This is a genomic window from Campylobacter sp. RM12642, assembly GCF_020137635.1.
In the GTDB taxonomy this organism is placed as follows: domain Bacteria; phylum Campylobacterota; class Campylobacteria; order Campylobacterales; family Campylobacteraceae; genus Campylobacter_E.
Genome location: NZ_JACGAT010000013.1, coordinates 1 through 41347, shown reverse-complemented (window position 1 = coordinate 41347; position 41347 = coordinate 1). Strand labels below are relative to the sequence as shown.

The 41347-nt window shown below is 28.1% G+C and carries 40 protein-coding genes; 16 read left to right on the top strand and 24 right to left on the bottom strand.

The annotated features are described in order from the left end of the window. Positions 1-298: 298 nt before the first annotated feature. From aldA to AVBRAN12642_RS06135, 3 genes are all read right to left on the bottom strand, one after another. Entirely contained in the window at positions 299-1741 is a 1443-nt protein-coding gene (gene aldA / locus AVBRAN12642_RS06145) for an aldehyde dehydrogenase (RefSeq protein WP_214118058.1), read from the bottom strand. 164 nt (positions 1742-1905) lie between these two features. Further along, positions 1906-3855: a BCCT family transporter gene (locus AVBRAN12642_RS06140; RefSeq protein WP_214118060.1), complete on the bottom strand. Its 1950-nt coding sequence runs from the start codon at positions 3853-3855 to the stop codon at positions 1906-1908. A 759-nt stretch (positions 3856-4614) separates the two neighbouring features. Beyond that, positions 4615-5538 (bottom strand): hypothetical protein, encoded by a 924-nt coding sequence (locus AVBRAN12642_RS06135; RefSeq protein ID WP_336608118.1) that lies wholly within the window; start codon positions 5536-5538, stop codon positions 4615-4617. A gap of 105 nt (positions 5539-5643) precedes the next feature. Here AVBRAN12642_RS06135 and AVBRAN12642_RS06130 point away from each other — a divergent pair, with 105 nt between their 5' ends. After that, on the top strand, positions 5644-6066 hold the full coding sequence (locus AVBRAN12642_RS06130) for a MarR family transcriptional regulator (protein ID WP_214118064.1): 423 nt from the start codon (positions 5644-5646) through the stop codon (positions 6064-6066). Positions 6067-6123: 57 nt separating this feature from the next. After that, positions 6124-6483, top strand: coding sequence for a cupin domain-containing protein (locus tag AVBRAN12642_RS06125; RefSeq protein WP_214119886.1), 360 nt, complete (start codon positions 6124-6126; stop codon positions 6481-6483). A gap of 23 nt (positions 6484-6506) precedes the next feature. On the opposite strand, the gene gltS is transcribed toward AVBRAN12642_RS06125, so the two are convergent. The 10 genes from gltS to prfB form a co-directional block, all read right to left on the bottom strand. Then, positions 6507-7697: a sodium/glutamate symporter gene (gene gltS / locus AVBRAN12642_RS06120; RefSeq protein ID WP_336608117.1), complete on the bottom strand. Its 1191-nt coding sequence runs from the start codon at positions 7695-7697 to the stop codon at positions 6507-6509. Then, entirely contained in the window at positions 7694-8566 is an 873-nt protein-coding gene (locus AVBRAN12642_RS06115; RefSeq protein ID WP_214119888.1) for a formimidoylglutamase, read from the bottom strand. The genes gltS and AVBRAN12642_RS06115 overlap by 4 nt, the downstream gene beginning before the upstream one ends. Before the next feature lie 113 nt (positions 8567-8679). Then, on the bottom strand, positions 8680-10224 hold the full coding sequence (citF, locus tag AVBRAN12642_RS06110; protein WP_214118076.1) for a citrate lyase subunit alpha: 1545 nt from the start codon (positions 10222-10224) through the stop codon (positions 8680-8682). Positions 10225-10226: 2 nt separating this feature from the next. Beyond that, entirely contained in the window at positions 10227-11117 is an 891-nt protein-coding gene (locus AVBRAN12642_RS06105) for an aldolase/citrate lyase family protein (RefSeq protein WP_214119889.1), read from the bottom strand. Then, entirely contained in the window at positions 11111-11401 is a 291-nt protein-coding gene (gene citD, locus AVBRAN12642_RS06100) for a citrate lyase acyl carrier protein (protein WP_239802947.1), read from the bottom strand. The genes AVBRAN12642_RS06105 and citD overlap by 7 nt, the downstream gene beginning before the upstream one ends. A 56-nt stretch (positions 11402-11457) precedes the next feature. Further along, complete coding sequence (citC, locus tag AVBRAN12642_RS06095; protein WP_336608116.1) at positions 11458-12456, bottom strand: [citrate (pro-3S)-lyase] ligase; 999 nt, start codon at positions 12454-12456, stop codon at positions 11458-11460. Next, the gene (locus tag AVBRAN12642_RS06090; RefSeq protein WP_214119891.1) at positions 12456-13367 is read right to left on the bottom strand and encodes an SDR family NAD(P)-dependent oxidoreductase; all 912 of its coding nucleotides are present in this window, start codon (positions 13365-13367) and stop codon (positions 12456-12458) included. Before AVBRAN12642_RS06090 ends, citC begins: the two co-directional genes overlap by 1 nt. Positions 13368-13376: 9 nt before the next feature. Beyond that, entirely contained in the window at positions 13377-14177 is an 801-nt protein-coding gene (locus AVBRAN12642_RS06085) for a DnaJ domain-containing protein (RefSeq protein WP_336608115.1), read from the bottom strand. A gap of 67 nt (positions 14178-14244) precedes the next feature. After that, on the bottom strand, positions 14245-14682 hold the full coding sequence (locus AVBRAN12642_RS06080) for a TM2 domain-containing protein (protein WP_336608114.1): 438 nt from the start codon (positions 14680-14682) through the stop codon (positions 14245-14247). A 23-nt stretch (positions 14683-14705) separates the two neighbouring features. Further along, a complete protein-coding gene (gene prfB, locus AVBRAN12642_RS06075) occupies positions 14706-15806 on the bottom strand; it encodes a peptide chain release factor 2 (protein WP_214118087.1) in 1101 nt (366 codons plus the stop codon). Between the two features lie 80 nt (positions 15807-15886). On the opposite strand from prfB, the gene rimO reads away from it, so the two are divergent. The 3 genes from rimO to AVBRAN12642_RS06060 all read left to right on the top strand — a co-directional run bounded on the left by rimO (position 15887) and on the right by AVBRAN12642_RS06060 (position 20524). Beyond that, the gene (rimO, locus tag AVBRAN12642_RS06070; protein ID WP_214118089.1) at positions 15887-17200 is read left to right on the top strand and encodes a 30S ribosomal protein S12 methylthiotransferase RimO; all 1314 of its coding nucleotides are present in this window, start codon (positions 15887-15889) and stop codon (positions 17198-17200) included. Beyond that, entirely contained in the window at positions 17190-18188 is a 999-nt protein-coding gene (gene tilS / locus AVBRAN12642_RS06065; RefSeq protein ID WP_336608113.1) for a tRNA lysidine(34) synthetase TilS, read from the top strand. The genes rimO and tilS overlap by 11 nt, the downstream gene beginning before the upstream one ends. Before the next feature lie 278 nt (positions 18189-18466). Next, positions 18467-20524 carry a TonB-dependent receptor gene (locus AVBRAN12642_RS06060; RefSeq protein WP_336607436.1) on the top strand — a complete coding sequence of 686 codons (2058 nt, stop codon included), beginning with the start codon at positions 18467-18469 and terminating at the stop codon, positions 20522-20524. A 308-nt stretch (positions 20525-20832) separates the two neighbouring features. Here the strand turns inward: AVBRAN12642_RS06060 and AVBRAN12642_RS06055 are convergent, their stop codons facing one another. From AVBRAN12642_RS06055 to AVBRAN12642_RS06045, 3 genes are read right to left on the bottom strand one after another with little or no spacing between them, the layout of a single operon-like run. Beyond that, positions 20833-21984 (bottom strand): M20 metallopeptidase family protein, encoded by a 1152-nt coding sequence (locus AVBRAN12642_RS06055; RefSeq protein WP_336608112.1) that lies wholly within the window; start codon positions 21982-21984, stop codon positions 20833-20835. Beyond that, the gene (uvrA, locus tag AVBRAN12642_RS06050; protein ID WP_336608111.1) at positions 21981-24779 is read right to left on the bottom strand and encodes an excinuclease ABC subunit UvrA; all 2799 of its coding nucleotides are present in this window, start codon (positions 24777-24779) and stop codon (positions 21981-21983) included. Before uvrA ends, AVBRAN12642_RS06055 begins: the two co-directional genes overlap by 4 nt. After that, positions 24772-25554, bottom strand: a complete 783-nt coding sequence (locus AVBRAN12642_RS06045) for a sulfite exporter TauE/SafE family protein (RefSeq protein WP_214118121.1) — start codon at positions 25552-25554, stop codon at positions 24772-24774. Before AVBRAN12642_RS06045 ends, uvrA begins: the two co-directional genes overlap by 8 nt. A gap of 85 nt (positions 25555-25639) precedes the next feature. Here AVBRAN12642_RS06045 and AVBRAN12642_RS06040 point away from each other — a divergent pair, with 85 nt between their 5' ends. The 7 genes from AVBRAN12642_RS06040 to thrB are packed head-to-tail and all read left to right on the top strand — an operon-like array spanning position 25640 to position 30780. Continuing rightward, positions 25640-26068: a chemotaxis protein CheX gene (locus AVBRAN12642_RS06040; protein WP_214118123.1), complete on the top strand. Its 429-nt coding sequence runs from the start codon at positions 25640-25642 to the stop codon at positions 26066-26068. Beyond that, positions 26068-26370, top strand: a complete 303-nt coding sequence (gene fliN / locus AVBRAN12642_RS06035) for a flagellar motor switch protein FliN (RefSeq protein ID WP_214118125.1) — start codon at positions 26068-26070, stop codon at positions 26368-26370. Before AVBRAN12642_RS06040 ends, fliN begins: the two co-directional genes overlap by 1 nt. Further along, a complete protein-coding gene (locus AVBRAN12642_RS06030; RefSeq protein WP_336608110.1) occupies positions 26370-27167 on the top strand; it encodes a hypothetical protein in 798 nt (265 codons plus the stop codon). Before fliN ends, AVBRAN12642_RS06030 begins: the two co-directional genes overlap by 1 nt. Positions 27168-27176: 9 nt before the next feature. After that, positions 27177-28553, top strand: coding sequence for a M23 family metallopeptidase (locus AVBRAN12642_RS06025; RefSeq protein WP_214118130.1), 1377 nt, complete (start codon positions 27177-27179; stop codon positions 28551-28553). A gap of 9 nt (positions 28554-28562) precedes the next feature. Further along, on the top strand, positions 28563-29456 hold the full coding sequence (lpxC, locus tag AVBRAN12642_RS06020; RefSeq protein ID WP_336608109.1) for a UDP-3-O-acyl-N-acetylglucosamine deacetylase: 894 nt from the start codon (positions 28563-28565) through the stop codon (positions 29454-29456). 8 nt (positions 29457-29464) lie between these two features. Beyond that, positions 29465-29881 (top strand): tRNA threonylcarbamoyladenosine biosynthesis protein TsaB, encoded by a 417-nt coding sequence (locus tag AVBRAN12642_RS06015; protein ID WP_214119905.1) that lies wholly within the window; start codon positions 29465-29467, stop codon positions 29879-29881. A gap of 8 nt (positions 29882-29889) precedes the next feature. Next, positions 29890-30780: a homoserine kinase gene (gene thrB / locus AVBRAN12642_RS06010; protein WP_442862364.1), complete on the top strand. Its 891-nt coding sequence runs from the start codon at positions 29890-29892 to the stop codon at positions 30778-30780. Here thrB and recG read toward each other — a convergent pair. From recG to rarD, 7 genes are read right to left on the bottom strand one after another with little or no spacing between them, the layout of a single operon-like run. Continuing rightward, the gene (recG, locus tag AVBRAN12642_RS06005; RefSeq protein ID WP_336607433.1) at positions 30777-32576 is read right to left on the bottom strand and encodes an ATP-dependent DNA helicase RecG; all 1800 of its coding nucleotides are present in this window, start codon (positions 32574-32576) and stop codon (positions 30777-30779) included. The genes thrB and recG overlap by 4 nt on opposite strands. Continuing rightward, on the bottom strand, positions 32569-33699 hold the full coding sequence (locus tag AVBRAN12642_RS06000; RefSeq protein WP_336607432.1) for a M16 family metallopeptidase: 1131 nt from the start codon (positions 33697-33699) through the stop codon (positions 32569-32571). Before AVBRAN12642_RS06000 ends, recG begins: the two co-directional genes overlap by 8 nt. Beyond that, positions 33692-34846: a dehypoxanthine futalosine cyclase gene (locus AVBRAN12642_RS05995; protein WP_336608108.1), complete on the bottom strand. Its 1155-nt coding sequence runs from the start codon at positions 34844-34846 to the stop codon at positions 33692-33694. Before AVBRAN12642_RS05995 ends, AVBRAN12642_RS06000 begins: the two co-directional genes overlap by 8 nt. 7 nt (positions 34847-34853) lie before the next feature. Next, the gene (locus tag AVBRAN12642_RS05990; protein ID WP_336608107.1) at positions 34854-35669 is read right to left on the bottom strand and encodes a fumarylacetoacetate hydrolase family protein; all 816 of its coding nucleotides are present in this window, start codon (positions 35667-35669) and stop codon (positions 34854-34856) included. A gap of 1 nt (position 35670) precedes the next feature. After that, a complete protein-coding gene (locus AVBRAN12642_RS05985) occupies positions 35671-36153 on the bottom strand; it encodes a hypothetical protein (protein WP_214118144.1) in 483 nt (160 codons plus the stop codon). 1 nt (position 36154) lies between these two features. Continuing rightward, on the bottom strand, positions 36155-36598 hold the full coding sequence (locus tag AVBRAN12642_RS05980) for a hypothetical protein (protein WP_214118147.1): 444 nt from the start codon (positions 36596-36598) through the stop codon (positions 36155-36157). After that, on the bottom strand, positions 36595-37458 hold the full coding sequence (gene rarD / locus AVBRAN12642_RS05975) for an EamA family transporter RarD (RefSeq protein ID WP_336608106.1): 864 nt from the start codon (positions 37456-37458) through the stop codon (positions 36595-36597). The genes AVBRAN12642_RS05980 and rarD overlap by 4 nt, the downstream gene beginning before the upstream one ends. A gap of 72 nt (positions 37459-37530) precedes the next feature. Between rarD and AVBRAN12642_RS05970 the strand changes: the two genes are divergently transcribed. Together AVBRAN12642_RS05970 and AVBRAN12642_RS05965 are read left to right on the top strand one after the other, a co-directional pair. Next, positions 37531-38865, top strand: a complete 1335-nt coding sequence (locus AVBRAN12642_RS05970) for a class II 3-deoxy-7-phosphoheptulonate synthase (protein ID WP_214119911.1) — start codon at positions 37531-37533, stop codon at positions 38863-38865. Then, entirely contained in the window at positions 38862-39458 is a 597-nt protein-coding gene (locus AVBRAN12642_RS05965) for a shikimate kinase (RefSeq protein ID WP_214118152.1), read from the top strand. Before AVBRAN12642_RS05970 ends, AVBRAN12642_RS05965 begins: the two co-directional genes overlap by 4 nt. A 1-nt stretch (position 39459) precedes the next feature. On the opposite strand, the gene AVBRAN12642_RS05960 is transcribed toward AVBRAN12642_RS05965, so the two are convergent. After that, entirely contained in the window at positions 39460-39780 is a 321-nt protein-coding gene (locus tag AVBRAN12642_RS05960; protein WP_336607427.1) for a winged helix-turn-helix transcriptional regulator, read from the bottom strand. 97 nt (positions 39781-39877) lie between these two features. On the opposite strand from AVBRAN12642_RS05960, the gene AVBRAN12642_RS05955 reads away from it, so the two are divergent. Both AVBRAN12642_RS05955 and AVBRAN12642_RS05950 read left to right on the top strand, forming a co-directional pair. After that, entirely contained in the window at positions 39878-40465 is a 588-nt protein-coding gene (locus AVBRAN12642_RS05955) for an NAD(P)H-dependent oxidoreductase (RefSeq protein WP_214150300.1), read from the top strand. Between the two features lie 167 nt (positions 40466-40632). Further along, on the top strand, positions 40633-41347 hold a 715-nt coding region (locus AVBRAN12642_RS05950; RefSeq protein ID WP_336608105.1), incomplete at its 3' end, for a cache domain-containing protein.

The window sequence follows — 41347 nt, the reverse complement described above, 5'->3', positions numbered from 1 at the left end:
AAGAATGAGTATGAGAATGGTTGTGGTCTTCGTGAGAGTGATTAGAATTATTATGTGAATGATTATGGTGTGAGTGATTATGGTGTGAGTGATTACAAGAATGATTGTTTGAATGTTGTTTTATTGGTTTATGAATTAAGTCTTGATAGGTGCAAGTCATTGTTTTTCCTTTAAATTTAGTTTAAACAAATAAATAACAAATGTAACATTTATTTCTTAATTTAAAATAAACTTAAAAAATATATTTGAATTAAAATTAAAATATTTTATAATTTTAGGAGCTAAAAAGCTCCTATTTTTAGCCGTTGAATTTAGTATTGTAATCAAGATAAACAACATGAGTTGCAAGGTATTCATAAAGTCCGTGCTTACCATCAGCACCACCTATGCCACTTTTTCTAAATCCTGCGTGAAAGCCTTGCATAGCTTCAAAATTCTCACGATTTATATAAGTTTCGCCAAACTTAATCTCACGGCAAGCTCTCATCGCTGTGTTTAGATTTTCTGTATAAATACTACTTGTAAGTCCATATTCACAATCATTTGCCATATCAATTGCTTCATCTAGTGTATCAAAACTTGTAACTGGTAAAATCGGCGCAAAGATTTCTTTTTGCATAATATCACTCTTATGGTCTGCATTGCTAAGTAGTGTAGCTGGGTAGAAATATCCACTAGTATCAGTTATCTTGCCACCAACTTCTAATTTTGCACCTTGCTCAAGTGCGCGTTTTAGCATTGCATCAGCATTTTTAACACCTGCTTCATTTACAAGTGGCCCCATATCAAAATTACCTTTTGCAGTATTTCCGAATGTAATTTTGCTAAATTCATCAGCCATTTTATTAATAAACTCATCATATCTTGATTTATGCACATAAACACGCTCAGCACAATTGCAAACTTGTCCGTTATTACAAATTCTACTTGCTTTAATTGCAGGAATTACTAAATCCATATTTGCATCTTTGCATACTATTGCAGGTGCTTTTCCACCAAGTTCAAGATTTACTTTTATAACATTTTTTGCAGCTGCTTGCATAACTCTAACTCCAGCTTCAACGCTACCTGTTACACTTACCATTCCAATTAGTGGGTTTGAGCTTAGCTCATCTCCAACCTCACTTCCTTTTCCGCTAACAAGTGAGAAAACTCCTTTAGGAACTCCAGCTTCGTGAGCTAATTTTGCAAATTCAAATGCGTTGTTTGGAGTTTCGCTACTTGGCTTAATTACTATTGTATTTCCTGTTACAAATGCAGGTGCAAGTTTTCTAACTATTAAGAAAAACGGGAAATTCCAAGGTAAAATTCCTGTAGTAACACCAATTGCAGTTCTAAATAAAAAGATATTTTCATTTGCTCTATCACTTTGAATGATTTCGCCTTCATAAGTTCTTGCAAATCCTGCCATATAATCTAAATAATCAGCCGCAAAATCAATCTCAACTTCAGCTAAACCTCTAACCTTGCCTTGCTCTTCTTGTAAAATATCAGCTAGTTTTACTCTATCTCTACGAATTAATTGTGCGATTTTTTTAAGGTAATTTGCGCGTTCAATAGCTGGAAGTGCTTCCCAGTTTTTACCCGCTCTTTTTGCAGCTTCAAGCGCTCTTTTAGCATCATCTCTTGTGCCTAGTGGATACTCACTAACTTGCTCTTTTGTAGCAGGATTATAAACAGGTGCCATTTCTCTTTTTTCAGTAACAAACTCACCATCAATATACATTTGATAACTCTTCATAACTTCTCCTTTTTTAAATGATTTTGAAATATCTTATCAAGGAATATTAATTATTTTTGTATATTCAAAAAAAATTCTAATTTTTTTACGAGAATGTGAAAAAAAGTAACACTTTAGTATTTTTAAAAAAGAATTTGAAATAAGCATTTCAAATTCTATAAAAGTTATTTTCTATAACCCATTGTAAATATTTCATTTGAGCTATCATCTAAAAGATTTAAATATCTTTCGTAATGCTTTAAAATATCTACTATTATTTCTTTTTCATTTAAATATTTTATATCATAACCTAGTCTATCATCGCCAAAAAATGTTATAGGTCTATACTCAAATTCCTTTGATAAATTAGGCAAATTCTCATCATCTAATAAGGTTTTATTTACTTCGTGTTTTTCTATTTTTACCCCGTAAATAAAATCTTTTGATAAGTCTTTTTTAATCACTAAACTAATTTTATTTTTTTCTTCTTTTATTAGTGCTTTTAATCCACGCTCGCTTAATTTATCGCAAATCTTTTGCATAGCAGGTTTTACAAGCTCGTTTAAAAACTCTTGCATATCTTTTATTTGAGATTGTTTTAAGATTAAATCAAGCCTTTGTTCCCAAAAATCCCCACTCCAATAAACACTAGCCTTACTAACTCTTGTATTAAAATATCTACTATCAACTATTAAGCCTTTAAGTAGTGATGCACACATAATTACAAGCATTAAAGCAAACGGAAGTGCAACTATCATAGTAACGCTTAAAATAGTATCAAGACCACCAGAATATGATAAAGATATTGCAATAGCAATTAAACTAATGCCCCATAAAATGCTTTGCCATTTATAAGGTTTTTCTTTGCCGCCACTTGCTAAAGAATTTAAAACAAATATCCCACTATCAGCAGAAGTTATAAAAAATAAAACTAAAACTACTAGAGCTAAAATCGTGCTAATTTGTGAAAATGGTAAAAGATTTAAAAACTCAAATAATAATTTTTCAGAACTTTGAGAAAAATTACTTAAAATTTCATTATATTTTAAAGCAGAATTTCCAAATACACTAAACCATAAAACATTAAAAGAAGTAGGAACAATCAAAACTCCAAATATAAATTCTCTAATAGTTCTACCACGAGAAATCTTTGCTATAAAAAAGCCAACAAAAGGCGCCCAACTAAGCCACCAAGCCCAATAAAAAATAGTCCAAGAATTAAACCAGCTAATATAATCTTTATTATATGTATAGGTTTTAAAACTAAGCTCAACTATATTTGAAAAATATAACCCTAAATTAGAACTAAAATCAGATAATAGCTCAACCAAATCACCACTAACTAATACAAAAATCATTAGTAAAAATGCTAAAAGCAAATTAATCTCGCTTAATATTTTAAGCCCTTTATTAACTCCACTAATAGCTGAAATAGTAGATAAACTAACAACTATTAATATAATAATTGCTTGTTCGCTAAATGAAATATCACTAAGCCAAGCAATATTAACAAGTCCTGCATTTAAAGAACTTGCAGAATATCCAAGTGTTGTGCTAATTCCAAAAACGGTTACAATTAATGCCAAAATATCAATAACATTGCCCCAAAATCCATAAATTTTATCTTTTAAAAAAGGATAAAAAGCACTTCTTAAAGTTAAAGGCATTTTATAACGAAAACCAAAATAAGCCATAGCTAAAGCACAAACCCCATAAATAGCCCAAGGATGAATTCCCCAGTGAAATAGAGTATGAATTAAAGCTTCTTTATCATCTATATTTAATGATTTTTTATGGATTATAGGCTCAGCCACACCAAAATACATAAGCCCAACGCCCATTCCAGTAGCAAACAACATAGAAAGCCAAGAAAAAAAGCTAAAACTAGGCTCATCATCATCTTTACCTAATTTTATATCTCCAAATTTAGATAAAGCTAATAAGACCATAAATCCTACAAAAAAACTAACACTAAGTATAAAAAACCAAGAAAAATTAGTAAAAACTGAAGTTTTAATATTATTTAAAATACTACTTGTAAATTCTGGTAAAAATATACTTAGTAAAACTAAAATTACAATAAATACTATGCTTGGAACAAACACAGCGGGTAAAAAACTCGTTTTTATCTTCATATTTTCTCCTTGCGTTTTCAGTCTAACAAGGCTTAGTTAATGAGATTTGCAAGATTTAGATGATAATTACATAATTTGTCTATATAAAAGAAAAATTAGCCATTAACCTAAAAAATTTTTTATATCAATTTCTTCAAAAAAAATTATATAATTTTTAATAAATTTTTTATAAATATATATGTAATAATTATAAAAGATAATAATAAAAAATAAAAATTATAATATGCAAATACACTTAAAAAATCTAAAATTAAAATATTATAAGATTTTAAAAAAGATTTATATATCAGCATATTTAGAATTAAAATAGCTAATATAAATAACTTAATAAGTAAAGATTTTTGACTTGTATTAGTGTTTATATTAGTATTAAGATTTGCAAAAATCATTATAAATAAAAACAACAATAAAAATATAAAATTAAACCCTAAAAATAAAGCTTCACTTTTTAATAAATAATAATTTATAAAAGGATAAGATAAAAATAAAATCAATAAAATATTTTTATATACTTTCTTAACCCTATAAACCAAGCTAATGCCTAGAATATAAAGAAAAATAAATACAAAAGATATATTTAAAATTTGAAAAACATATTCAAATAATATATAAAAAAACAAAAAATATACCTAGTAAAGCTAGGAATTTAAAATAAAGTTTTTTAGATAAATCTATATGAAAATTCAATAAAAATATATTTAGTAAAATCTCTTTAATTTCTTTCATTTTTCCTACCTTAATCATATTTTTAAATCATATCTAAAACCTATTAATTATTTCTATTTCACTTTGTTTAAAGTCTAGCGTTTGGGCTTTATTATTTAAATTAAGCTCTATATAAACAACATCACTTAAGCTAGATAAAATCAATACATCTTTTAATACATAATTTCCATCGCTTAATTTACAGATATTTTTCTCTCCTTTTTTAATATCACAATCATTAATATCTAGCTTTTTATAATTTATAAAATAACTCATATATAAACTATTTTTACTAACTACAATATCAGTTCTAAACCCACCAATATTGGCTAATTTAACAACTTTAATATCAAGACTAAAAAAATACCAAATAGAGCAAATTATCCAAATAATTTTTATAATCAAACTAAATCTTTTAAAAAAATATGCAAAAAAACATAAAGTAATAAATATAGCCATCATAACATTTAAGCAATGATTTATCGTTGGAAAAGTTACATTTTCGTTTTGATATATTTGAACTAAACTTAAAAATACTAATTCAATTATGATAATTACTATAATTACAAATAATAAAAATACTCTTTCATACAAAAAATTAAGAATTTTAAAGCCAAATTTATTTGAATTTTTTCTTTTACAAGCTAAAAGCACAACAAATTCAATCATAACATAAGGAATAATCCCAATAAAAATAGAATAAACAAAACACACATATCCAAATGTAAGTAATAAATTAAAATCAAATCTAGGCAAATACCCAACTTCAAATAAATAATATTTTGTATAAGCTATTACAGAAACAAAAGTTATTAAAACTAAAGAAAATCTCATAGTTTTTACAAATATATTGGCAAGTTTTAATAATTTAAAATAATTAAAATAAAGCCTTTTAAACTCTCTTTTGTAATTTAACATTAATCTTTTAGTATTCCTAGCAAAACAAATTCTAAATTTCTTTAAAAATTTATCAGACATTTTTACTCCTTTTTTTAAATTTAGCAAAAATATCTTTTACTTTTTAAAAAATTCAATAAATTTTTTAATATTTTTATATAATAAAAAAAATTATAAGGACAAAATATGAACTCAAGCTTATTTTTAATGGGAAGAATAAAAGAACTATCAAATGAATTGATTTTAAAAGAACTTAGCAAAAGAGTAGAATTTGATTTATCCTTTTCTCACGCTGATATTTTAAATATATTATTTGATGAAAAAGAATATTGTATGGTTCAAATAGCACAAAAAATACATAGAAGCAAGGCTACAATTAGCTCTTTAATAGACAAATTAGAACAAAATGGATATATCACAAAAAGCCAAAGCAGTAACGATAGTAGAATGTATTTAATAAAAGCAACTCAAAAAACTTTAGATTTAAAACCAATATTTGAAGAAGTATCAAATATAGTTTTTGAAAAATTACTTAAAAACTTTTCAAAAGCAGAAGAGTTGTTTTTAGAAGAATTATTAGAAAAAATGCTAAATAACATAAAAAATTAAAATATATTTAACTTTTTATGCAAAAATAGTTCGTTATCAAACTAAAAAGGAGTTAAAATGAGTAATGGATTTAGTGTAAAAAGTCTAGGAGAATTTAAAAATATTCAAAGAATTGATTTAAAAGAAGCTTTAGGGTTTACATCTTGTGAAATAAGTATTAACACAATGGAAGCAAATACTAATGTGCCTTTTGTTCATCATCATAAAGAAAACGAAGAAGTTTATATTATCTTAGATGGTAACGGGGAAATAAAGTTAGATAATGAACTAATTTTAATTAAAACAGGAGATATAATCAGAGTTGCACCTAGTGTAAAAAGACAGATTTTTGCAAAAACTAAACTAAATTATATCTGTATTCAAGCAAAAGAAAATTCTCTAACCCAATACACTTTTAGTGATGGCGTAGTAGAGTAATTTAACTTAGGAGCAATCCTAAGTTAAGCAAATATATTAATCAAATAAGTATTCAAAGGAATAGCCACAATATCTATCAAAACAGAACCACACAAAGGAACTATCAAAAATGCAGGTTTTGAGAATAAAGAATATCTATTGCAAGCAGCATTCATATTTGCAACCGCATTAGGAGTAGCACCCAAGCCATGCCCCATTAATCCAGCACACATAATAGCACTATCATAGTTTTTCCCGCACAATCTAAACACAACAAATATTGCAAACAATACTAAAACAACAACTTGAACAAAAAGCGTAATCAATAAAGGCATAGCAACCACGCTTAATTCATTGATTTTTAAACTCATCATAGCCATAGTTAAAAATATTCCTAAGCTAAGCTCACTAATAGTATCTATTGTGTATTGATTTAATTTAAATATATTAAAAATATCATTTATATTTCTAATTAGCATTGCTATTAACATAGCGCCCACATAGCTTGGCAAAGAATAACCGCTAAGTTTTGTAAATAATGAACTTATATAAAATCCAATGCACATAATACAAAGTATTAAAAATAAAGATTTTAAAAATTCTTGATAACTTGCGTGATGAATATTGTGCTTTAGCGGGTCAATATCTTGTATATCTTCGTTTGTTTTTATCTCTAATTTATATTTAAGTATTAAATATCTACATAAAGGCCCACCGAGTAAAGAGCCGCTTATTAAACCAAAAGTAGCCGCTGCAATTGCTACTACTTTAGCATTGCTAAGACCACTTAAATCTTCCACCATACCACCAAAAGCAATAGCATTTCCGTGTCCTCCTTCTAAAGCAACTGCCCCACTTAAAATTCCATATAAACTATTTAGCCCAAAAGCATTCATCATAGTAATTCCAATAGCATTTTGCATAATAGCCATTACCCAGCAACACGCTAAATATATTAAAAGCAATTTACCACCAACTTTTAATAATCTAGCACTTCCGCTAAGTCCTACAACACTAAAAAATACAACCATAAAAGGAGTTTGCAATGACTTATCAAATTCAATATTAATATCTATAAAGGTTAAAAACCATACTAAAATACTTACCAAAAATCCACCAACAACAGGAGCTGGGATACAAAATTTTTCTAAAAAATTGATTTTGGTTTTTAAAAACATTCCAAATAATAAAACACCAATGCTAATTGCCAATACGCTCAAACTATCAAAACTCATATAACAGCCTTTCTTAATAAAATATAAGCTAAATAAGCGCTTAATTTAGCAGTATGATTATCTATATCATATTTTGGATTAAACTCGCAAATATCAGCTAAAGCAACTTTTTTACTATCTAAAATAATTTTTAGTATCGGTAAAATTTGTTGCAAACTAATACCATAAACAGCAGGAGCACTAACACCTGGTGCATAGCTTAAAGAAAACACATCAATATCAATACTAAGATATAAAACATCACAATCTAATATAAATTCTTTTACAATTTTTGCTGAATTATCAAAGTCTTTATCTAAAACATATTTAGCATTCATATCTTGCATAGTATTAAATAAAGCTTGGGTATTTGATAAAGCATTTGCCCCAATACATAAATATTTATAAGAATAATTATTTGATTTTGCGTATTTATAAGCTTCATAAAACGAATTACCTGAAGTATGTTGGGGTTGAATTCTCACATCAAAATGTGCGTCAAAATTAATAACACCTACATTTTGTTTATTATCTAATAAAGCCTTAATTCCAGCCAAAGAAGTTTCGTGACCACCACCTAAAATAACACAATAATCTTGATTTTTTAATACTAAATTAAGCTTATCGTATAATAAATCATCAGCTTCTTCTAGGCTTTTAAAATTATCAATATTACCTAAATCATCAAAGCTAAAATCATCAAATACAGCAAAATTTGCCATATTTTTTCTAATGATATTCGGTGCTAATTCGCTACCAACTCTTCCGTGATTTCTATCTACACCTAAACTAGAACAAAATCCTATTAATTTATTTGAAGATGAAGTATTCAAACATTTAAAAACTCTGTTATGAATACTTTCTTCGCCATCATTTCTTCCAATCCACATAAAACTCTCCTTAAATATCTTATACTTTAAATTGTTTTAATTAAATAAACAAGAAATACTTAAAAATTGAGTTTAATATGTGTAATTTGGTAATAAAATTAGGAAATAAATTCCTAATTTTGTAAAGATTTATAAATCACATCTAAAACGCTGCCATCACGATATTCTACAACGCCTACTACCTCATCGCCAAATTTAATACTAGCTGGTTTGCCTGTGATTTTTTCTGCCATTTCTTTTAGTTCTTCAATCGTATATAATTTAATACCTGCTTTTGTGAAATTCTCTATCAAATCAGTTCTTTTAGGATTTACTGCAATTCCGTAATCAGTGCAAACCACATCAACATTTGCTCCTGGGGTGCAAATCGTGCTTACATTATCAACTACAATTGGAATTCTAGCACGAATTAATGGTGCTAAAATCATTGCAATTTTTGCACCTTCAGCAGTATCTTGGTGTCCGCCTATTGCTTGATTAATAACACCTGTTGAAGTAGTAATTACATTTACATTGAAATTCGTATCAATCTCAAGTGCTCCCAACATTACAAAATCTAATTGATTTACCGCTGGAGTAACTAGATTTGGATTTGCATAAAAAGATGCTGATATTTCATAATGTTTTGGGTTTTTTGCAAGTGAGCTAACAGCATCTAAATCAAAACTTTGAGTATCAAAAAGCGCATCCATCAAACCATTTTCATGCAAATCAACTAAGGCAGCAGTGATACCACCAACACCTAAACTAGCAGTGATATTATGCTTAATCATCTCTTCTTTTAAAAGCTTAGTTACTGCTAAAGAAGCGCCCGCAGCTCCTGTTTGGAAACTAAAGCCATTTTTAAATAAACCTGATGCTAAGATACATTTTAAAGCATTTTCAGCTATTAAAATATCTCTTGGATTATCATTAAAACGAATTGCACCTGATACTATGCCTTTTGGATCGCCAATACTCTCAATTTCACAAACAAAATCCACCATAGTTTGGTCAATACTAGCAGGAAGATTTATTCCATCTACTAAATTATCAGTAATTGCAATAACTTTATTAGCATACATAGCATCAACCTTAGCATAACCTAAACTACCACACGCAGATTTGCCTGTATAACCATTAAGATTACCAAATTTATCACAACTTGGAGCACCAATAAATGCTACATCAATTTTAAGCGAGCCATCTTCAATAGCTCTAGCACGACCACCATGACTTCTAATAATTACAGGAGTTTTTAATCCACCATTACTAATAAAAGAACCCAATGGCTCTCTTAGACCACTTGTTTGAAGACTTGTTACAACACCATTTTTAATATGCTCAATTAAAGGTTTATGGCAAGTTGAAAGAGAACTTGCTGCTACGCAAAGATTTTTAATACCTAGCTTGCTTATTTCTTCTAAAACTAGATTTAAAATATAATCTCCACTTCTAAAATGGTGATGAAAACTTATTGTCATACCATCTTTTAAGCCTGATTTTATAATAGCGTCTTTTATACTTGAGACTAATTTATCTTCTTTTTTGCCAACTCTAATAGCTGCACCGATTTTACGCTCTTTTGGTTGTTTTAATTCTCCACTATATACAACTACATCTTTATAATTAGCAATTTTATTAGGTATTTTTCTATTAACTGCATTTACTTTATACATAATCATTCTCCTTTATAAAGACCACTAGCTTTAGCTAATTCAAGCACTCTTAAAGCTCTAATAATAATTGGACCATCTACCATTTTGCCATCAACTGCAATTACACCTATGCTATTTTTTTCCGCTTCTTTAGCTGCATTTACTACTTTTAAAGCGTCTATTATTTCTTTTTCTTTTGGAGTATAAATATCATGAACTATTTTGATTTGACTTGGATGAACTACTGATTTGCCATCAAAACCTAAGTCTTTTATAAATTGCACTTCTTCAGCAAATGCAACTTTATCTTTTATATTTGAAAAAACAGTGTCAAAACAATATAAATTATTGCTTCTTGCTGCGTGAATTATCTGCTCTCTTGCATAATAAAGCTCCATTGCGTGTTTGCTTCTAGTTGTTTTTAAATTCGTTACATAATCTTCAGCTCCAAGAGCAATCCCCATTAATCTATCACTTGCCTTTGCAATCTCACAAGCATTAATAACCCCAGTAGCACTCTCAATTGCTGCTAGAATTAAAGTTTTTCTAGGACGATTTAGTTTATGCTCAACTTCGCTTATTAACTCATCTACTTCTTTAACTTCGTTTGCATTATCAGTCTTTGGAAGTCTTATAACATCAACTCCAGCACTAACCATAGCTATTACATCATCTCTTCCGTAAGGAGAATTTAAAGCATTTATTCTTACAACAACTTCAGTTGAACCATAATTAATCTTTTTAAGAGTTTCATAAGTTAGCATTCTAGCCGCATCTTTTGCTGAAATACTTACTGCATCTTCTAAGTCAATCATAATAGAATCACTTCCATAAATATGTGCGTCTATTAATTTTGCAGGTGCATTTCCGGGCAAGAACATCATACTTCTTCTAAGTCTATCTTTATTTAGCATAATTCACTCTCCCAATCATAATCTTTTAAACTAGCTCTAAAAATAGCAGTTTTTAATCTCGCACGAATTACTAAATCAAGCGCTCCTTTATCTTCTATTTTTATTGTTACATTTTTAATATCATATTCATCTAATACTTCATTAACGCTAGCTAATATTTGTTCTCCAAATTGTTTATAAACACTAGAATTTAATTCAATTTTCCTTCCTACATTAGCAGGACTTACACTAATTAAAACATCGCCTGATTCTAATGAACCAGCACTTGCAATAGTTGTAATCATCAAATCTCCTAATTAATTAAATTTTTTAAGTTTTCTTTTATTATTACAAAGATAACTTAATTTTTAGTTATTAAATTGTTTTTTAAATACTCATAAGTTGAATTAGCACAAAGGGATTTTAACTCCTTATTATTTAAATAATCCTTATCATTTAAAATAATTTTTCTAATCCTACTCGCACTTATTACTTTTTTATTTATTCTAGCTCTACTGATTTCATAGAATTTGATTTTAAATTCTTTTAAAATTTCTTTTGCTTTTTGGTTGTAATCTTTTGTTATTTTATCTTTTGGTTCTGTCCCAAAAAATCTCATATTTATCCCTAAAATAGGTGCTATTTTTGTAGCAAATAATGTAATATCAAGCCTTGAATAAATCTCATTAACATCAGCATTATCCTTTAAAAAATATGTAGGAAAAGTAGCTTTTGAAATAATATAATTTTTGCTTTCGTGAATTATTATATTTTTATAATCTTTTAATTCATTTCTTACAATCTCAAGCCTTGCTTTTGTATTAAACATACTTAAATCTTCGCTTAAAATAAATATATGCAAGATTTCGCAGTGTTTTAAGGCTTTTTGAATTAAATATAAATGCCCTTTACTCATAGGATTTAAATTCATTACAATTGAGCCAATTTTTTTTGCTCTTTTATAATGTTTAGCTAGTTCAAATTTATAATTTTCATAATTTAATTTTGTGTTTTCAAATAACGCAACATCTTTTGTAAGACATAATAAATAAAGTCCTAAGCTCTCAAATATTTTTACATTACAAGGCTTTGTAAATATAAAATATTCATTTACATTTAATTCTCTTAATTTATCTGCAATTTGAGTTAGTAAAGTAGCACTAAAATTATTACCTTGTAAAGATTTATCAATTGCTATACATTTTACAATATTACCGCTTATACAAGCACTTGCTTTAATCTCTTCATTTTCTTCATAAACTAAAGCATATTCTATATCTTCATCGCATCTTAAATCAAATCTTTTTAAAAATAATTCTAATTTTTCTCTTTCATAGGCTAATAATAAATATCTAAACATTAAAACCTAGCTTCGTGTTCTAATTGATTTTTGCAAATATCTTCTATTGAATACTCTAATTCATATTTTAATAAATTACAAGACTTAATTTTATCGCAATGGTCATTTTTTAAAGCTATTGTTATATCTATTTCTTTTTTGCTTAACTTTTCTACTAATTTGATTAGATTTTCTACACTTATACTTTCTTTGCTAGCTATTGTAGTGCATATATTTTCTTTGGTTGTATAAAGCTCGCTAGCTACTTTTAAATTAATATTAACAATATCATCAATATGTGCGAAATGATAATTCTCATCATAGTTAAAATCACGACCTAATTCAGACTTACCGCAAGCAATTCTTGTGATATTTTTAATAATTGAATAATGTTCAAATTCTCCTAAAAATATCTTAGAATAATATCCTGCAATATTGCAATATCTTAAAATTGCATAAGAAAAATCAGGATTGCTTCTAGCATAATCTTGTATCATATTTTCAGCTAAGATTTTTGTCTTAACATAAGCATCACAGGTATTTTCCAATCCTACATTAGCAAATATACTTGATGGATATATTAAAGTCTTAACTTTAAATTTTTTCATAGCTTTTAATAATTTAAAAAGATTTATGATATTGTTTTCATAAAAAGTTAGATTATCTTTTTTACTAAAATTCTCATTGCTAGTTGCTGCAAAATGAAATACCATATCAATTTTAAATCTTGACATTACATCTTCTAAAGCTTCGCTATTTGAAATATCAACTTCATAAAAATCAACTTCATAATATTTTTTTATATTTTTTATAGCTTTTTTATTTTTACCACTTAAATTATCAATTCCAATTACCTTATGCCCAGCTTCTAAAAATCCAGATGCAGTGGCTGAGCCAATATATCCTGCAACACCTGTTATTAAAACTACCACTTTACTTCCTTAACTTAATTTTTGTTTTAAAATCTCATAAGCTTCATTAATCTCATGAAATTTCTCTATCCCTGCTCTTAGCTCGCTTTCGCTAAGATTTTTTGTGTTTAACACATCAGGATGATATTTTTTCGCAAGTCTTCTATATGCTGCTTTTACTTCAACTAAACTAGCATTAGAACTTAATTCTAAAACCTCATAAGGGTCTTTTTTAATTTTATTATTATTTTGTTTGTTATTGTTGCCAAAATTTATAAATTGTGCAAATTCTTGTGTAACGCCAAAAATCTCTGCAATTTCTTTTAACGCAAAAATCTTTTTTTCACTAAAGCCATCAATACTCGCACAATAAAGCAAACTTTGCATAATATTAAGCTTTTCATTTTTGCTTAAAATAAAATTATTTTTAAGCTCTTGTGCCACTATCCTATAATTTTCTGGATTTTCTTTAGCTTCTTTAAAAACCTTTTTTAATCTCTCACGCTCAACTAAATTATAAGAATTATTATCTAGTATTAATTTTATAAATTCGGCTTCTTTAGGCGAAATTACTCCATCAAGTTTAGCTATTTTTGCAATAAGCGCGACTAGGTATTCAGCATATCCGCCTTTCATTTTAGTAAATTGATTATTTAAAATATTTCCTTTAAAAAATAAAGGTAATAAAATTGCTCCAATAAGCCCTAAAATCGCCGTTAAAATAGTCCCTAATATTATCGCAAAAAATGATATTATGGTTCTAATAATACCCTTACCTGTAATAAATCCTATAATTGCTAAAATTATTATTAATAATAAAAATATATTCAATTTTCTTCCTTTATAACACTTAAAATCTTTTGAAAATTATCGTTTTTCCTTTGCAATAATCAAATTTTTATTTTTTATCATAGCCTTCAATGTAAGCTAAAACTTTTTTGTAATTTTCCTTGCGAATACCATTTGCTATAGCAAATAATTCTATAACATATATAATGGTTAATAAAAATCCCAAAAATAAAAAACAAAGAAAAGCAATAAGTCCATCGCTACGATGGAAAAATAAACTATAAATTTTTTCTACAACTTTAATCTCAGTCATCGCCATTAATAAAATAATTGTAAAAGAAAAAAATAATAAAAATTTTATAAATGCTAAAATAAAATCACCCTTATAAATCCTATCAATACCACAAATTCCTATCGTAGCCGCTAGCATAAAACCTAAATTTGGGTCTTTTAAACAAATATGTTTAGACAAATTCTTATCTTTTATAGTTTCTAAATCCTGCGTTCTTAGTCTATCTTGAAGATAAGATATTTGTTCTTCAGTCATTTTTTGCCTTTAAAAATTCACTATTAATCATTATCCTTAAGTGCAATTAATACACCTTCTATCATTTTTTTAATATCGCCATCAAGTATCGCATCAACTTGGCTAAATGCTTCATTGCTTCTAGCGTCTTTTACTTGCTGATAAGGAGCTAAAACATACGAGCGAATTTGATGCCCGAAACTATTTTCGCCAACCCCTCCCGTATCTTTTCCATCGTTTAATTTCTCCATTTCAAGCTCATATAATCTTGAACGAAGCATTTTATAAGCTGTGGCTTTGTTTTTATGCTGACTTCTATCGTTTTGGCATTGCACTACAATTCCTGTTGGAATATGAGTAATTCTTACCGCACTTTCTGTCTTATTTACATGCTGACCACCTGCACCACTTGCTCTATAATAATCAATTCTTATATCTTTTTCTTCAATTTCAATTTCTATATCATCATCAATTTCAGGTGCAACAATTACACTACAAAAACTCGTATGGCGTCTAGCATTGCTATCAAATGGGCTAATTCTTACAAGTCTATGAACTCCGTGTTCAGCCTTAAAATACCCATAAGCATTAAGCCCACGAGCAACAAAGCTAACATCTTTTATCCCTGCTTCATCGCCTTCTTGATAATCTAGTGTTTCAACTTTAAAGCCTTCTCTTTCACAAAATCTCAAATACATTCTATAAACAATACTCGCCCAATCATTACTCTCCGTTCCACCTGCTCCTGGGTGAATATTAATAATTGCGTTTTTAGTATCGTTTTCTCCACTTAAAAGCATTGATATTTCAAGACTTTTAATAGTTTCTTCTAAATTAGGACTATCTATAAATAAAGCTTCTAAAGTCTCATAATCATTTTCTTTCACCGCAAGTTCAAACAACTCACTAGTGCCTACTAATTCACTATTTGCAATTTCATATTTTGATACTAATTGATTTAATTTAGTTTTTTCTTTACCAAGCTCGGCTGCTCTTTTTGCATCAGCCCATAATGCTGGGTCTTCTTGCTCTTTTTCTATTTCTTTTATTCTTTCTTTTGCCTCGTTTGGTTTGATTATTTTTTCTATATTGTCAAGTTTTATTTGTAATTCTTTTAATAATTCACTAAATTCATAATTATCCAAATTTTGCTCCGTAGTTGTATTTTAAAGGCAAATCTTAGCTAAAATTTATTAAGATAATAGCTTTTTTAAAAGGAATTTAAATGAAATTATTTTTACAAAGTTTAGGCTGTAATAAAAACTTAGTTGATAGTGAAATTATGCTAGGTCGCTTAAAAGAATATGAAATTACTAATGAAGCAAGTGAAGCTGATGTATTGATAGTAAATACTTGTGGCTTTATAAAAAGTGCAAAAATTGAAAGTATTAATGCTATTTTAGAACTACACGAAATTAGAAAAAAAGGCTCAATTTTAGTAGTAACTGGCTGCTTAATGCAAAGATACAAAGATGAATTGGTTAAAGAATTACCCGAAGTTGATTTATTTGCAGGAGTTAGCGAGTATGCAAAAATTGATGAATTAATAGCAAGTCGTGAGAGTAGATTTAGAGATTTTGTATATTTACAAGACGCAAATACTCAAAGAGTAATAACAGGCTCAAATACTCACGCTTATATAAAAATCGCTGAAGGCTGCAATCAAACCTGTAGCTTTTGTGCTATTCCTACATTTAAAGGCAAGTTAAAATCTCGCCCAATAGATGATGTAGTAGCTGAAGTTAAAGGCTTAGTTGCTAGGGGATTTTATGATTTTTCATTCATTGCTCAAGATACAAGCTCTTATTTAAAAGACTTAAAAATTAGCGATGGTTTAGAGAATTTAATTTCAGAAATTGAAAAAATTGAAGGAATAAAGGCTGCTAGAATTTTATACCTATATCCAAGCTCAATTAAGCCTAGTTTAATTACTAAAATAATTAATTCAAAAGTATTTGTGAATTATTTTGATATGCCACTTCAACACTCAAGCGATAAATTATTAAAAATTATGAAGCGTGGCTATGATAAGGCTAAGGCTATTAGCTTTTTAGAGCAAATGAGAGCAGCTCCTAATAGCTTTTTAAGAACTGGTTTTATCGTAGGACACCCAGGAGAAAGTGAAGAAGATTTTGAAGATTTATGCGAGTTTATTAAAGAATTTGATTTTGATAGAATTAGCGTATTTGCATATTCAAAAGAAGAAGATACCGCCGCTTACTCAATGCAACAAATCAATGCAAATACTATTAAAAGTAGGCTAAAAAAGATTGAAAAAATCGTAGATGCTAAAATCAATGCAAGTTTTGAAAAAATGCTAAATCAAGAAATAATCGCAAGTTGTTTAGGAGAATCTAGCGAAGGCGAGTTTTTTATAGGTGCTAAACCACTTTTATTTGATAGAGATATAGATGGAGAAATCTTAATAAATGAAAGTGAGATAGGAGAGCTAAAAGTGGGTGATTTAATAGTTTGTAAAATCACTCAAGTGCATGAAAAAACACTAATAGCAACTGCAATTAGACGCTATGAGAATTGAATATTTAGAAGAGCTAAAAGGTAAAAAAAACCTTTTAGCATTTTCACACGGGACTGATAGCACGGCACTTTTTTATGCACTTTTAGAACTTTGTGAGTTTGATTTATGCCTTGTAAATTACCAGACTAGAATTAATTCAAATAACGAAGAGCAAAGCGCTATAAAATTAGCAAAAACTTATAATAAAAAAATCTTTACTAAAAAAGTAAATCTTGATAATAATAATTTTGAAAGTAATGCTAGAAAATATAGATATGACTTTTTTGATGAATTAATGCAAGATTATGATAATTTAATAGTAGCTCATAATTTAAATGACAGGTTTGAGTGGTTTTTAATGCAAATTACAAAAGGTGCGGGATTATGCAATCTATTGGGTTTTAACGGGATTGATACAAGGAAAAATTATAAAATAATTCGCCCATTAATTAATACTAGCAAAGATAAAATTATGCTGTATTTAAATGAGAATAGTTATGAATATTTTCAAGATGAAAGTAATTTTAATACCAAATATAAAAGAAACGAAATTAGATTAAATTATGCAAATGATTTTGTAAAACACTATGCAAATGGCATAAGAAATACTTTAAAATATTTAGAATTTGATAAGAGTAAAATATGTAAAGATAGCTTGGTTTATAAAGGAATTTATTTTTGTAAAGATGAAAATTCTTTAGATAAAGCTATTAAAAAACTAGGTTTTGTAAGCTCATCAAAGCAAAAATTAGAGCTAAAAAACCAGCTAAATAAAAACAACGAAGCCGAGCTTTATTTTAGGACTGATTGTGTTTGCGTTTGCTTTTATAAAGGATTTTTTATGGTTTTTTTAAAGGCTATTACAAAGCTTAGTAAGGAGCAAAAAGACGCTTATAGACTAGCAAAAGTGCCAAAAAATCTTAGATTTTTCCTAGCGTTAAATAATATAAAACTAAATGAATTAATAAATCTTACAAAAAACCTAAAATCAACTCATAATAATTATTGATATTTGATTTTAGGAATTTCTTTTTATGTAAAGATTAAATATTTAAGATAATGATTTAATACTTAATTTGCTTATTTTATAGTAATTTTTACTAAAACCAATAACTACAATTTTAATCATTTTTAAAATATAAATAAAAAATATTTAATTTACTTCAAGCGAATTTGTTGTTTGGTAAAAATTTAAAATTCTAATAATTTATTTTATATAGATTTTAATAATCTTTATTAATATTACTATGTTTTAATATTGATATTTATTTTTAATTAGGAGAGATTATGCAGAGATTAAAAACTAGCTTGGCATTTATTTTACTTATGGGGGGGGGTATTTATGCAAACGATGGAGTTACACTTGATTTAATCAATATTCATTCAAATGACAATACTTTAGATAATATTAAAATTCAGAACAAAAACACAACAAGTACAAGAGATATTTTACGAGAAATACCATCAGTATTTATGGGTGGAACTAATAATTTAAATCAAAAAATTTTTATGCGTGGTATGAGCGATAGAGCTGTTAATATTAGCATAGACGGAGCAAGAGAAAGCGGTAATAACTGGCATCACGCAGCTGATTTAGTAATCGACCTTGATATTTTAAAAGCAATTAATATTGATACGAGTATATTAAGTGTGGCTAATAATTCAGGTGCTTTAGCTGGGGCGGTAAAGTTTAATACCATTAGTGCAATTGATCTTTTAGAAGATAAGCAAAACTTAGGAGCTAAGATAAAAACATCTTTTGCAAGTAACAATAAAGAATGGCAAAAAAGCATTATGACTTATGGTAAATTAGATAATGGTTTTCATTTATTAGCCTATGTAAATCATAAAAATCATAGCTTTAGCAAAGACGCTTTAAAGCACGAAAGTGGCGGAAAAGGTAATAATCTTAGCTATTTTACTAAGGGCGGATTTTTAAAAGATGAGCATAATTTAAACATTAGTTATGAGAGCGTTTATTATAAAGGCGATTATCCTTTAGTGCCTGAGTGGGCTGGAAGTGTTGCTTATGATTATTATGATAAAGGCAATTTAGTTTTAGCAGGGACAAGGGGTTTTGATTTAATTAAACAAAAAATGCAAAGAAATACCGCTGTAATTGATTATAATTACGATTTAAATGAGCTTATAAATCTAAATTTTAAAACCTATTACACCAACAGAACCCTAACTTTAGATGATTGGATACAAACAAACGCATCAAAAGAAAAGGTTTTAGAGTATTTAAAGGGTGGTGTTAAGACTTTTGGCGTATATCTAAATAATAAAAGCAAAATAGAGTTTGATACTTTTACTCACGAATTGTTTTATGGTTTTGAGTATTTTAATACAAGAAGTTTTGTTAAAGATAATTATTATAAATATAACCTTAGTTTAAATAGTAGCATTAATGAAGTTTTTAAAGCTGCTGATGATATAGCTCAAAATTATTCTATATTTTTAGAAGATAAAATAAGTTTTTATGATTTAGCTTTAACAACGGGACTTAGGTTTGATAATTACAAACTCAATACAATTGCTAATCAAAATCAAAGCAGAATTAAGCACAATTTTAAGAGTTTTACACCTGCTATAAAGCTTGAATATAATGTATTGCCTGAATTACAAATCTATGCAGGATATACAAAGCTTTTTAAAGGTGCTGAACCACTTGAGATGATAATTTTGCGTGAAAATAGAGCAAATAAATTAAGAACTAATGAAGATTTAAAAGCACAAAAAGGCTATGGTTATGAGTTAGGCATAGATTATAAAAAAGATTTTAATGAGCTTTATGTAAGAGCTAATGCTAAGTATTATGATAGATATTATGATAGTTTAATAAGAGAAGAAACCAAAAGAATAGGAGAAAGCGGTAGTTTTTATACTAGGCTAAACGGCGGAAAATACAATGTATATGGAGTAGATTTATTAGCTGAACTAGCATATAAAGATTTTAAATCAAGATTATCATATTCAAGAGTAAGAACTAATGAAAATAACGATACTCTAGTAAGACAAGGATATGCCTTAGCATATAGTGACCCAGGAGATAAATATACATTGAATATTGAATATTTATATAATAATTTATTAATAGGCTATGATTTGATTTATTTCACTTCAAAAAGTATTAAAGATAGTAATTACATAAAACCATCATACGCAAAGCACGATTTATATATGCAATATGAAGTATTTAAAAATTTTGATATAGGCTTTAGCATTAATAATATTTTTAATAAGCTTTATTATTCACATTACAAAAGAAGCTATGGCGGGGCTAAAAGTGCTGACTGGGAAGCAGGAAGGGACTACAAAATCAGCTTTAATTATAAGTTTTAATGATTTAAGGAATTAGATTAATTCCTTAAATATTTTTATAAACCTAATAACTTATAATTTGTATATTGTATTAAAAGCATATTTTACTTTCAATTTATTCTATCTTTGCTTTATTTTCTACAATACACAAAATCTATCTTGTAAAACAAAAGTACTTTAAAATTCCATATCTAGTATTATTAAAATATAATTAGTATTTACTAAGGTTACATAACTTTTAAATAAATTTTTCATTATTAAAAACATAAAGATTTTTATATCAATACAAAATTGTTAGGAATTTTATAAATTAAAATTCCTAAATGAAATTATTTTAAGTATTTTAAACATACTCCTGAATAAAATGCAGCAGCATTAACTAAAGTATCATCATCATAAATATATCTAGGGTCATGTAGATAATAATCATTCTTATTTAAAATAAAGGCATAAGCACCTTTGCAATGCTCTAACATAAAAGAAAAATCTTCACTACCCATTAATGGCTCGTGAAATTCATCACAATTTTGCTCTCCAAATAATTCACACGCTACACCAAAAGCTAATTTTTGTGCTTCATCATCATTAATTGTAGCTGCTCCTATTTGAATAAACTCAAGCTCAACTTTTACCTTAAAAAGTAACTCGCAAGATTTAGCAATATTATTTAATTGCTCTATTATCGTATTTCTATCATCATTATTAAAGGTTCTAATATTAGCAAGTAATAATGCCTTATCTTGTAAGATATTAAAGCTAGTTTCATTTCCACTTAGAGCTGCTCCAAATGTTATAACAGCTTGATTTTTAGCTGCTATATTTCTAGCAGTTATAAATCCAGCTTGGGTTATAAAATGAGCCATCGCACCCATTACATCACTAGCCTTCTCAGGTGCACTACCATGCCCACCAACTCCACTAATATTTACCCTAAGTGCGTCAGCTCCTGCCATCATAGCCCCACGCTTAAGACAAAATAATTTATTAGTTTTGCTTGGGATATTGTGATAGCCAAATATAAAATCACTCTTAAATCTAGTAAATAAATTATCATCAATCATAGCTTTAGCACCGCCTCTACCTTCTTCAGCAGGTTGAAAGACAAAATTAATAGTGCCATCAAATTCACTCTTACTTAAATATTTAGCCGCTAATAATAAACTCGCCGTATGTCCATCATGCCCACAAGCGTGCATTAAACCTTCATTCTTAGAAGCATAGCTTACTCCACTAGCTTCGTTTATTACAAGTGCATCCATATCAGCTCTTAAAGCTATGCTTTTATTTGAATTACCTTTCTTTAAAACCCCAACAACTCCTGTTACGCCTACATTTTCATAAACTTCTATGCCAAATTCTCTTAATTTGTTCGCAACTAACTTTGCTGTTTTAAATTCTTTTAATCCTAGTTCAGGATTTTCGTGAATACATTTTCTAATCTCTATAAACTCGCTTGAAAGTTTTTTAATCTCTTCTATCATTTTAACTCCTTTTTCATTTCTTTAAATTCTTGTGCCAAAAACTTTGCTGTATAGCTTTTATCAGCATATTTTTTAGCAAGTTCTAATGGATTACCTGTCGCAATTATCTTACCACCCCTAAAACCACCTTCAGGACCCATATCTATAATATAATCAGCGTTTTTGATTAAATCCAAATTATGCTCAATTACAAAAACACTATTTCCAGCATCTACTAAATGCTGCAATACTTTTACTAATTTTTGCGTATCTGCAAAATGAAGCCCAGTAGTTGGCTCATCAAGTAAATAAAGTGTATTTCCTGTATCACTTCTGCTTAATTCTTTAGAAATTTTTATCCTTTGAGCTTCCCCACCACTTAAGGTTGTAGCGTTTTGACCTAAGGTTATATAATCAAGCCCTACATCCATTAAGGTCTTTAATTTTTGCTTAATCTTAGGGTGTTTTGCAAAAAACTCATAAGCTTCTGCTACACTCATTTCTAAAACATCAGCTATATTTTTGTCTTTATATTTAATCTCTAGTGTTTGATGGTTATATCTTTTACCCCCACAAGCATCGCAAGTAATATTTACATCAGGTAAAAAGTGCATAGAGATTTTAAGCTCACCTTCTCCACTACATTTTTCACACCTTCCACCTGCAACATTGAAGCTAAAGCGACCGATTTTATATCCTCTAATCTGTGCTTCAGGAACATTTGCAAATAAATTCCTAATCTCATCCATAAGCCCTGTATATGTTGCTGGATTGCTTCTTGGAGTTTTTCCTATTGGACTTTGATCTAGAAAAATTACTTTGTCTAATTTATCAAGACCTTTGTATGTAATATCATTAATTACTGCTTTTGCTCTATTTAGATTTGCTCTTGCAATTGGTAGAAGTGAATGCAGCATTAATGAGCTTTTACCACTACCGCTTACTCCTGTTACACAAACTAAATTCCTAAGTGGGAATTTCACACTTAAATCCTTTATATTGTTTTGATTAATTCCGCTTAATTCTAAATATTCATCACTCTTTCTAGCCTTATAAAGGTCTATGTCTTTTTTACGATTTATATACAATGCAGTTTCGCATTTGCTTTTAAGCAATTCTTTATAAGTGCCATTAAAGATAATCTCCCCACCACTAGTTCCAGCCCTAGGTCCAATCTCAACGATTACATCAGCACTCTCAATTGTCTTTCTATCATGCTCTACTACTATTAAGGTATTTCCTTTAGCCTGCAAGCTTTTTAGAGTATTTATTAGTTTTTGTGTATCTCTTTCGTGAAGACCTATGCTAGGCTCATCTAATACATATAAAACCCCGCTTAATCCACTTCCAATTTGAGAAGCAATCCTAATTCTTTGAGCTTCTCCACCACTAATTGTCCTTGCATCTCTACCTAGTGTTAAATACCCCAAGCCAACATCATTTAAGAAAAATAATCTTTCATTAATTTCTTTAATAATAGGATAAGATATTTCATAATCTTGCTTATTTAAATTATTAAAATTCTCTATTTTAAAAAATTCGCAAATCTCTTCAATAGGTGTGCTAATAACTTCTGCTATGCTTTTGCCATTTACCAACACAGCTAAGCTTTGCTCGTTTAATCTAAAGCCTTTACAAGATGGACAGGTTTTTTCTGTTATGTATTCGTTAAAATCTTTATCATCTTTTAAGATTTCATAACTTATTTTAATAGCTCCATCAAAAGTTTTTTTGATATTATGCTTATTCCATAAAAAGCTAAATTCCGTAGCACTTCCGTATAAAATAAGCTTTTTTTGATATTCACTTAATTCTTCATAAGGCTTATTTGTAGGGATTTTTTCTGCTTCACAAAATGCTAAAAGTAACTTTGAATAATAACTTTTATTAAAGCCCATCATAGTGCGAACTGCACCATCTTCTATACTTCTTTCATAATTTATAATTTTTTCTTGGTCAATACTCATTCTAATGCCTAAACCATCACATAAAGAACAAGCTCCTTTAGGACTATTAAACGAAAAGCTTAAAGGCTCAAGTTTATTAAATGAAATTTTGCATTTAAAACAAGCATTATGAAGCGAATAATGAATATTTTTATTACTTTCTAATAATTCTAACTCACACTCACCATAACTTAAACTTAAAGCTTTTTCAACAGCTTGAGCTAAACGACTTTTATTATCATCACTAATTCTTAGTCTATCAACTACTAATTTAATAGTATGCTTTTTAGTTTTAGCTAATTCTATTGGCTCATCTAGTCGTGTTAGTGTGCCGTTTATTAAAATATTTATAAAACCTTGAGCTTTTAGGCTTTCAAGGAGTGGTGCGAATGTGCCTTTTTTTTCTTTTACTAAAGGAGCTAAAATCATTGCCTTTTCGCTAAATTTTGCTATTTCGTTTATTATATCTTCTGTATCCATTTTATTGATTTTTTCTCCACATTTATGACAATGCTGAACTCCGATTTTTGAATACAAAAGTCTTAAATAATCATATATTTCAGTAATTGTTCCAACGGTTGAGCGTGGGTTTTTGCTAGTTGATTTTTGATCAATTGCAATAGCAGGGGTTAAGCCTTCTATTTTTTCTACATTTGGTTTTCTAAATTTATCTAAAAATTGCCTAGCATAAGCACTAAGGCTTTCTATATAACGGCGTTGTCCTTCTGCATAAAGCGTATCAAAAGCTAAAGTAGATTTTCCACTACCACTAAGCCCTGTAAAAACTATTAATTTATTTTTAGGTAGTGTTAGACTTATATTTTTTAAGTTATTTTCACTTGCGTTTATAACTTGAATTTCATTATTCATTAAATACTCCGTGTTGTTTTAGAACTTCTATTATTGATAAGGTCAATACAAATAATAAAAATCCTATGAAAAGTTTTTTTTGCGTATTATTGCTAATTTTATGAAACAGCCAATTACCAACCCAAACTCCAGGCAAACTTGAAATAGCAATTATTGCACCAGCAGTGTAATCAACATGATTTGTAATTGCCATAGAAACAAAAGCAGCACTTCCAGCAAAAGCTACAAAAAGACCGCTAAATGAAGCAGCTTTTTTAATATTAAAATTACAAATTGCAACTAAAGCAGGCGTGAGTAATGCTCCGCCACCTATCCCACCACTTGTAGCAATTGCACCTATTATTAAACCTACGAAAAATTGTAATAATTTTGAATTCTTTTCAGGCTCAATTGGATTTGCAGGAGTAAAATAAAGTTTAACAATAGCCCAAATAATTAAAAAACAAATAATATAAGCAATCATTAAATTACTTGCAAATTTCATAATAAAACCAACGCTAAAACCACCAACTAAACCACCTAAAGCAGGATATAAAGCATTTTTTACTTGCAATGTGCCTTTTTTATAATTTAAATACGAATTATAAAAAGATGAAAAAACCATTTGCATAACGCTAATTCCAACAGCAATCTTAGGCGAGTACCCAACAAAAGTTGTCATAATAGGCACAACAGCAGTCCCACCACCTATTGCAAAAAGTCCTGCAGTAAAACCAACTAAAAGCCCATCTAAAATAAAAATAATATAAGTAAGTAATGTATATTCTTCTATCATAAAAAACTCCTAAGGCGTAATCTTAATTAACTTAGCTTACACTTTTCTTTCTTATAATAATTAAAACTTATTTAAGGAAAGATTAATGCTTGATACAATTGATTATTCAGTTAAACATTTTTTTAAACATATTTTAAGAAGTAAATTAGAAACCACAAATTCTTTAGATGAAGCTGAATATTATGGTGCTAGTATTTGTTTAGGAGATAATGTAAAAGAATTATTTTGTTATTTAATATTTAAAAAAGAAAGCTTACAAGCTCTTGCTTCAAGATTATTAGGCGATGATGATAAGATGAGTGAAGATGATTATTGTGATTTATGCAAAGAAGTAGCAAATCAAATCATAGGTTATGCAAAAAGATTATTAGCTGATGCTTATGATGATTATTCAATTAGTGTGCCTGAATATTTAGGAAGGGTAAGTGATTTTAAATTAGGCTTTACTCACGAGTTTTTTTATAAACTAGAAAATAATACCTTTTGCGTTGGTATAGTAGAGAAGAAAAAATAATGCAAACACAAGAGCAACCTACTAGAATTCTAAATGCAACTTATGAAGAATTGCTAGATGTTAGCGTAGATTTTATAAGTGAGTTAGGAACTACACAACTTAGCGTTAGAGAATTTTTAGAACTTGGAATTGGCTCTGTTATTGATTTAGAAAAACCAGCAGGTGAGAGTGTAGAACTTTATGTAAATAATAGAATTTTTGGTAAAGGCGAAGTAATGGTTTATGAAAGAAATTTAGCAATTCGTATAAATGAAATACTAAGCTCAAAAACCGTTATTCAATATTTTAAAAAAGAGTTGTGATGAAAAAAATAATCTTGCTACTAATTAGTTTAAATCTTTTTGCGAACAATATCATAAATTATAATATTTATAAAAGAGATGATAGGATTGATGTTATGCTAAGCTTTGATTCTCCATATAACGCAAAAGATGGAGATATTAGAATATTAAGTGGAAGCGATTATGTAGGCGTAGTATTAAATAATGTTAAAATTTCTGAAAGAAATTCTCAAATATTAAATATGCCTTACGCAGAACAATTATTAATGTATCCATTAGGCGAAAGCACGGTTTTAGAATTTAAAACAAAAGAAAAAATAAATGTCATTCCTGCACTTACAAAAGATGATGGTTTTGGGCTTAGAATTAGAGTTATGCCAAAAACCACAAACCAAGTGCAAAATAATGAAATAAAATATGCAGAAGATAATAATATAGATAGTAAATTGTATTCAATGATAGGTGTTTTAGCAATATTAGTTTTGATATTAATATTTGTAAAAAGACAACTTGCAAAAAAAGGAAAAATATCTAATTTAAATTCTAAGCAAAAAGTTGCTAGTTTTTTAAATATTAATGAAAATCAAGCCGTAGTAATTTGTGAAAAACAACTTGATAAAGATAACAAATTCATAGTTATTGATTATGAAAATTCAAGATACAAATTAATAATAGGAAATACAAATATTTGGCTTGATGCACCTAATCAAACTGAAGAGAATTTTGAAAGTTATTTTGAAGAAAACAAACAAAAATTACAAAATATGATAAAGCAAAATGCTCTTAATTCATATAAAGAAAAAATAAGTAAAATATAAGGAGTTAAAATGAGAAATAGAAATAAAAAAACAAAAATAACAATATTTTTTTCAATAATTATAGTTGTTGTATTGGCAAGTTTTATTGCTTTTTCAAATACTTTTGAAAGAATTGCTCCTAATATTTCTTTAGACAACAACCAAGAAGATACAATTTATTGGAATGCTAGAGATAAAATAAATTTAAAAGTTGAAGATAATTTAGGACTAAAAAATTTAAAAGTTGAATTTAGTAAAGATAACGAAGAAACAAAAAATATATTAATAAATAAAACTTTAAATGGTAAAGAATTTAATGTTGAATTAGACCTTCCAAAACCAAAATTTAATGAAAAATTAGATAAATACACAATATATATTAAAGCTAATGATAAAAGTTTGTGGAATTGGTTTGGTGGAAATGTAAGCGAAAAAATAATTAATGTTATAGTAGATAATAAAAAACCTCAAGTAAGCGTAATAGCTAATTCATACAATATAACTCAAGGCGGTGCTGCTAGCGTTGTATTTTACGCACAAGATGATAATCTAACTGATTTATATATAGAAGTTAATAATAGAATTTTCAAAGTTGCTCCTTTTATGAAAGATGATTATTACATAGCTTTAATTGCTTGGGACTTAAGAGATGGAGATGAATTTGAAGCTAGAATTGTTGCAAAAGATAAAGCAAATAATATAATTAAAGAAAGAATTCCATACTATTACTCAAATAAAAAATATAGAGTTTCACATATTGAAGTAGGAGACGCTTTCATTGATGGTAAAATTAGAGATTTGTATGAAGCAAATTCTGATAATTCTTTAAGCGATAGAGCTTTAATATTTGACTTTGTGAATGCAAAATTAAGACAAGAAAATGAAAAATTAATTCATAAAGTTACACAAGTAGTAAGCAATGAATTAGTGACTGATTTTAAACTAAATGCGTTTTTACCACTAAAAAATGGTATGAAAGTTGCAGATTTTGGTGACCATAGATATTACAAATATAATGGAAATCAAATTAGTGAAAGCTATCATATGGGACTTGATTTAGCAAGTACAAAAATGGCACCTATTGTGTTAGGAAATGATGGTAAAATAGTTTTTGCACAAGATAATGGAATTTATGGATTAAATTTAATAATTGATCATGGTTTAGGTCTTTATACTTTATATGGACACTGCACTAAAAAAAATGTAGAAATTGGCGATATAGTTAATGCTAAAAGCACTATAGCTAATACGGGAACAAGTGGTTTAGCATTAGGGGATCATTTACATTTTGGTGTTTTGGTTCAAGGTGTTGAGGTAAGACCAGAAGAGTGGATGGATACTAAGTGGCTTAATGATAATATATTTGGAATTATCAAAAAAGCAAAAGAAGTTATAAACAAAAAATAAGGGAAAAAAATGTTACAAACTACAATAGCTAAAGAAGTAACAAATGTTGGAATTGGACTACATAAAGGTAGTGCTATTAAGATAAAATTTAGCCCACTAGGTGCTAATAGTGGAGTGGTATTTCATAGAACAGATATTAATAAATTTTACGAAGCAAATTATAAAAGCGTAATCAATACTCAAATGGCTACGGTAATTGGAGATAAAGATGGTTATATATCTACAATTGAGCATTTAATGAGTGCTGTTAGCTCTTATGGAATTGATAATTTATTAATAAGTATTGATGCAAATGAAGCACCTGTTTTAGATGGTTCAGCAGCTGGTTTTTGTGCTATGCTTGATGAAGCAGATATTAAACAACTTGACGCTAAAAAACAAATATTTGTTGTTAAAAAAGAAATAAAAGTTCAAGAAGGAGATAAATTTGCAAGTCTTAGTCCTACAAATGCTCCTACTTATGATTTTACTATAAACTTTAAGCACCCATCAATTAATACTCAAAACTATATTTACAAGGCTAATAAACAAAATTTCATAAATGAAATTGCAAGTGCTAGGACTTTTGGGTTTTTAAAAGATGTTGAGTATTTAAAATCAAAAGGATTAGCATTAGGTGGTAGTTTAGAAAACGCTGTTGTTTTAGATGATAATGGCATATTAAATCCTGAAGGATTAAGATTTAGCAATGAATTTGTAAGACATAAAATCCTTGATGCGATTGGTGATTTATATATGTTAGGTAAAGCAACTTTTGCTAACTATAAAGCTTACGCAAGTAGCCATGATTTAAATCATAAACTAACTCTTGAATTGCTAAACAATCCAAATTCTTATGAATTAGTAACTCTTAGTGATGATACAAACAAAGATTTATTAAAGGCATTCACATTAAACTTTTAGTAGTGCCTATGGCAAATCTCATTGGAATATATGATGATAATAATTTGTTAAAAGAAGAAATCAAAATCATAAATAAAACCAGTGAAGATTTGCCAAAAATTATGCAAGAACTATTAAATAAATATAATTTTAGCGAATTAGCCTATGCTAATGGACCAGGCTCATATATGTCTTTAAAAATTGTTTATGTATTTTTAAGCACAATTGCCCTTGTTAAAAACATACCATTAAAAGCAATTAGTGGTTTTACATTTACAAAGAATAATTTAATAAAAGCTAATAACAACTTATATTTTACCCTTGCTGATGATAAAATCAAATTAATTAAAAATGATAATTTTAAAGATGAGTTTTTTATACCAAATGAGTATAATTTCAAATTCTTAGAAAGTAATTTGCCAAATTATTTTTTACCTGCTATTTAGGAATATAAATGAGAAACGAAATATGTTTAAAATCACCCGCTACTAGTGCGAATTTAGGTGCTGGATTTGATTGTCTAGGACTTGCTTTAGACTTTTATAATGAAACAATAATTAAAAGAAATAATTTTTTTAAAATATCTATTAAGGGTGAAGGTGAAGATAATCCTTATCTTAAAAAACATAATTTATTTATTACCATTTTTAATGAAACTTACATAAAGCTAACTGGTAAAAAAGACTTATTTAGCTTTAATTTCATAAACAATATTCCTTTAAGTCGTGGATTGGGTAGTTCTAGCTCTATAATTGTAGGAGCAATTGCTAGTGCTTATTATCTAGCAGGACTTGAAGTTAATAAAGATACCATATTAAACAACGCCTTAATATACGAAAATCATCCTGATAATATTAGCCCTGCGGCACTTGGTGGATTTGTTTGTTCGGTAGTTGATAAGGATAATGTAAAATATATAAAAACTGATATTTCTAGTGATGTTAAAGCAGTAGTTTGTATCCCAAATAAACAAATCTCAACAAATGTTAGTCGTTCGGCTTTACCTAAGCATTTAAGCATTGCTGATACTAGCTTTAATATAAGCAGAAGCTCACTTACAACTGCAGCTTTTATGAGTAAAAATTATGAAATGTTAAAGATTGCAAGTTTTGACAAGCTTCACGAAAATCGTAGAATGAAAGCTGTTCCTGAATTATTTAAAGTGCGTGAATTAGCTCGTAAAAATGGTGCATTAATGAGTAATTTAAGCGGTTCTGGTTCAACTTTTTTTAATCTATGTTATAAAGATGATGCAAACAAACTAAAAACCATACTAGAAAATAATTTTCCTAATATGAAAGTATTAGAGCTTAATTTCAATAATCAAGGAATAATAATAAGCTAATTTTGCTTATTTAAATATTCCTTAGCTTTATATAAAATATCCTTATCTAAAACCTCATCAAAATACTTAAAGCTAATTCCGTGCTGAACATCTCCATCTATTAAATCCCCGCTTTTTCGGTTTTCTAAGTCAATTTCGGCTATTTTAAATCCATCTAAGGTATTAGCAAATTTAATCAATCTATCACTAAATTCAAACTTACTAAGCAAATAACAATAGCTCTTAACCCCATTTCTTCCTACTCTTCCACGAAGTTGATGAAGTGTAGATAAGCCGTATCGCTCTGGTGCAACGATTACAATTATGCTTAATCTTGGCAGTGAAATTCCAACTTCTACGATAGTAGTGCTTAATAATACATTTCCATTTTCAGCAAATTGCAATAATATATTATCCTTTTCTTTATCCTTGCCGTGCGTATAATAAACTTTATCAAAATTCTTCTCATAAAAGCTAATAACACTCTCAAGTGGTTTATAAGATGAGCTTTTGCTCTCTTCTATTAAAGGATAAACTATTATTGCTTGATGATTTTGTTTATTTTCGCTTTTTATGTGATTAAATAATTCATTGCTATTTGCTATTGTGATTAGTTTTGTTTCTATTTCTTTTTTAAATGGTAGTTCTTTTATGAAAGAATAGCTGTAAATATCACTATGAATTAATGCGGTTGTTCTTGGTATTGGCGTAGCTGAAAACTCTATATAATGCGGATTTTCTTTATCATTTGTAGCTAAATCTTTAAGCTTCATTCTTTGCTTAGCCCCAAATCGTTGTTGCTCATCAACCATAACTAAAGTAGCATCATCTAAACTAGCCCATAAAAGTGCGTGAGTGCCTATTACAAAATTTGCTTCTTTTAATTCATCTTGCATTAATTTAGTCTTGCTAGATACAAAATGCAATATCTTTAAAAACCCTGGCAAAAGTCTTTTAGCTTCATTATAAAGTTGTTGGGCTAAAACGCTTGTTGGTGCCATTAAAACCACTTTTTTAGGATAGCACATAAGCGCTGCTGCAAAAATCACTAAGCTTTTTCCACAACCAACATCTCCCATTACTATTCTAATTTTATGATGAATACTTTCAAGGTCATTTTTAATATCATTTATCGCATTTATCTGGTCGTTTGTCGGCTTAAAAGGTAGAGATTTTAGCCATTTGTTTATATCAAAAGTTTTAATTTTTTTATATAAAGTATCGTTTTTATAAGTTTCGTTAAGTCTTTTTATGTGATGGTAAATCTCAACGAATTTTAAGCATTCGTTTAATTCTTTTGAATTAAGCAATTTCATTGCTTCTTGGCTATTTTCTTTCATAATTAATAGCAATTTTATATGCTCATCTAATAAATTAAATTCTTTTAAAGCTTCATAAGTTAAATATTTATTTTTTATCTTACAAATCTCTTTATCACTTACACCTTTTATCAAATAATTAGCAGTGATTTCTCCACTATCTTTAATGATTTTTGGATTAATAAATTGCAAAAGCCCTGCAAAATCGCCTAATTTCCCATAAATAATCAGCTCTTTATTTATAGCAAAAAGTGCATTATGAAAAGGTCTTAGATTAAATATAGTAATAGTGCATTCACACTCCCAATTATATGAATATGCAATTATACTAAGCCTTTTGCCTGGTAGTTGTTTTTTAGATTTTATTATAACTTTTGTGCAATTTAGCTCATTTAATATAGGCTCATTATTTAATCTTAAATCATCAAATTTTTTAGGCATTAAAAGAGCTAATTCAACTATATCTTTACAAGATAATTTTTCTAAATCCTTATTCATTATTACCTATTACATAAAAACTAAGCTCGGTAATACTTTTTTGATTTTTTAAAAAATCATTACAAGTTTTAAGCTCTAAATCTTTAATTATCTTTGTAATTTCTCTTAATTCGCCTTGTTTTAAATCACTAAAACACTCGCTACTTGCAATGCTATGACGATTTTGAGTGGTTGAGTATTTTAAAATCTCACTACCTACTAAAAAATCTTTAGCCTTTTTAAACTCATCTTCGCTTATTCCAAATTCTACTAATCTTTTGAACTCTTCTTGAACTATTTTTATAGCTTCTTTTTTGCTTTCATTTTTTGTTTGTAAATAGCCTGAAATAAGATAATTTTTCTTAAACGCTACTAAAAACGCAAAAGCCGAATAAGCTAAGCCCCTTTTTACTCTGATTTCTTCGGTAATTCTTGAGCCAAATCCACCGCCTAAAACATAAATAGCAAGACTTATAATAGCTCTTTCATAAATGCTTTTAATCTCTACGCTGCTTATAAACCTAACAAAAGCTTGTGATATTTCTTTGCTTTCTTCTTTATAAAAACTCTCATTTATTTTTAATTTTTCATAAGAACTTTGCTTATTGTTTAAAAGTTTTTTAACTTTACTAATATCATCTAAATTTGCACTAATTACTATCTTATTTGCTTGATTTTTAAGGTTTAAAATATAGTTTTTAAATTCTTTTTCATCTAAAGCTTCAAAATCGCCAAATTTATCATTTTTAAAATCATTTTTAAAATAATTCTCATATAATTTCATCTTTGCTAAATTATCGTAATCTTGAATATGGATTAAAAAATAATTTTTTATTTTGTTTTTGATTAATTCAAAATTAGTAATTTTGGTATTTAAAAGCATATTATTAAAAGCATTTAAGCAATTATCAAGCTCTTTTTTAAGACAAACTATATCAAATGTAAAATCAAAATAATTAGCACTAGCACTAATATTAATTGCACTTTGCTCTAGTTTTATATAAAACTCATCATCTAAACTCTCATTGTAAAAAAACTCAGCTGCCATAGCATTAGCATTATGAAAAATCCTTCCGTAATTAGGATAGCTAATACTAATATATACTAAATCATCATTGGTTTTTAAATGCACGAAATTATTCATTGTAGTATTCCAAAATATTATATGCTGTATCTCTTTTAGCTGGATTTTCGCCTAAATCACGGATTAATTCTATCATTTGCTGTTCATTCATTCTATATTTTGCACCTGCAGCTGCAACAACATTTTCTTCCATCATAGTCGAGCCTAAGTCATTTGCACCAAATTTTAATGCGAGTTGCCCTACTGCACTTCCTTGAGTAACCCAAGAGCTTTGAATGTTTGCAAAATTATCTAAATATATTCTAGAAATTGCTAATAATCTTAAATATCTATTAGAACTTGCATTCATTAAATGTGGATTTTCAGCCTTTAATCTAGTATTTTTACCTTGAAAACTCCATAAAATAAATGCTCTAAAGCCACCTGTTATATCTTGAAGATTTCTTAAATAGTCTAAATGCTCAATTATTTCTTCATCGCTTTCAACATGCCCAAACATCATCGTTGCACTACTAAGTAAGCCTAATTCGTGAGCTTCTTTATGAATTCTTAGCCAAGTAGCAGTATCGCATTTACTAGGTGCTACCATATCTCTTACTCTATCGCTTAAAATCTCCGCACCTGCTCCAGGGATAGAAAACAACCCACAATCGCTCATTCTTTTTAAGACTTCTTTAGTGCTAATTTTGCTAATTTTTGCAATATATTCAATCTCAACCGCACTAAAGCCGTGAATTGTAATGCTAGGATAATTTGTGCTTATATATCTTAATAAATCTTCATACCAAGTAATATCAAGCTTTGGATGAACCCCGCCTTGAAATAATATTTGAGTGCCACCAATTGCTAATAATTCTTCAATCTTTTGTCCGATTTGCTCGTATGTTAAAATATAACTATCATTATCCTTTGCGTGGCGATAAAAAGCACAGAATTTACAATCAACTAAACAAATATTTGTGTAATTAATATTTCTATCTACTACAAAAGTAGTAAGTTTGCTTGGATGAAGCTTATTTTTTACCGCATAAGCAATCTGACCTAAAGTCGCTAAATCAGAATTTCTTAATAAATTAAGTGCTTGTTCTTTAGTAATTCTTGGGACTATTCCTTTTGGTGCATAAGGATTTTCCCAATCTTTATGGATATTAAATGCTGAAGTTTTATAATTTGTATTTATTTTTTTACTTAATAATGCTGCGTTCATATTGTCCTTACTTTATATAATTTATTAATGAGCCAAGACGCTCTATTCTACATTCAATCTTATCGCCACTTTTTAAAAATTTAGGTGGATTAAAGCCCATTCCAACGCCACTTGGAGTGCCTGTGCTAATGATAGTTCCAGCCTTTAAACAGGTGTAATTTGATAATTCTTTTAAGATATAAGGAATATCAAAAATTAATAAATTAGTATTAGAACTTTGTCTTAATTCATCATTTACAAAACATTCTATTTTTAAATTACTTGCTTCTTTTATACTAAGACCTGTATTAATAAAACTACCAAATGGACAAGAATTAGCTAAACTTTTTCCCATATACCATTGCTTATGTTTATTTTGAATTGCCCTATCACTAATATCATTTAAAATGGTATATCCTAAAATATAATCATCAAAATCACTTGTATCATCTAATTTATAAGCGTCTTTTCTAAGTATAAATGCAAGTTCGCATTCATAGTCTAATTTTTCGCCACTAATATCTAAAATATCAAATGGATTAGAAAACTCATTTACTCTTTTTGCAAAATAAACAGCTTCTTCTCTTTTGCCATCAAACTCAATTCCTTTAAATTTATAGCTTTCTTTTGCGTGTTCTAAATAATTTATCCCTAAGCATATAATATCTTGATAAGGAGATTTGATTGGAGATAATAACTTAACTTCGCTAAGCATAAAAGCATCTTCAATCAATTCTAATCTATCAAAATAAGAAGAATAATTTTTAAAATAACCCACCTTATTATTATCGCCTAAATTCCCATGATAAACTACATTATCTTTCATAAATCTAATCAATTTCATACTAACCCCTTTTTACTAGATTTTCTAAAATATATTGCTCTAATTTAGTCTTAGGTATGCTAAGTTCATTTGCTTTATTATAAATTTCAACAACAATTGCGTTGTATTTTTCATATTCAAAATGCGATAAATGTATTTGCCACGCTGCTTTTATTTGTCTAAGACTTGCTATTTTTCTTGTATAAATCTTAAAAATATCAAAACATATAAAAATAGCAGAAGTTACAAATACAGCACTAATTAAACTAAAATGAAAGTCAATTTTTTCAAATAAAAAATGAGTAGCAATAGTTAATGGAGTAAGCACGATTAAACACAATATAAAATATATAAAATAAGTATTAAAATAATTAAACTTAAAATGTAATTTCGCTGGGTCAATTAACATTCCTTCATTATAAAGGCTATTTGCTTCTATTAAATCTAAAAATTTTACAGGCTCATTTGAGAATTTAAAAAGCTTATTAATTAGTAATTCTTTCATTTCAATCCTTAAAAATTTCATTATATTTTAACGCTGCTAAATCAAAAAATTCTTTAGCTTTTTCATCTCCTAAAGATTTTTGAACGCACTCTTCAAATTCTGGTAAAAGTTTTAATAATTTATCTTTTAGTTCATCGCTAGGTAAAGTCTTTATGGTATTTAAAACAGATACTAAAGCTAAGGCTTTTTCTTTATCATTTTCAGGCATTAAACTTGCGTATTTATTAAATATTTCTTCTAAATTATCGCACAATAATGCACATTTTTCGTTTTCATTATGAATTAGGCTTAAAACTTCTTCTTGAGTAAAATTAGCTGTATTTTTTTCTTCTTTTCTTACAAAATCTCCATGTTTATCAAGCTCTTTAAAAACCTTTTTTAAAATAGTTACGAAAAACAATACTATAAAAATTATACCTATTACATAAATTCCAACTTCATTCATAGTCTATTTCCTTTTTTAAACACATTATCATAAACACTTAAAGCTACTGCTATAAAAATTATAATAAATGATATTAATTTATGTTGATTTATTGGCTCATTGTATAAAAAAATAGCAACTAAAAAAGAAATTATCGGGCAAATATATTGCATATATGAAAGTAATGTTAAGCTTAATTTTTGCGTAGCATAATTGTATCCTAACATAGGTAGCAAGGTTACAAGCCCACTAAGTGCAAGTAATACTCCTAAATAATCAATATCAAAATGAGCTAAATTTGTTGGGATAGAAAATAAAAATATTAAAGCAAAAGGAGTGATTAATAATGTTTCTAAGAAAAACCCATAAACGCTACTTACATAAACTTTTTTACGAATAATCGTATAAAAATTAACTAAGAGCGCTAAAGTAATTGATAATATAGGTAAAGCTCCTAAAGTAATTACTTCAAATAAACACGCAAAAATCACTAAACTAACACTAATAATTCCTAATTTACTCATATTTTCTTTTAAAAATACTTTTGCAAAAATTATCCCAAATAAAGGGCTTAAAAAATATCCTAAAGAAGTTTCTAAAATCAAATTCTTTTGAATCATATAAATATAAAGCCCCCAATCTCCACTAATTAAAGCACCACAAATAAAAAGATTAAAAGCCATTTTTAAAGATTTTAATTCTTGTAAAGCTTTTTTAAATTGCCCTATAATTATTAAAAATATTGCTAAAAATATAACCGACCAAACTATCCTATGCGACATTACTACAAAGGCATCTAATGTATTAAGTTGTTTATAAAAAATAGGCACTAAACCCCAAAATACAAAAACAACAAAAGCTACAAAAAATCCATAATTCATAAAAATTTTTCCTTAAAATGTAAAACTTATCTCATATAATCATAATTTACTAAATTAAAAAAAGGAGAAACGATGAATTGGTCGCTAGATTCATATAAAAATTATAAAGCTCTTCAGCAACCAAACTATGAAAACAAGGAAGAATTAGAAAATGTAGTAAATGAATTAAAATCGTATCCACCTTTAATATTTGCTATGGAAGCAAATGAATTAAAAAACGAATTAGCAGCAGTTTGTAAAGGAGATGCGTTTTTATTACAAGGTGGTGATTGTGCTGAAAGTTTTAATGATTTTAGTGCAAATAATATCCGTGATATGTTTAAATTATTTTTGCAAATGGCATTAGTTTTGCAATTTGGTGGGTCAAAAAAAGTAGTAAAAATAGCTCGTATGGCAGGACAATTTGCAAAGCCTAGAAGCTCTGATTTTGAAAATAAAGATGGTATAAGCTTACCAAGTTATCGTGGAGATATTATAAATGATTGTGAGTTTTGCGAAAGTGCAAGAGTGCCAAAAGCTAAAAAAATGCTAAAAGCTTATATGCAAAGCTCTGCTACGCTTAATTTGCTTCGTGCATTTAGCGTAGGTGGACTTGCTGATTTAGCCCAAGTGCATAAATGGAATTTAGGTTTCGTAAGACGCGCTGATATTGATGATAAATACGCACTTTTAACTCAAAGATTAACAGAAGCACTTGATTTTTTTAAGGCTTGTGGAATAACTAGCTTAAATGATGCTAGATTGCACGAAACAAAAATCTACACAAGCCACGAAGCCTTGCTTTTACCTTACGAAGAAGCACTTACTAGAATAGATAGCTTAAGTGGAGCTTATTATGATTGTTCAGCTCATATGCTATGGATTGGCGAGAGAACTCGTGGGCTTGATGATGCTCATGTGCATTTTTTAAGCGGAGTTAAAAATCCAATAGGTGTTAAAATAGGACCTAGTGCTAGTGCTAGTGATATATTAGCCTTAGCTGATAAGCTAAATCCACAAGATGAAGCAGGAAGATTAAATATAATCATTAGAATGGGTGCTAGTAAGATTAAAAATCTTGAAAATATCTTTAAAGAATTAAGCAAAGAACAAAGAAATATAATCTATAGCATAGACCCAATGCACGGCAATACTCAAAGCGTAAATGGCTATAAGACTAGAAAATTTGATGATATTTTAGATGAAGTTAAAAATTTCTGGCATATTGCAAGAGCTAATAATATAATTCCTGGTGGGGTTCATTTTGAAATGACAGGACAAAATGTAACCGAATGTTTAGGCGGAAGCGTAGGAGTTAGCGAAAGCGATTTAGCAAGACGCTATGAGACCCAATGCGATCCTAGATTAAATGCAGACCAAGCATTAGAACTTGCATTTTTAATAGCTGAATTAATGAAGCAAAAATGAAAAACATTGTTTTAATCGGTTTTATGGGCTGTGGTAAAAGCACAACTGCAAGAAGGCTTAGTAAGATTATTAAAAAAGAAGTAGTAGATACTGATAGCATAATCAAACAAAGAACTGGGCTTGAGATTAAAGAGATTTTTGAGCGTTATGGAGAAGAATATTTTAGGAATTTAGAAAAAGAATTAAGAGATGAATTAGCCACAAAAAGTGATTTAATCATCTCTTGCGGCGGTGGTTTTGCTAATTTACAAGATTTAAGAAAATTAGGTTTTGTAGTGTTTTTAGACCTTAGTTTTTACAAAATCGCAACAAGGCTTAAAAACGATACTAAACGCCCATTATTTGATGAAAAGGCGAAATTGCTTTATGATAAAAGAATGCCACTTTATAATAACGCTTGTGATATAAAAGTAAATATTTTAAATCTAAAAGCAAGAGAACTTGCTAAGATTTTAGAATTTTTCTTAGGCACTAATATCACAAATGATGTTAGAAAAGCCTTTATAAAACCTAGCCTAAATAGAAAAATAAATCGCAAAATTAAACCTATAAAAACTGATAAGTTTAAATTAAACCCAATAAGAGCTAATTAACTTAGCTCTTATTATCGCTTCCCCATTTACACATCATATTAAGAATTGGTATTAATGATTTTCCTTTATTGCTTAGACTATATTCAACCTTAGGTGGGATTTGCGGATATTCGGTGCGTATTATTAAATCATCTTGCTCTAATTCTTTTAATGCCTTTGTTAAACTCTTAAAAGAAATTCCAACAAGCATTCTTTTAAGCTCATTATATCTTACAATCTCATTGATTGATAAAAGATACAAAATACTCATTTTATATTTTCCTGAAATTAGGTTTAGCGTATAATAAATTCCACATTTATTATAATCATTTTTTCTTTTCATTACTCTCCTTTTGGTTAGTATCTAACAATTTTGTTCGTATTGACTTAAAATAAAGTAAAAATTATAATCTAATTTTATTTTTAAACAAGGAGAAATTATGAAAAATGTTTTATTAGTTAATGGTGCTAAAGCTTTTGCTAATGCAGGTGCAAGACTTAATGCAAGTTTGCAACAAGTTGCGTATGATACTTTAGTAGAAAATGGTTTTAATGTAGAACAAACCATAATTGATGATGGATATGATGTATTAGATGAAGTAGAAAAATATGTAAGAGCTGATATTATAATTTATCAAATTCCAGGATTTTGGATGAATGCACCTTGGATAGTATGGGAATATTTTTCAAAAGTTTTTGGAGCTGCTTTTGGTAAATTATGTGCTAGTGATGGAAGAAGTAGAAGTGATGCTAGTAAAAAATACGGCTCTGGTGGGCTTAGTCAAAATAAAAAATATATGCTATCTTGGACTTGGAATGCACCTGAAGAAGCATTTACTGATAAAGAGCAATTTTTTGGTGGTGTCGGTATTGATGGAGTTAGCTTAAATCTTCATAAAACTCACGAGTTTTTAGGTATGAGTGCACTTAAAACTTTTGCTTGTTATGATGTAGTAAAAGACCCGCAAGCAGAAAAATATTTTAAAGACTATAAAGAACATATCTTAAATGAAATAGTAAAAAAATAATATTTTGGATTTAGTTTTTCTAAATCCAAAATTAAAAAAATTTAAATTTATTTTAAATATTTTTAATAATTTTTTAATTTAAATTACAAGCAAATAATTTATATTGTTTTAAGTTCATATAACCTATAATCAAAATCTTAATCTAAATCAACAAACAAGGAAAAACTATGAAACTATCAACCAAAATTGCATTGTTTTCATTCATTGGAATTTTAATTAATTCTATAGTTTTAGTATCACTTCATAAATACTATGATAACTACTCTGTAAACTACACAAAACATACGGTAGAAGATGAAATTTTAACAGCTAAAAAACAGCAAGTTAAAGCTCTGGTAGAAAGTGTTATGAAGTATTCTGGTGCTATTTATGAAGAGTATAAAAATGATAATAACTTAAGTGAGTTTAAAAATAAACTACAAGATTATTTATCTAAAGTAAGATTTGGTAGAGCAAATAGTTATTACACCGTGTTTGATAAAGATGGAAACATATACTATCACCCATCTGCTTCTTGGATAAACAACAATAAATTTAACGAAAAAGACGCAAAAGGAATGTATTTCATACAAGAAATGATTAAGAGTGCTGATAATAATGATGGTTATATAAGATATTTTTATGAAGATTCAAATTCTAATAAAGTTACTGAAAAACTAGCATATACAGGTAAGGATAAAGCAAGTGGGCTTTATTTTATGACTTGGTTATCTTGGGAGACAATTAGCAAAACTTCAATAGAAAAAGTATCAAAAGATACAGATGAACAAAGCTATAATAATATGATTACTTTTATAATCACTACTGCACTTATAATAATTGCGATTGTAAGCTTATCAATTATCTTCGTAAAATTCCAAATCACTCGCCCACTAAACAACC

Coding starts and splice junctions, on each gene's coding strand:
- aldA (WP_214118058.1), bottom strand. CDS start 1,741: ATGAAGAGTTATCAAATGTATATTGATGGTGAGTTTGTTACTGAAAAA.
- AVBRAN12642_RS06140 (WP_214118060.1), bottom strand. CDS start 3,855: ATGAAGATAAAAACGAGTTTTTTACCCGCTGTGTTTGTTCCAAGCATA.
- AVBRAN12642_RS06135 (WP_336608118.1), bottom strand. CDS start 5,538: ATGTCTGATAAATTTTTAAAGAAATTTAGAATTTGTTTTGCTAGGAAT.
- AVBRAN12642_RS06130 (WP_214118064.1), top strand. CDS start 5,644: ATGAACTCAAGCTTATTTTTAATGGGAAGAATAAAAGAACTATCAAAT.
- AVBRAN12642_RS06125 (WP_214119886.1), top strand. CDS start 6,124: ATGAGTAATGGATTTAGTGTAAAAAGTCTAGGAGAATTTAAAAATATT.
- gltS (WP_336608117.1), bottom strand. CDS start 7,697: ATGAGTTTTGATAGTTTGAGCGTATTGGCAATTAGCATTGGTGTTTTA.
- AVBRAN12642_RS06115 (WP_214119888.1), bottom strand. CDS start 8,566: ATGTGGATTGGAAGAAATGATGGCGAAGAAAGTATTCATAACAGAGTT.
- citF (WP_214118076.1), bottom strand. CDS start 10,224: ATGTATAAAGTAAATGCAGTTAATAGAAAAATACCTAATAAAATTGCT.
- AVBRAN12642_RS06105 (WP_214119889.1), bottom strand. CDS start 11,117: ATGCTAAATAAAGATAGACTTAGAAGAAGTATGATGTTCTTGCCCGGA.
- citD (WP_239802947.1), bottom strand. CDS start 11,401: ATGATTACAACTATTGCAAGTGCTGGTTCATTAGAATCAGGCGATGTT.
- citC (WP_336608116.1), bottom strand. CDS start 12,456: ATGTTTAGATATTTATTATTAGCCTATGAAAGAGAAAAATTAGAATTA.
- AVBRAN12642_RS06080 (WP_336608114.1), bottom strand. CDS start 14,682: ATGACTGAAGAACAAATATCTTATCTTCAAGATAGACTAAGAACGCAG.
- rimO (WP_214118089.1), top strand. CDS start 15,887: ATGAAATTATTTTTACAAAGTTTAGGCTGTAATAAAAACTTAGTTGAT.
- tilS (WP_336608113.1), top strand. CDS start 17,190: ATGAGAATTGAATATTTAGAAGAGCTAAAAGGTAAAAAAAACCTTTTA.
- AVBRAN12642_RS06060 (WP_336607436.1), top strand. CDS start 18,467: ATGCAGAGATTAAAAACTAGCTTGGCATTTATTTTACTTATGGGGGGG.
- AVBRAN12642_RS06055 (WP_336608112.1), bottom strand. CDS start 21,984: ATGATAGAAGAGATTAAAAAACTTTCAAGCGAGTTTATAGAGATTAGA.
- uvrA (WP_336608111.1), bottom strand. CDS start 24,779: ATGAATAATGAAATTCAAGTTATAAACGCAAGTGAAAATAACTTAAAA.
- AVBRAN12642_RS06045 (WP_214118121.1), bottom strand. CDS start 25,554: ATGATAGAAGAATATACATTACTTACTTATATTATTTTTATTTTAGAT.
- AVBRAN12642_RS06040 (WP_214118123.1), top strand. CDS start 25,640: ATGCTTGATACAATTGATTATTCAGTTAAACATTTTTTTAAACATATT.
- fliN (WP_214118125.1), top strand. CDS start 26,068: ATGCAAACACAAGAGCAACCTACTAGAATTCTAAATGCAACTTATGAA.
- AVBRAN12642_RS06030 (WP_336608110.1), top strand. CDS start 26,370: ATGAAAAAAATAATCTTGCTACTAATTAGTTTAAATCTTTTTGCGAAC.
- AVBRAN12642_RS06025 (WP_214118130.1), top strand. CDS start 27,177: ATGAGAAATAGAAATAAAAAAACAAAAATAACAATATTTTTTTCAATA.
- lpxC (WP_336608109.1), top strand. CDS start 28,563: ATGTTACAAACTACAATAGCTAAAGAAGTAACAAATGTTGGAATTGGA.
- AVBRAN12642_RS06015 (WP_214119905.1), top strand. CDS start 29,465: ATGGCAAATCTCATTGGAATATATGATGATAATAATTTGTTAAAAGAA.
- thrB (WP_442862364.1), top strand. CDS start 29,890: ATGAGAAACGAAATATGTTTAAAATCACCCGCTACTAGTGCGAATTTA.
- recG (WP_336607433.1), bottom strand. CDS start 32,576: ATGAATAAGGATTTAGAAAAATTATCTTGTAAAGATATAGTTGAATTA.
- AVBRAN12642_RS06000 (WP_336607432.1), bottom strand. CDS start 33,699: ATGAATAATTTCGTGCATTTAAAAACCAATGATGATTTAGTATATATT.
- AVBRAN12642_RS05995 (WP_336608108.1), bottom strand. CDS start 34,846: ATGAACGCAGCATTATTAAGTAAAAAAATAAATACAAATTATAAAACT.
- AVBRAN12642_RS05990 (WP_336608107.1), bottom strand. CDS start 35,669: ATGAAATTGATTAGATTTATGAAAGATAATGTAGTTTATCATGGGAAT.
- AVBRAN12642_RS05985 (WP_214118144.1), bottom strand. CDS start 36,153: ATGAAAGAATTACTAATTAATAAGCTTTTTAAATTCTCAAATGAGCCT.
- AVBRAN12642_RS05980 (WP_214118147.1), bottom strand. CDS start 36,598: ATGAATGAAGTTGGAATTTATGTAATAGGTATAATTTTTATAGTATTG.
- rarD (WP_336608106.1), bottom strand. CDS start 37,458: ATGAATTATGGATTTTTTGTAGCTTTTGTTGTTTTTGTATTTTGGGGT.
- AVBRAN12642_RS05970 (WP_214119911.1), top strand. CDS start 37,531: ATGAATTGGTCGCTAGATTCATATAAAAATTATAAAGCTCTTCAGCAA.
- AVBRAN12642_RS05965 (WP_214118152.1), top strand. CDS start 38,862: ATGAAAAACATTGTTTTAATCGGTTTTATGGGCTGTGGTAAAAGCACA.
- AVBRAN12642_RS05960 (WP_336607427.1), bottom strand. CDS start 39,780: ATGAAAAGAAAAAATGATTATAATAAATGTGGAATTTATTATACGCTA.
- AVBRAN12642_RS05955 (WP_214150300.1), top strand. CDS start 39,878: ATGAAAAATGTTTTATTAGTTAATGGTGCTAAAGCTTTTGCTAATGCA.